This window comes from Fusibacter sp. 3D3 (assembly GCF_001748365.1).
GTDB lineage: Bacteria > Bacillota > Clostridia > Peptostreptococcales > Acidaminobacteraceae > Fusibacter_A.
This window is the reverse complement of record NZ_BDHH01000004.1, coordinates 1-57,671: the sequence shown is the minus strand read 5'-3', so window position 1 is coordinate 57,671 and position 57,671 is coordinate 1. Positions and strand designations below refer to the sequence as shown.

The 57,671-nt window shown below is 37.5% G+C and carries 49 protein-coding genes and 1 pseudogene (1 of these 50 running past the window's edge); 39 read left to right on the top strand and 11 right to left on the bottom strand.

Translation table 11 applies throughout. The features are described from left to right. The 11 genes from argH to F3D3_RS05995 all read left to right on the top strand — a co-directional run. Positions 1-1,140: the 3' portion of an argininosuccinate lyase gene (argH, locus tag F3D3_RS06045; protein WP_069872152.1), read on the top strand. It extends 237 nt beyond the left edge of the window; the window shows 1,140 of its 1,377 coding nt (coding positions 238-1,377); its start codon lies off the left edge, out of view; its stop codon occupies positions 1,138-1,140. A 145-nt stretch (positions 1,141-1,285) separates the two neighbouring features. Then, complete coding sequence (locus F3D3_RS06040) at positions 1,286-2,143, top strand: AraC family transcriptional regulator (RefSeq protein ID WP_069872150.1); 858 nt, start codon at positions 1,286-1,288, stop codon at positions 2,141-2,143. Between the two features lie 50 nt (positions 2,144-2,193). Further along, entirely contained in the window at positions 2,194-2,502 is a 309-nt protein-coding gene (locus tag F3D3_RS06035) for a hypothetical protein (RefSeq protein WP_374700065.1), read from the top strand. Between the two features lie 118 nt (positions 2,503-2,620). Next, positions 2,621-2,941, top strand: coding sequence for a hypothetical protein (locus tag F3D3_RS06030; protein WP_374700069.1), 321 nt, complete (start codon positions 2,621-2,623; stop codon positions 2,939-2,941). 157 nt (positions 2,942-3,098) lie between these two features. After that, positions 3,099-4,838 (top strand): methyl-accepting chemotaxis protein, encoded by a 1,740-nt coding sequence (locus tag F3D3_RS06025; RefSeq protein ID WP_084388853.1) that lies wholly within the window; start codon positions 3,099-3,101, stop codon positions 4,836-4,838. A gap of 112 nt (positions 4,839-4,950) precedes the next feature. Then, positions 4,951-5,514: an RNA polymerase sigma factor gene (locus F3D3_RS06020; protein WP_069872145.1), complete on the top strand. Its 564-nt coding sequence runs from the start codon at positions 4,951-4,953 to the stop codon at positions 5,512-5,514. Beyond that, positions 5,498-6,238: a DUF4367 domain-containing protein gene (locus F3D3_RS06015; RefSeq protein WP_069872143.1), complete on the top strand. Its 741-nt coding sequence runs from the start codon at positions 5,498-5,500 to the stop codon at positions 6,236-6,238. Before F3D3_RS06020 ends, F3D3_RS06015 begins: the two co-directional genes overlap by 17 nt. A 159-nt stretch (positions 6,239-6,397) precedes the next feature. After that, positions 6,398-6,775: a hypothetical protein gene (locus F3D3_RS06010; protein WP_069872142.1), complete on the top strand. Its 378-nt coding sequence runs from the start codon at positions 6,398-6,400 to the stop codon at positions 6,773-6,775. 134 nt (positions 6,776-6,909) lie between these two features. Further along, positions 6,910-7,875, top strand: a complete 966-nt coding sequence (locus F3D3_RS06005) for a tRNA-dihydrouridine synthase family protein (RefSeq protein ID WP_069872140.1) — start codon at positions 6,910-6,912, stop codon at positions 7,873-7,875. A 288-nt stretch (positions 7,876-8,163) separates the two neighbouring features. Next, on the top strand, positions 8,164-10,767 hold the full coding sequence (locus F3D3_RS06000) for a leucine-rich repeat domain-containing protein (protein WP_069872139.1): 2,604 nt from the start codon (positions 8,164-8,166) through the stop codon (positions 10,765-10,767). Positions 10,768-10,942: 175 nt separating this feature from the next. Continuing rightward, complete coding sequence (locus F3D3_RS05995) at positions 10,943-12,013, top strand: hypothetical protein (RefSeq protein ID WP_069872137.1); 1,071 nt, start codon at positions 10,943-10,945, stop codon at positions 12,011-12,013. Between the two features lie 57 nt (positions 12,014-12,070). Here the strand turns inward: F3D3_RS05995 and F3D3_RS05990 are convergent, their stop codons facing one another. Further along, complete coding sequence (locus F3D3_RS05990) at positions 12,071-12,733, bottom strand: Crp/Fnr family transcriptional regulator (protein ID WP_084388852.1); 663 nt, start codon at positions 12,731-12,733, stop codon at positions 12,071-12,073. Positions 12,734-12,969: 236 nt separating this feature from the next. On the opposite strand from F3D3_RS05990, the gene F3D3_RS05985 reads away from it, so the two are divergent. Together F3D3_RS05985 and F3D3_RS05980 are read left to right on the top strand one after the other, a co-directional pair. Then, complete coding sequence (locus F3D3_RS05985; RefSeq protein WP_069872134.1) at positions 12,970-13,446, top strand: permease; 477 nt, start codon at positions 12,970-12,972, stop codon at positions 13,444-13,446. Beyond that, positions 13,443-14,189 (top strand): permease, encoded by a 747-nt coding sequence (locus tag F3D3_RS05980; RefSeq protein WP_069872132.1) that lies wholly within the window; start codon positions 13,443-13,445, stop codon positions 14,187-14,189. Before F3D3_RS05985 ends, F3D3_RS05980 begins: the two co-directional genes overlap by 4 nt. Positions 14,190-14,312: 123 nt before the next feature. Here F3D3_RS05980 and F3D3_RS05975 read toward each other — a convergent pair whose 3' ends face one another. Then, positions 14,313-14,843, bottom strand: coding sequence for a hypothetical protein (locus F3D3_RS05975; protein ID WP_207645350.1), 531 nt, complete (start codon positions 14,841-14,843; stop codon positions 14,313-14,315). A gap of 443 nt (positions 14,844-15,286) precedes the next feature. Here F3D3_RS05975 and F3D3_RS05970 point away from each other — a divergent pair, with 443 nt between their 5' ends. From F3D3_RS05970 to F3D3_RS05920, 11 genes are all read left to right on the top strand, one after another. Next, positions 15,287-16,672, top strand: coding sequence for a sigma-54-dependent Fis family transcriptional regulator (locus tag F3D3_RS05970; protein WP_069872128.1), 1,386 nt, complete (start codon positions 15,287-15,289; stop codon positions 16,670-16,672). Between the two features lie 373 nt (positions 16,673-17,045). Continuing rightward, entirely contained in the window at positions 17,046-17,813 is a 768-nt protein-coding gene (locus F3D3_RS05965) for a CoA transferase subunit A (protein ID WP_069872126.1), read from the top strand. Further along, complete coding sequence (locus tag F3D3_RS05960) at positions 17,800-18,459, top strand: 3-oxoacid CoA-transferase subunit B (RefSeq protein WP_069872124.1); 660 nt, start codon at positions 17,800-17,802, stop codon at positions 18,457-18,459. Before F3D3_RS05965 ends, F3D3_RS05960 begins: the two co-directional genes overlap by 14 nt. Before the next feature lie 21 nt (positions 18,460-18,480). Continuing rightward, complete coding sequence (locus F3D3_RS05955; protein ID WP_069872122.1) at positions 18,481-19,665, top strand: acyl-CoA dehydrogenase family protein; 1,185 nt, start codon at positions 18,481-18,483, stop codon at positions 19,663-19,665. Next, a complete protein-coding gene (locus F3D3_RS05950; protein ID WP_069872120.1) occupies positions 19,652-20,530 on the top strand; it encodes an alpha/beta fold hydrolase in 879 nt (292 codons plus the stop codon). Before F3D3_RS05955 ends, F3D3_RS05950 begins: the two co-directional genes overlap by 14 nt. A 42-nt stretch (positions 20,531-20,572) precedes the next feature. Continuing rightward, on the top strand, positions 20,573-22,414 hold the full coding sequence (locus F3D3_RS05945) for a 6-bladed beta-propeller (RefSeq protein ID WP_069872118.1): 1,842 nt from the start codon (positions 20,573-20,575) through the stop codon (positions 22,412-22,414). 252 nt (positions 22,415-22,666) lie between these two features. Beyond that, complete coding sequence (locus F3D3_RS05940) at positions 22,667-23,212, top strand: hypothetical protein (protein ID WP_069872117.1); 546 nt, start codon at positions 22,667-22,669, stop codon at positions 23,210-23,212. Positions 23,213-23,579: 367 nt separating this feature from the next. Beyond that, the gene (locus F3D3_RS05935) at positions 23,580-24,050 is read left to right on the top strand and encodes a YbaK/EbsC family protein (RefSeq protein ID WP_069872115.1); all 471 of its coding nucleotides are present in this window, start codon (positions 23,580-23,582) and stop codon (positions 24,048-24,050) included. A 46-nt stretch (positions 24,051-24,096) separates the two neighbouring features. Continuing rightward, the gene (locus F3D3_RS05930; RefSeq protein WP_069872113.1) at positions 24,097-24,933 is read left to right on the top strand and encodes an endo alpha-1,4 polygalactosaminidase; all 837 of its coding nucleotides are present in this window, start codon (positions 24,097-24,099) and stop codon (positions 24,931-24,933) included. Between the two features lie 109 nt (positions 24,934-25,042). After that, complete coding sequence (locus F3D3_RS05925) at positions 25,043-25,723, top strand: MBL fold metallo-hydrolase (RefSeq protein WP_069872112.1); 681 nt, start codon at positions 25,043-25,045, stop codon at positions 25,721-25,723. A 90-nt stretch (positions 25,724-25,813) separates the two neighbouring features. Then, positions 25,814-27,217: a sodium:solute symporter gene (locus F3D3_RS05920; protein ID WP_069872111.1), complete on the top strand. Its 1,404-nt coding sequence runs from the start codon at positions 25,814-25,816 to the stop codon at positions 27,215-27,217. Between the two features lie 93 nt (positions 27,218-27,310). On the opposite strand, the gene F3D3_RS05915 is transcribed toward F3D3_RS05920, so the two are convergent. Next, positions 27,311-27,634, bottom strand: coding sequence for a helix-turn-helix domain-containing protein (locus F3D3_RS05915; protein WP_069872108.1), 324 nt, complete (start codon positions 27,632-27,634; stop codon positions 27,311-27,313). Between the two features lie 284 nt (positions 27,635-27,918). On the opposite strand from F3D3_RS05915, the gene F3D3_RS05910 reads away from it, so the two are divergent. The 3 genes from F3D3_RS05910 to F3D3_RS05900 are packed head-to-tail and all read left to right on the top strand — an operon-like array spanning position 27,919 to position 33,801. Continuing rightward, positions 27,919-30,018, top strand: coding sequence for a methyl-accepting chemotaxis protein (locus F3D3_RS05910; protein WP_069872106.1), 2,100 nt, complete (start codon positions 27,919-27,921; stop codon positions 30,016-30,018). A gap of 4 nt (positions 30,019-30,022) precedes the next feature. Further along, entirely contained in the window at positions 30,023-31,801 is a 1,779-nt protein-coding gene (locus tag F3D3_RS05905; protein ID WP_175438311.1) for a bifunctional diguanylate cyclase/phosphodiesterase, read from the top strand. After that, positions 31,798-33,801 (top strand): methyl-accepting chemotaxis protein, encoded by a 2,004-nt coding sequence (locus F3D3_RS05900; RefSeq protein ID WP_069872103.1) that lies wholly within the window; start codon positions 31,798-31,800, stop codon positions 33,799-33,801. Before F3D3_RS05905 ends, F3D3_RS05900 begins: the two co-directional genes overlap by 4 nt. On the opposite strand, the gene F3D3_RS25135 is transcribed toward F3D3_RS05900, so the two are convergent. Further along, on the bottom strand, positions 33,798-34,064 hold the full coding sequence (locus F3D3_RS25135) for an ATP-binding protein (RefSeq protein WP_084388881.1): 267 nt from the start codon (positions 34,062-34,064) through the stop codon (positions 33,798-33,800). The two genes, F3D3_RS05900 and F3D3_RS25135, sit on opposite strands and share 4 nt — an antisense overlap. A gap of 208 nt (positions 34,065-34,272) precedes the next feature. Between F3D3_RS25135 and F3D3_RS05895 the strand changes: the two genes are divergently transcribed. From F3D3_RS05895 to F3D3_RS05885, 3 genes are all read left to right on the top strand, one after another. After that, positions 34,273-35,589, top strand: coding sequence for a pyridoxal phosphate-dependent aminotransferase (locus F3D3_RS05895; RefSeq protein WP_069872102.1), 1,317 nt, complete (start codon positions 34,273-34,275; stop codon positions 35,587-35,589). Positions 35,590-35,714: 125 nt separating this feature from the next. Further along, complete coding sequence (locus F3D3_RS05890) at positions 35,715-36,077, top strand: BlaI/MecI/CopY family transcriptional regulator (protein WP_069872101.1); 363 nt, start codon at positions 35,715-35,717, stop codon at positions 36,075-36,077. After that, on the top strand, positions 36,078-38,066 hold the full coding sequence (locus F3D3_RS05885) for a M56 family metallopeptidase (protein ID WP_069872100.1): 1,989 nt from the start codon (positions 36,078-36,080) through the stop codon (positions 38,064-38,066). Positions 38,067-38,120: 54 nt separating this feature from the next. Here F3D3_RS05885 and F3D3_RS05880 read toward each other — a convergent pair whose 3' ends face one another. Continuing rightward, the gene (locus F3D3_RS05880) at positions 38,121-38,882 is read right to left on the bottom strand and encodes a DeoR/GlpR family DNA-binding transcription regulator (protein ID WP_069872099.1); all 762 of its coding nucleotides are present in this window, start codon (positions 38,880-38,882) and stop codon (positions 38,121-38,123) included. A 130-nt stretch (positions 38,883-39,012) separates the two neighbouring features. Between F3D3_RS05880 and F3D3_RS05875 the strand changes: the two genes are divergently transcribed. Both F3D3_RS05875 and F3D3_RS05870 read left to right on the top strand, forming a co-directional pair. Further along, on the top strand, positions 39,013-39,633 hold the full coding sequence (locus F3D3_RS05875) for an HAD family hydrolase (RefSeq protein ID WP_069872098.1): 621 nt from the start codon (positions 39,013-39,015) through the stop codon (positions 39,631-39,633). Between the two features lie 139 nt (positions 39,634-39,772). After that, the gene (locus F3D3_RS05870) at positions 39,773-40,411 is read left to right on the top strand and encodes a peptidylprolyl isomerase (protein ID WP_374700068.1); all 639 of its coding nucleotides are present in this window, start codon (positions 39,773-39,775) and stop codon (positions 40,409-40,411) included. Between the two features lie 107 nt (positions 40,412-40,518). Here the strand turns inward: F3D3_RS05870 and sstT are convergent, their stop codons facing one another. The 4 genes from sstT to F3D3_RS05850 form a co-directional block, all read right to left on the bottom strand. Continuing rightward, a complete protein-coding gene (sstT, locus tag F3D3_RS05865) occupies positions 40,519-41,763 on the bottom strand; it encodes a serine/threonine transporter SstT (protein WP_069872097.1) in 1,245 nt (414 codons plus the stop codon). Positions 41,764-41,977: 214 nt separating this feature from the next. After that, entirely contained in the window at positions 41,978-43,357 is a 1,380-nt protein-coding gene (locus F3D3_RS05860) for a sigma-54-dependent Fis family transcriptional regulator (RefSeq protein WP_069872095.1), read from the bottom strand. Between the two features lie 163 nt (positions 43,358-43,520). Beyond that, the gene (locus F3D3_RS05855) at positions 43,521-44,876 is read right to left on the bottom strand and encodes a short-chain fatty acid transporter (RefSeq protein WP_069872093.1); all 1,356 of its coding nucleotides are present in this window, start codon (positions 44,874-44,876) and stop codon (positions 43,521-43,523) included. A gap of 491 nt (positions 44,877-45,367) precedes the next feature. Further along, a complete protein-coding gene (locus F3D3_RS05850) occupies positions 45,368-46,366 on the bottom strand; it encodes a lipoate--protein ligase (protein WP_242877090.1) in 999 nt (332 codons plus the stop codon). Positions 46,367-46,585: 219 nt separating this feature from the next. On the opposite strand from F3D3_RS05850, the gene F3D3_RS05845 reads away from it, so the two are divergent. Further along, entirely contained in the window at positions 46,586-48,775 is a 2,190-nt protein-coding gene (locus F3D3_RS05845; RefSeq protein ID WP_139132037.1) for an ABC transporter transmembrane domain-containing protein, read from the top strand. Beyond that, positions 48,711-49,064 carry a hypothetical protein gene (locus F3D3_RS05840; protein WP_139132036.1) on the top strand — a complete coding sequence of 118 codons (354 nt, stop codon included), beginning with the start codon at positions 48,711-48,713 and terminating at the stop codon, positions 49,062-49,064. Before F3D3_RS05845 ends, F3D3_RS05840 begins: the two co-directional genes overlap by 65 nt. A gap of 49 nt (positions 49,065-49,113) precedes the next feature. Here the strand turns inward: F3D3_RS05840 and F3D3_RS05835 are convergent, their stop codons facing one another. Beyond that, positions 49,114-49,944, bottom strand: a complete 831-nt coding sequence (locus F3D3_RS05835) for a DegV family protein (RefSeq protein WP_069872086.1) — start codon at positions 49,942-49,944, stop codon at positions 49,114-49,116. A gap of 279 nt (positions 49,945-50,223) precedes the next feature. Between F3D3_RS05835 and nhaC the strand changes: the two genes are divergently transcribed. The 3 genes from nhaC (at position 50,224) to F3D3_RS05820 (ending at position 54,886) form a co-directional block, all read left to right on the top strand. Beyond that, positions 50,224-51,642 (top strand): Na+/H+ antiporter NhaC, encoded by a 1,419-nt coding sequence (nhaC, locus tag F3D3_RS05830; RefSeq protein WP_069872085.1) that lies wholly within the window; start codon positions 50,224-50,226, stop codon positions 51,640-51,642. Positions 51,643-51,737: 95 nt separating this feature from the next. Further along, positions 51,738-53,765 carry a transporter substrate-binding domain-containing protein gene (locus F3D3_RS05825; RefSeq protein ID WP_069872083.1) on the top strand — a complete coding sequence of 676 codons (2,028 nt, stop codon included), beginning with the start codon at positions 51,738-51,740 and terminating at the stop codon, positions 53,763-53,765. 17 nt (positions 53,766-53,782) lie between these two features. Then, the gene (locus F3D3_RS05820; RefSeq protein ID WP_139132035.1) at positions 53,783-54,886 is read left to right on the top strand and encodes a sigma-54 dependent transcriptional regulator; all 1,104 of its coding nucleotides are present in this window, start codon (positions 53,783-53,785) and stop codon (positions 54,884-54,886) included. Here the strand turns inward: F3D3_RS05820 and F3D3_RS05815 are convergent. Next, positions 54,853-56,460: an IS1634 family transposase gene (locus F3D3_RS05815; protein ID WP_069872079.1), complete on the bottom strand. Its 1,608-nt coding sequence runs from the start codon at positions 56,458-56,460 to the stop codon at positions 54,853-54,855. The two genes, F3D3_RS05820 and F3D3_RS05815, sit on opposite strands and share 34 nt — an antisense overlap. 341 nt (positions 56,461-56,801) lie before the next feature. Here F3D3_RS05815 and F3D3_RS24035 point away from each other — a divergent pair, with 341 nt between their 5' ends. Next, on the top strand, positions 56,802-57,281 hold the full coding sequence (locus F3D3_RS24035; protein WP_084388849.1) for a DUF6431 domain-containing protein: 480 nt from the start codon (positions 56,802-56,804) through the stop codon (positions 57,279-57,281). A 74-nt stretch (positions 57,282-57,355) separates the two neighbouring features. Further along, positions 57,356-57,671 (top strand): annotated as a pseudogene (locus F3D3_RS05805) (helix-turn-helix domain-containing protein); the annotation flags it as partial.

Genomic DNA, 57,671 nt, shown 5'->3' with positions numbered 1-57,671 from the left:
ATAGATGAAGATATTATGATGATCATTGAAAAAGAGTTGATCAAAGAAATTGGTGATACGGGCAAGTATTTGCACACTGCCAGAAGTAGAAATGATCAAAATGCCGTGGATGAGATTTTGTTTTTACGCGAGGCCACACAAAATACCATTACCCATCTGTATGATTTATTAGAAGTGATCATTAAAAAAGCGGAAGAAGAAGCGGATAAAATTATGCCAGGATTCACGCACCTACAGCATGCACAGCCGATTACAGTGGGGTTTTATTACATGGCGCATTTTCAGGGGCTTAAGCGTGACGTAGAAAGATTTAAAGAAACCTTAAAACGGGTAAATGTCAATCCACTCGGTGCATGTGCCATGGCTGGAACGACATTGCCAACGGATCGATTTATAACAACAGAACTCTTAGGATTCAGAGAACCTTCTGAAAATGCAATGGATACAGTGGGTTCTAGAGACAGTATTTTAGAATATTTATTTAATGCGGCATTGTGTATGACACATTTAAGTGGATTTGCTGAAGAAATTATTGTATTTAACTCACAAGAATTTAACTTTATTACAATTGATGATAGCTTTTGTACAGGCAGTAGCATCATGCCACAGAAAAAAAATCCGGATATCGCAGAGCTTGTTCGAGGCAAATCTGGCAGAACGATTGGCAATCTCATGACCATGCTAACCGTTTTAAAAGGGACGTTTTTAACCTTAAACAAAGATTATCAAGAGGATAAAGAAGCTCTTTTTGACAGTATTCATACACTGGACCGCTCAATTTTCATCTTTGCGAGAATGCTTGAAAATATTACGTTTAATGAAGAAGTCTTGAAATCACAGCTCAAGAAGGGTTTCATTGAAGCAACAGATATTGCTGAGTATCTTGTACTCAATCACATTCCTTTTAGAGAAGCGCATGAGCTTGTAGGTAACTTAGTAAAATACTGCGAAATGACAGGAAAGACATTTCCTGATATTACAAAAACAGATTTAATCGAAGTTCATTTCCCAATTGAACTGGACGATTTAAGCCGGTTTAGCATTGAGAATTGTATCCAAAATAGGAATAGCTATGGGGGGACTTCACCAACAGATGTTACAAGACAGATTGATAATGCGAAAACATTTATTCGACAATGAATGGGCGAATGTAGTATCCTAAAAGCATAGCATGTATGAAATGGAATAGGATTCCTTGAAGGTGTTAAACGACCTCTCTTTATTGTACAGATAAAGAGAGGTCTTACTTTTTAATGTAGAGTATCATGATCATAGGAGGCAGAAATTGGAGTGGATTGAACGATTAAATGATGCAATAAAGTATATTGAAGAAAATGTTGTAAATGATGTGGATTTAGATGAAGTTGCAAAAATTGCTTGCTGTAGTACCTATCATTTTCAGAGGATGTTTTCGTATATGGCGGATATCCCTTTGTCCGAGTACATTCGTAGAAGAAAGATGTCCCTTGCAGCTGTAGACCTTCAAAGTGGAAATTGTAAGGTGATAGAGGTTGGGCTCAAGTATGGCTATGATTCGCCAACCGCATTTAATCGCGCGTTTAAAAATGTGCATGGCATTACACCGTCTAGTGCTAAAGCATCTGGTGTAAGGCTCAAAGCATATCCTCCAATCAGTTTTCGAATAACGATAAAAGGAGATTGTGAGATGAACTATAAGATTGAAAAGAAAGAGGCGTTTAGAATTGTGGGGATATCTAGCCCACTGGAAAAAGAAATCGAAAAGAATTTTGAAATTGTACCTGCAATGTGGGGCAAAGCTGCAACTGATGGGACTATTCCCAAATTGGCAACCCTTATGGATGGCATGCCTAAAGGGCTATTGGGCGTTAGTTCATGTAATGAAAGGGAAGACTGGCGTTATTATATTGCCGTTGCCTCCAATGGACCGATAAGCGATGCATTAGAAGAATACACGATTCCTGCAACCACATGGGCAATCTTTGAAGGTGAAGGCACAAATGAGTCGATTCAAGTTTTAGAAAAGCGGATTGTAACCGAATGGTTGCCAACATCAGGCTATGAGTATGGCAATGCGCCAGATATTGAGGTCTACATAAATCCTGATCCTCAGAATGCAAAATACGAAGTCTGGATTCCTGTAGTTCGAAAGGAAAAACCTTAAAGCATATGCGTATATTCAAGTGGCTTTAGTAGATCGCCTTCCTTGACGTTTTGAGAATACCAATTAGACGCCACGGGGCTATTCCAAGTGTGGAATTGTCGCATTCAGGTCAATATGCTGGCACCTATCTGACCGATAAAGCTAAAAAAAGTGGCTTAAATCAATGGGGACCAAGTGATACTACAAGGACAGATGGTCTTCCGGTTAAAGCACTGACAGAAGAATGGATTCAAGATATCGTTAAAGCATATGGTCAAGCGGCTGCTCTTGCAAAACGTGCGGGTTTTGAAATGGTCATGGTACATGCAGGTCACGGCTGGCTAATCAACCAATTTCTCTCGCCTTATTTTAACTCTTGAGGAGATGTCCCCCACTTCTCTAAGTGGGGGTTCATATTCCTAATTCAGTGGGAGTCCAAACGCCCACTGAATGCAATCCGATAGGATTGTGCAAGTGTTACGAAGGTAGCGAAGCGGACTGAGTATACGCTTTAATAAGAGGACAGATCAATATGGCGGCGCCTTGGAAAATCGTGTTCGGTTTGCTCAGGAAGTACTTGACAGTGTACGTGAAGCAGTGGGAGACGGATTTCCAATTGAACTGAGATTCAGTGGTTCTGAATGCTTTGATGAAGGCTATGATTTAGAAGAAGGGATTCAAATTGCTAAACTTTTAGAATCGAGAATAGATCTACTGCATGTGTCGGCTGGAACATACCAAAGAGGATTTGGCATTACACACCCCTCTATGTTTTTACCTCATGGGAGCAATGTCTACCTTGCGGCATTAGATCTATAATGACAATAAAATAATACTGATACAGGTTTTCTTAGGCTGTTGGAGATTTTCCAACAGCTTTTGAGTTTTTTGGTTGTTAAATCCATGTAAAATGCTATAATAGTTTTACATCAAATTATTATTGTAGAACAAAATAAAATGAAGGGGGAAACAAAAATTGAAATTATCAATCAGACAAAAACTCATTGTCATGTCAAGTTTACTTTTGGTTATTCCAGTAATCGCCATAGGTGCAACCAGCTATTTTTTTGCAAAAAATCAATTGTCACTAAAAGGAGAGGTGATTTTAAAAAACGGTGTAAGGCAAGTGATGCAACTCATCGATTCTAAAAAAACAGAAGTCTCAAGAGGTACTATTTCAGTGGAAGAGGCTCAAGAAGAAATAAGGGTTATGCTTCTCGGCGTTAAAGATGCTGACAATAAACGTCCAATTAGTAAAACGATTGACCTTGGCCCTAATGGTTATTTTTTTGCTTATTCCACAGAGGGTGTAGAAGTGATGCATCCGTCATTAGAAGGCACTAATGTATGGGAAACAGAAGACAAAGGGGGTTCTGGGTTTAAACTTGTACAAGCCCAAATCAAGGCGGCTCAAAATGGCGGCGGCTTTGTTACTTATGCGTGGACGCTTCCAAGTTCTGAAAATATTGGTGATAAAATTACTTATCAAGAATTGGACTCGGATTGGGGATGGGTGGTTTGTGCAGGTGCATATGTAGAAGATTTTAACAAAGGGGCCAATACGATTCTTATGGTGATCTTGATTGTGCTTGCACTTTCATTATCTTTGGGTTTAATTTCAATCACTTTGTTTTCAAGCAGTTTTGCAAGACCAATTAAAGCCATTTCTACCGCTCTTCTTGAGGTTTCAAATAACAATTTAAAAGGTTCTGAGATTCATATTGACAATAGTGATGAAATAGGCACATTGGCAACTGCATATAATACGATGCTTCACAATGTCAGAGCGCTCATAATGGCGATGCAGTCGTCATCAAGCACAGTTACGGAACTGGCAAGTTCCTTGGCAGAAGTAACAGATCAGACGACTAATGCGATCAATGAGGTCGCTCAAACGATTGGAGAAGTTGCCAAAGCGGTTAGTGATGAGGCTACGATTACTGAAGATGCAGTGGTTAAAGTCAATGAACTCTCCAGAAATATTGATAATGTGAAGCAGTCAACCGTCACTGTTGACAACCTTGCAAGCGATGCTGAAGGTCAAAGTAGAAGAGGGTTAGAAGCGGTTAAAGCGCTTTTAGAGGCAACGGAATCCACTAATTCAGCTACTGATAAAATCAGCAATGTAATTTCTAAGGTTTCCGAAAGTACAGATAAAATTCACACCATTACAGATGCGATTACAGGCATATCTGAACAGACGAATCTTCTTGCACTGAATGCGTCAATAGAAGCAGCAAGAGCCGGTGAAGCAGGCCGTGGATTTGCTGTTGTGGCAGATGAAATTCGAAAAATGGCTGAGCAATCCGCAAATCAAGTGGGTGAAATTAAAAATATCATCAGCGAAATTAACGCACATTCGCATCTATCAGTGGAGACTATGAGGGAGCTCAGAAAAGTAACTGAGCAGCAAAATAAATCCGTGGTATCTACGCAAGTTCAATTTGATGCTATTGCCAAGGGCATTCACGATCTCAGTAGTGAACTTCTCAACATTGACAAAGATGTGGATCAGATGCTTAAATTGAAAGAATACATTGTAGATGCGATGACTGGTATTTCAGCTTCCACAGAAGAAACCTCTGCAAGTACAGAAGAAGTTTCAGCGGCTACTGAAGAGCAACTCGCTGGTATGACTGAAATCAACGAACAAACTGCACGTTTAAATATCCTTGCTAAAGAACTTGAACAGATTATAAGGCGGTTTGAACTATAAGCCCTAAAGCAATAAAAACCGAATGATTCAATTGAGTCTTTCGGTTTTTATATAGGCTTATTTTGTGCATTGTGGTAAAATATAGTGAGAATGCTTTGAGGGGAGAGATCATATGATTACATTATTAATGTTGATAGAGTGTGAAGAAACTCGAAATAAACTTGAAGAAATATTTGTTACTTTTTATAAGGATATGTTTATTACAGCGTACTCTATCTTAAAAGATCATCATGAAGCTGAAGATATAGTTCAAGAAGCCATATTGAGGCTTTCCAAACACTTGGATAAAATCTCAGAAGTAAAGTGTAGAGAGACACGTGCGTATGTGGTTATCATAGTAAGAAATTTAGCCATAAATACATATAATAAAAGATCAAGTCTTATTTTATTAGAATCATACGATGTCAAAACACTTAATGAAAATGAAGTATTTTTAATAGAGAATCATATGATTCGAATCGAGTTGAGTAAAGAAATTGCAGAACATTTGGAAAATTTACATCCAACTTATGCAGATATATTGACACTCAAATATTACTACGAATTGAGCATATCTGAAATCGGGGATTTATTAGGGATCACTGAAAATAATGCGAGTGTTAGATTGTCTAGAGCACGCTTGGCATTTAAAGAAATGATTGAGAAGAAAGGTGTGGATTATGAAAAATCTGTCTAAAGAAAATGAACGCCTTGTAAGACTGAATAAAGCTTTTCTTTATAATGTAGGTTACGAACATGCGCAAAATGTCTGTAAAGAAATGGATCAATTGAATAAAAAATATGAAGATATTGATGTTCCAGATACACTAAATGAATGGTTTGATCATTATCAAAAAGAAGTTAAAAGAAATCGCAATAAAGTACAAATGAAAAAACAAATTTCGATAATAAAAGGAAAAATTGCTATTCTTTTTACGCTTTTGTGTGTAACGGGGTCCATTATTACGATGAGTGTTGAAGCTTTTAGAATTATTTTTTTTAATATGGTGGTAGAAACATCACAAAAATTTAGTTTAGTGACACATGAAGTGGGTTCAGAAATGTCGATACTAGAGGTGCTACCAGATGAGTGGACAGACTACTATTATCCTGCTTTTTTACCAGAAGGGTACAAATTATTGAGTTATAGAGCATTAAATAATACAAAGTACATGGTTTTTTCAAATGATCAAAACAGTGAAATTAAATTAATTCAAGGCAATTTGTCTTCTGAATCTCAGATAGATTCTGAGCTCGTAAAATCGGTTGAAGTGGAAATAAACGAAAATAGAGGATTGTTCATTGAAAAAGATGATTTAGGTACATTGAGTTGGAACAACAATGAAAAAAGTTTTTATCTTCAGGGAAATATTGAAAAATCAATGCTTTTGAAGATTGCAGAGAAACTTGAAAAAAAATAATATGATGCGTGTACGAAAAGTATGCGGTACAGCATACGGTATGGTTCGTGCGAAACGGACTTTTGACACTTTACAATAAAAAATTTTCCGAAAAAGTGTAAGATAATCGCCTTATCTATGGTTATTATAACTGAGGACCATAGAAAGGAGGTGAAAATATTGAAAAAAAAGAATGTATGTGCGGTTGTAATCTTGATAATACTCGTGGTAGTTCTCCTTGCAGTCTTTTTTTATATGAAGAGTAAAGAGCCCCCTAAACTAGGTAAGTATGTCTACGGATCGTTAGATACTGTTGATGCTTCATGGGTGGAACTCAAAGCAGATTTTGTTTTTATTTATTCAAGAGGACAGGCTTTGAGCTATAGGCCTTCTGGTCAATATGAAGTTCACGGAGATCAACTCATTTTAAAAACAACTGATGGAGATGTCATTTTTGAAAAGACAGGCTTAGGCTCTAATGCCATAGAATTGATCAGTGATCCCTTACGGCATGAAAACCAAGGGAAAATATTTAGCTATAAAGCGTTTAGTAATTGAATAAATTCATATAGGTTTTACTTGTTCTTTTAGAGGTTTCGTTGTAAGATAAATAGGCGATGGTGTAAGCATCAGAGTTAAATAAGCTTATACCATCGCTTATTTATAACGAACTTACAGGAGTGATTAAATAGATGCAATTTTATTATGCACCGCTTGAAGGTGTCGTCGGTCATATTTATCGAAACGCACATAAAGCAAATTTTAAACATATTGATAAATACTTTGCACCTTTTATCGTTTCGGATCAAAAGAAGGGTTTTTCTACGAAAGACTTAGACGATATCTTGTTTGAAAATAACAACACGTTGCTCCTAGTGCCTCAAATCCTTTCCAATAATGCTCAAGATTTTATGCATACAGCTCAGAAAATCAATCAAATGGGATATCGCGAAATTAATTTCAATCTTGGATGCCCTTCAAAAAAGGTGGTCTCTAGAAATAGAGGTTCAGGATTTTTGGCTCACAAGGAAGCACTTAATCTCTTTTTAGAGGACATCTATAGCAGCCAGATTACGCAGAATATGGAGATTTCGATAAAAACAAGGTTAGGTAAGACACATCCAGATGAGTTTTATGGACTTATAGAGATTTTTAATCAATATCCGGTCAAAGAACTTATTATTCATCCAAGGATACAAACGGATATTTATCGCAATAAACCTAATTTAAAAATATTTAAAGAGGCCTTGTCACTGAGTCGAAATCCAATTTGCTATAATGGCGATATTTTTACAGTGTCAGATTATAGAGATTTCACCAATGCATTTCCTGAGGTAGAAATCATGATGCTTGGAAGAGGCTTGCTTACAAATCCAGATTTGGTGAATTTGATTAAGACAAATTCTAAAATGGATAAAAATGTATTGAGTGCATTTCACGATGATATTTATGCTGGGTATCAACGAAGCCTCGTTGTTGATCGAAAAGTTTTGAGCAAAATGAAAGAAATTTGGTACTATTTAATTCAGAGTTTTACGGCCAAGGCGCCATATTTGATGGCGATTAGAAAAGCAATGTCGTTTGAGGCGTATGAATCTGTTATTGAAAAGTTGTTTGATGAACAAGAAATTGTAATGCATTCTGGTTATTCACAATAGAACTTTACAAAATAAAGAAGTGTCCTATATTAAAAGCCGACTAACTCCAATAGAGTTGTTCGGCTTTTGCGCGTTTATCTGTTCCAGTTGAACTCATGGTTAGGGGTGGCTCAACTTTTGAATTTGACACCTTAATCATTCATTTGATTTTTAAAAAGATCATTTATGACGTAAAAGAGTCGTTTCATGCAAGAAACGGTTTTTTTTTATGTAATAAAATACAATTAGAGTGAGTCTATATGGCCATAAGGTGTAAACAAAATGATCTGAAATTTATGGAGGGGTAAAATGAAGATGAAAAAGACAATGAAAAAGACAATGAAAAAGACAATGGCATTTTGTGTTTTAGTGACGATGCTTATTCAAATGCTGCCTGCATCATTTGCAGCAGACACCACGATTGAGAAAACGGCATTAAATTACTTTGGATTACCAGAAGTGACAGCAACACTTATGAGCACGAAAATAATGCTCAATGGTATGGATACGAGTATTAGAGTTTATGATATAGGTGGCAGGGCATATGCCCCACTTGCAAAAGTTTATCATACTTTTAAAGAGGCAAAAGTAGATTTTAATGCCAATATATACATTGCCAATGCGCAAGGGCTAAATACGATTTCATATTATGGTATTCCAAAAGAAACGCCCGCAACTCAAATTGCGACACCTTACAACCGACCACTGATTAGCAACGGGGATTTTATAACCTATAATTTTATAGGTTATAAAATAGATGCAAGTGTCTATTATCCTTTAGATGAAATTATGAACTTGATTGACTGTGGTTTAATTTTGGATGAAAAGAATGATGCCGTCAATTTGGATAGCAGTAAGAAATATGAAGCACCATTTGAAGCAATTCCTAAAGGTGATGCCGCTTATATGAAGTTACAACAAGCATTATATGACGCTTACTTTGAAGGCAACAGAGATTATATTTCAATTGACAGTAAAATAAACGTGCCAGATGGTGCGACGCTTTATGTACCAAGAGATGTTGGAATATCAACGGGTGGTGCTGGAAAAATTTATGTGGGCAAAAACGCGACTTTTTATGTAAATGGGGATTGGAGCGTGGAATATCCAGATAAATATTTATTCAGTGCGAAAAAAGACACTGTTGGGGCACTTTATATCAATAAACGTTCAGAAAAGCCTCAACTGGTCCGTTTATACCATGGGGGATTTGATTACAGTAAAGTGGATATGCCACTGAAAACTGCAAAACTTTCTTATCTCACAAATGAGGCGGGTATCGATGATATTTTTATAGATTTTACACGAGAAGAAAACGATATTAAGAGAGATTTAGGCGTCGTTTTATATGAGCGTAATGGTGCCACCTATGAATTCCTTTATAAGAATGTCGATAATCATGTCAATATAACCAATGATGTGGCAAAACTCATCGGCGAAAAGGTAGGCCAAAATACAGCGTTTACTGCTATTTATGTCTACAATTATGATGCGGCTGTCTATGGCGATAAAATCTTTCCAGAAGGATCCGATAATACGATCACTGGGATTCTTAAGGGAGATAATGCCATTATACCTGAGCCGATTATGATCCCAATTGAATGGGGAGTAGAAACCAGTGGTAACGGTCCTGTTGTAGATGAAACTTATAAAGCCATTTATTCAAGAAATACCAATGAAACGCGTATTGATTTTGAAGGGCTCTCAAGCAATGCCTTTATAGCAAAATACGATTACAATTATAATTACTATAATGAGAAAGAGGTTCAAAGCTTTTATGCACTATTGATGCCAAATGACGGTTATAAGATTCGCCATATTGATTTATTACGAGATGGAGATGAACACTCTAGAGGAACTCAAAATATTGCAGGTGACCATGCGAATATTGCAACACTAAGTGGTAAAAAAGGTAAAACTGAAAATGCTTATGATTTTAATATCTCACAATTTAGCAATAATATTTTTTACAGCACGGGTAAATCGAATCCAATAGAAGGCAATGTGACTCAAGCTGATGGCAAAACCATTTTGAATATAAAGGATGAAGCCACCAAGAGTACAAAGAAGTATTTGCCTATAATAATCATGGCAGATACGAAAACTTCTAGTGAGTCTGAACTCGAAGCAATTTATCAAGGCACAATGCTTTTTGAATATGGAAGTGGCAAGCTTGACATTACAAATTATATAGATGCAAGCAAATATGAAGAACCCGCTTTGTATTTCTTTCAAGCGACGATTATCAACGCGGATATAGATCATCCCAAAGGTATTCGCAATGAAAATGGCCTTGAAGTGAACCTAAACACATTACAAGCCGTAGCCAAGGCAGTCATATTTAATCCAAAAAGTGATGAACCGGTTGTCGCTAAGCCTGTTGTAACTGTTAAAGAAGTACCTAAAACTTTCATGGCACCTCATGTTGTGGTGGATGAAAAAACAGGCTTAAAATTTGATTTAACAACAGGACTCATCATGGGGTATACAAAAGATTTGGATAAAGTGGTTATACCTTCAACAATTCAAGGCGTGACTGTTTCTGGTATTGGATATAATGCATTTAGTGGTAGTAACATGAAATCCATCGTCATACCAAATACGGTTGAAAATATTGGAGACCAACCTTTTGCAGGTTGTATTTACTTGAAGTCTGTAAAAATGTCAAAAGGTCTTAAAACCATAGGTGCGTATGCATTTAGTTACTGTTTATCACTTACTTCTATTGAATTACCAGAGGGTCTTACCACACTTGATCAACATGCATTTAATGATTGTGAAAATTTAGAGACAATCAAAATACCAAGCAGCGTTGTCAATATAGGCAAGGAAGTTTTTAAAAATACAGCGTGGTTAGCAAAACAGCCGACGCCGGTAATGGTCAATGGTATAGATATTTTTAAATCTAAATAAATGGTTAGGGTGTCAAATCCAAAAGCTGAACACCCCTCTACCCTATGATGTCGTTTACGGTAAGTACACGATACAGCATAGGGTAGAGGGGTAATGCGAAACTGATTTTGACACCCTGACTATAAATCGAAATTAATTAGAATGGATACAGTCTTAGGGAAAGGAGAAAAGAAAAATGAAAAAGATTACCGCAATAGCCATAGTGATTTTATTATTCATGCAATTGCTTCCAGTAACTTTTGCAGGTAATATCATCGTCAATCAAACCAAGTCGCAAGTATATGTAGATGGTGTGGCGATAGAATTCGAAGCCTATCTCATCGAGGGAAACAATTATTTTAAACTAAGAGATATTGCAAAAGCAGTCAATGGAAGTTCTAAACAGTTTGATGTCAGTTGGGATGAAACGAATAAAAGCATCAACTTAGTATCCGGTAATGCCTATACAGTGGTAGGCGGCGAACTTGCCAAAGGGGATGGTATGCCTAAAACAGCAATCCCATATGGCAATTCGATTTATAAAGATGGCATTAAAATCAAAGATCTTAAGGCCTACACGATTAATGGCAGTAGTTTTTTTAGACTCAAAGATCTGGCTGAAAAATTTGAGATCACTGTAACTTATAATGTGGAAACCAAAGCTGTTAGTATCGATACAGCAAGTGAAGTTTCTGTGGCAGATTCACCTATGACGGCGAAATCTCCTAAGAGTCAAGCGCCTGCTAAACTTGGCGATGTACTTGCAAATGGTGATGACTATAAAAATTACTACTGCGAGATTGCCATCTTTGATGCCCATGAGCCTACCAAACTTTGGTATAACAAAGGCGATTTTAAAACCATTGGCTATGAGCCAGACCTTGTCACTTATAACAAGGCAAGTATCCCTGAGTCGGCGACATATATTCCAGGGTCGGAGATCATGGCAGTGGTGCCATCAGCTGTGACCTATATACCGACGAATCCCTTTACCGTCCTAGACGATTTTTATGAAACTTTTAATTTAGGGCAAGCGCCATATATTGAAACCATTGAATATGATGGCAAAACGTGTTATGTATATGAAGATTCGGGACTAGAATACGATATTAAAGTCTATGTTTGGGCAGAAAATGGTATTGTGATCAAACTGGAAACCACAGCATATGGCTATGAAAGCAACTTTGCTTTTAAAAATTTAAAACTGAATGGTGTCACTGAAGCCGATTTTGAATATCCTAAGGATGTTATAAGATTAGGCAATTGAATAAGGACACTATAAAGATTAAAAACCCATACTAAATCGTGTGGGTTTTTTACATATTCACTCCACTTTCTTTAAAATCTTAATGGATCGACCACTGTATTCTATATAGCCTTCAAGCTGTAATTGTGTCAGAACTCTTGATAAAGAGGTGCGCTGTATACCGAGTTTTTCTGAAAGTGCTTTTTTACTTAGAGGTAACATAATTGGATTTTGATTTTGTTTTTTGAATTCATTTTCAATAAAATCAAGACACATTTCTCTTATGCTTTTCGTTGAGAGCACCTTAATCTTTTGAGTTAAAATAAAAGATTTATCGGATAGGCTCATGAGAAAATTTTCAAGAAAACTTTGATTGGTTTGACAGAACTTAAGCACGATAGATTTAGAAAACTGCATGATAACGACATCCGTTAAGGCTATGATCGTCATAGGATAAAAATTAGCCTGTGAGAATAAGACGTTGCCCCCAATGTTATCTCCGGCAGAGAATTCAGTCATTGTAAGTAAATTGCCGTTGATGTCGATCTGCTGAATAATGACTTTCCCTTCAAGGATAAAATCAAGGTGTGTACAGGTTTCGAGTTCTAGGTGGATTATATTATGAGCTTTGAAACTTTTGATTGAGACTTGATCACGCTTAATGATCGTTTCTAGTTGAGCAGTGCTAAAGCCAGTAAAGAGGTTAGATGATTTCAGGACATCAAGATAAGTGTTTTTCATAATAATTTACCCCTTGCCAAAAAAGTGTATCATAGGTAACACTTTTCTTTTTAATGATAGTATATGATTGTTTTAATAAGTAATCAATGGTTAGAGTGTCAAAAGTCAAAAGTTGAGCAAGCCTATACCATTATGATGTCGTTTACGAGAAGTATGCGATACAGCATAATGGTAGAAGGTTTATGCGAAACTGACTTTTGACACTCTAACGATCAATATTAAAGTGAGGTGTCGATATGACGATGGGATTATGGGGAGTGAGTTTAATTGCAATACTGTTTTCGCTTTATAAAAAACCTTTAGAGACAAAGAGTGCACTTGGCATGGCCTCTAAGATGATTAAAAATATGCTGCTTCAAATTGTTGGCATTTTATTTCTAATTGGATTCATGCTCAGTATGTTACCACCAGAGTTGATTAAAGGCGTACTGGGGTCTTCAAATCAGTTGTTTTCTACTGTTGCAGGTGCGTTGCTTGGCAGTATAACCATTATACCAGCATTCGTGGCATTTCCACTTGTGGCTTCTTTTCTCAAACTAGGTGCAAGTGTGCTCCCCGCAATTGCTTTTTTAACCACTTTGACAATGGTGGGTATTGCAACCTTTCCTATTGAAAAAGAAGCTTTTGGACTTAAATTTACATTAGTACGAAATGGTTTGAGTTTTGTATTTGCCATTATTATTGCATTTTCAATGGGGGTGATTTTAAGATGAAAAAATTCAGATTGTTAATATTTGTTGCTATTTTGTATGTGGGTCTCCTTGTATTCTTTCCTGCAAAAGGACAGGAATCCCTATTTAACACATGGTACTATATTAAAGAAATGCTTGAAATCATGCCGGTGATCCTTGTTCTCACTGCACTCATAGAGGTGTGGGTACCTAAACCCTTTATTGAACAACATTTAGGGGAAACTTCAGGCTTAAAGGGCAATGTGATGAGTATTATACTCGGGAGTATCTCAGCAGGGCCAATCTATGCGGCTTTCCCCATAAGCTTATCGCTAATAAAAAAGGGCATCAGCATAGAAAATATCGTGATTATAATCAGTGCTTGGGCAGTGGTTAAAATTCCAATGTTGGCCAATGAAGCTAAATTTTTAGGACTTAAATTTATGAGCATACGATGGGTCTGCACCGTCATTGCAATCGTAATCATGGGTAGAATTGCAAAGAGATTTGTCTCTAAAAATGATGTGCTTGAGCATATAAAGAGCCAAGAGCATGAGCACCTCGTATCTGAAAAAATTCAAATTAACGAGAAAACTTGTGTTAAATGTATGCTTTGCGTAAAAGCAATGCCCGAACTTTTCGAGTACAATGGAAAAATGTTGATCACGCCATTGCTTGAAGAAATTGACACGAAACTCATTGACGCAGATTTCGTGCAAAGACTTCGTGATACTGTTAATAGATGCCCCATTAAAGCGATAGAAATGCAATTAAATTTAGAATAAGGGGCTCTTTCTATTAAAAACCATAAAATAACGTCTAGAAATATAAAATACCATTCGAGTGTCAGAGCATTAGCTCATTGAATGGTATTTTCATTTAGCTTTGAGCAGGCCTGTTGGCACAATTTAGGTTGTAACCTTTTCAAGTTTATATCGATTGTACATCTCTTTCGAGAAGTTCATGGCAGCGGATAAAATAAGCAAACTGATAAGAGTACCTTCTCGAACATATAGAGGGAGTGTAAAAAAGAAAGATATAATAAGAGAAACAGTTATTGAAAAAATATCGATAAAATATCTCAATTTAACAAAGGTAAACTTAGTTCTTTCAGCAATGGCAAGGCAAAAGCTTTCAATTGGAAAAGTAATGGCATCATAGCTGATAATCATTCCCACAGATAATCCACCGATGGTTGTCCCTAGGCTAATGAGCAAAAGACGCAATACATAATTTTCCACCATTAAGTCCTTCAGAACCGTATAAGTAAAGAAATTGATCAGCATGCCAAATAAAACCACCGAGAGCGTTTGGATCAGATATTTTTTCTTCAGCGCAAAATGTGTCAAGAACATAAATCCCAGTAAAAAAGCCATATTGATAAAAGTCGTGATTGTACCGACCTTAATGTCAGCAGCATTGGCTATGGCAATGTTCATTGAATTGAAGCTACTCACACCGACATTGGCCTTTATGGTAAGACTAATGCCAAAAGCAGATGCGGTATAAAATAGATAAGATTTTAAAAGTCTGATAAAATAATTGATAATAACACCTTCTTTCTTTGCGTTTATGGTTAGGGTGTCAAAGTCAGTTTCGCATTAACCCTCTACCCTATGCTGTACCGCGTACTTCCCCTAAACGACATCATAGGGTAGAGGGTTGCTCAACTTTTGGATTTGACACCCTAACCGTTTATGATAGTTTAAGTTTACCGCAAATAGATCGGTAATAATATGAGATATCTCACATTTTATAATAAATACCCACAGCGTATTTATGTTCAGAAAGTTGTGCCCTTTACAGATTATTTTAAAAGCAGTAAATTAGAAGTAGCCACAAAGCTTTAGTGGATGGAATCTATAGACTTGGAGTGAGCGGGATGTATGCATTAAATAGAGCCGATATAAAACAAAATTTGATTTCAAATATAATTGAAGGGAATCAAGAGGGGCTTATGGTTGTGAATCTTGAGGGTGAAATTCTCTTTTGCAATGCCTATTTTGCAAACCTTTTGAAAAGGGCTATTCATGAAGTAGAAGGAAGTTCTATAGAAGACTATATTTCTAACGGTGCTTTAGAATTACTTCTAAGGGATCCAAAAGCGCAGTGGGGAAAAACTTTAACCATAGGGAATTGCCAGATAATTGTTCATAAAACCCCTTTTTATGTTGAAGAAAAATGGATGGGCTTTATTCTGAGAACCGTTTTTCCAAATGTGGAAGTGGCAAAGCAATTTGCAGAGCGCATATTGCCAAAAAAATTACATCAAGCAGATAGCAAGCTTCATACCTGTATGGATATTATAGGAGAGACTGATCCTATGTTGCTTGTAAAAAAAATGGCGAGAAAAGCATCACGTTCAATTTCTAACTTATTGGTCACTGGAGAAAGCGGTACTGGTAAAACCATCATGGTAGAGGCCATTCATAATCGTTCTTCAAGAAGTCATGCCCCTTTTGTGAAGGTTAATTGTGCAGCAATTCCTGAAAATCTTTTGGAATCAGAGCTTTTTGGCTATGCACCTGGTGCTTTTACTGGCGCCCATAAAGATGGAAAAATGGGAAAATTTGAAGTGGCAAATGGCGGGACCCTCTTTTTAGATGAAATAGGGGATATGCCACTTTATATGCAAGCCAAAATGCTTCAAGCGATACAGGATCGCAGAATTGAAAGGGTTGGGAGTAATACCTTTGTTGAACTAGATGTTCGAATCATAGCCGCAACCAATAGAGACTTAAAGAAAATGATCAAATTAGGCACTTTTCGTGAAGATCTGTACTACCGGTTAAAAGTTTTAGAGATCAATATGCCTTCACTTCGTGATATCAAGACAGATATTCCAAGGTATGCAGAGGGGCTTCTTATGAAGATCACCCAAAAACTTGGCACAGGGCATAAAGGGTTTACACCTGAATCAATGGCTAAAATTATGGCATACCATTGGCCTGGGAATGTTAGGCAGCTTGAAAATTTCATAGAGCAAGCGGCAAACTTTATTCAAGAGGATATTATAGATGTCGATCAACTCTCTAAAGTCCCTTGGGATAAATCGGGCGTTAATTCACATATTATGTATACCTCAAAGGATCCAAACGATGATTTAAGCACAGCCCTAAATGATTTGATTGAGGATACAGAAAAACAAATGATTTCCAGAGCACTGATAAAATGTAAAGGCAATAAGACCAAGGCAGCGGATCTGTTAGGCATTAATCGAACCGTTCTTTATAAAAAATTGAAACGCTTAAATATGCCATTGAAATAAAAAATGATGAATTCAAATAGAAGTGGTGAACTAAAAAAGGAACAAACTTTGATCCCTTGTGATTAAAGTTTGTTCCTTTTTGCAACAACTGTACGGAAAAAGTGTTCCCTATGGTATCACAAAGAGATTCTTAAGGTATGCATTTTTATGTATAAGAACGTTATAAAGGTCTTGTGTCTTTTGGCATATATATTGCACTATCAAAGCGTATACTTAGTCCGCTTCGCTACCTTCGTAACCCTTGCACAATCCTATCGGATTGCATTCAGTGGGAGTTTGGACTCCCACTGAATTGGGAATATGAACCCCCACTTAGAGAAGTGGGGGACATCTCCTCAAGGGTTATAATAGCAAGTTTGAATGGAGGTGCTATATGAAATCAAAGGTAATGCCAATTGACGAAGCTTTAAGTGTTGTTAAAGATGGTACAAGGCTTATGCTTGGAGGCTTTATTGATGCGGGTTCACCACTTAGTTCTATTGAGAAGTTGGTAGAAAAGAAAGTTAAAAATCTAACTTTAATCGCAGTTACGCCAGGGATGAGTGGATTCGGAAAATCAATGCTGTATAAGAACAAGCAGGTAAAAGAACTCATTTCCACACATGTGGGGACTTCAGCAGAATCCACAGAAGCATATTTGGCAGGCGAATTACTCATTAAAGAGTTTTTCCCAATGGGCACATGGATTGAAAAGGTTAGAGCGGGTGCTATGGGACTTGGAGGTGTTCTAGTGCCAGTAGGCGTTGGTATATTGGATGAGGTAGATCTATTTCCTAACCTAGAGGAAGCTAAAAAAGTGGTTGAAGTGAGTGGGGTTAAATGTTTTATTGAACCTGCGCTCACAGCTGAAGTTTCTATCGTAAAAGCATGGCGTGCAGATACTATGGGAAATTTGGAGTTTAGAGGGACTAGTCTCAATAACAACATGGATATGGCTATGGCGGGTAAATATACAATCGCAGAAGTTAATGAAATAGTACCAGTGGGTACAATAGCGCCAGAACGCGTAGGTTGTCCGGGTGTTTTTGTCAATGCAATTGTCCAAGGCAAAAAAATAGATGAGCAAGATGAATTATACAAGTCAGTGTGGCTTGATCGTGGAAAATTAGTGAAGGAGGGCGATATAGATGGACATTCGTGAAATTATTGCCAGAAGAGCAGCACAGGAGTTAGAAGATGGACAAGTTGCTAATTTGGGATTTGGGATACCAACTCAAGCTGTGAATTACCTGCCCGAGTCAGTAACACTTATCATGCACACTGAGAATGGCGCTTTTGGATTTGGTGCTAAACCAAGCTATGATACCTGTAATTCAGATGTTACAAATGCGGGTTCTGAACCTGTTACAATGCTTCAAGGGGGTGCTTACATGTCTCTTGCGACCTCACTTGGAGCCATGAGAAATGGTTATATTGATGTGACTATTTTAGGGGCACTTGAAGTAGATCAGAATGGCAATATTGCCAATTGGGCTGTTAAGCGAAACGATATGTGGTGGCCAGGGATTGGAGGCGCCATGGATTTAACTTATGGGACTAAAAAGATCATAGCAACTTTGCAACATACAGATAAGCATGGTAACTCCAAAATAAAAAAACAATGTGAGTTGCCTTTAACAGGTAAAGGCTGTGTGAAGACCATTATTACTGAAAAAGCAGTTTTCGATATTGTAAACGGCGTATTGGTTTTAAGAGAAGTTTATCCAGGACTATCGGTGTCGGAAGTTCAAGAAATCACAGAGGCTGAATTCATTGTATCTGATGATCTTAAGGAAATGACATTTTAGTTAAATGCGTTAGGAGGCATAATGTTTACAGAAACTCATAATAATGCAAATGATTTGGATGCACAAATGATTATAAGAGCGGTTCAATTTTCTCAAAACAATTTAGCACCAATTGCAAAAGAGCTTGATGAAAACAATCGATGTCCAGTGGAACTGTTTGAAGCCATGAGATTGCGTGGTTTTTTTGGAATTGCGTATCCGATTCATTATGGTGGCAGTGGCCTTAAAGTCAGTACGGCTATGCGTGTGATCAGTGAAATTGCCAAAGAAAGTGCTGGACTCAGCTTATTGCTTATTGTGCATTGGATGGCAATCGATGTTATTCTAAAACATGGTACGGAGATGCAAAAAAAGAAATACTTAAAACCGCTTATTAGAGGTGAACAGATTGCAGCTTATAGTATAAGCGAGGCAATTGCAGGTTCTGATGCCATGGGCATCAAAATGATGGCAGAAAATCAAAAGGATCATTGGCTTATAAATGGTGCGAAATATTTTGTGACAAACGGCGCTGTGGCAGATTTGTTCGTCGTTACTTGCATGGAGAAAATCTTGAGTGAATCTTTGGATTCAAAAGCAAATCATCAACTATTCATCGTTAGTAAAGAGACAAAGGGCTTAAAGATAACGGAACATTTAGATAAAATGGGCTGTAGAAGTTCATCCACGACGAATTTAATACTTGAAAATGCACGAATCCACCAAGACGACTTTATTAATGGTGGTATTAAAGGCGCACTGTATGGTCTTGAGGGTGGACGACTGGGAATGGCAGCGATGGGCATTGGCATAGCAGAAGCCTCTTTTGAGAAAGCGATAACACATGCAAATCAAAGAAAAGCTTATAAAAAGCCGATTGCAGCTCTATACGCCATACAAGAAAAAATGGCCAATATGCACATACTGCTTGAAGGCAGCAAATCTCTTGTAGAAAAAGCTTGTATGAAGCGAGAACTTGGAGAGGCTTATGGCATTGAAGCGGCAGTCGCTAAAGTTGCTGTTGGGAGTGCAGTCAATGAAATCTGCTATGAATCTGTTCAAATCATGGGAGGACATGGCTATTTAAAGACAAATCCTGTTGAACGTTATAGCAGAGATGCAAGGCTTATGGATATTGGCGTTGGCACGAGTGAAGTCAATAAAATGATTATTGGCAATCATATTTTAAAAGAAGGGCAGAGGCAAATAAAAAATGAGAAAAATTGAACTGAAATCAGTCAAGCTCAAAAATGGTGAAAGATTATCTTATAGACATTCAGAAGGGGGTTCGAAGACTATTTTGTTGGTACATGGCAATCTAGCAAGTTCCATTTTTTATGAAGAAATCATTAAAGATTTACCAGATGAATTTAGTGTATATGCAGTTGATATGAGAGGGTTTGGAGATAGTACCTATAATCGTCCCATTGATACGTTACGAGATCTTGCAGGTGATTTAAAGCTTTTCGTAGAGGTGCTTAGTTTAAGTAAATTTGATCTTCTAGGATGGTCAACAGGTGGTGCGGTGAGTCTTTATTTCACATCTAGTTTTCCAAAGCATGTGAATCGTCTGTTTTTAATCGCATCTGCAGGTGTTTCAGGATATCATTCTTACGAAGTGACTAAAGAGGGGGAAAAAAGACTTCTGACATCCAAGCAAGAAATCATGCTAGAGCCTTCAAAAATGGCACTTGAAAATGCATTAAATCAAAAAGACGAAGCTTATTATAAAAAAATATGGCAAATGGCGATTTACAATAAAACGATGCCGGAACAAGCTATTTTTGAAAAACATATAAAAGAGAGCCTAAAGCAACAAAATTTGATAGACATCTATCATGGTCTCAACGCGTTTAATATCTCAGATTACTACAATGGGGTTACCATGGGCACTAATGAGGCTGGGCGAATCACAGTACCTGTCATAATGATTCAAGGAGACTCAGACTTGCTTGTTTCAGTAAAAGAGGCTGAAGAACTTAGAGCCTCTATTGGCGAAAATGCGCGTTTAATCGTCGCTTCAAATTGTGGACACTCGCCAATGGTAGATGCGCATGAAATTATGATTAATGCTATAGTGAATGAATCTTAAAGTTGTGATATTAACTCAAATAGAAATAAATTGGGGGATAAAATGAGTCGAAAATTATTGAAAAGTGTATCTGTTTTAGTATGGGTTGTATTGTTATTAAGTCAAATTACAATGGCTAATGTGGCAGAAGTTCTTGGGGAAGTTACAGAAGGTGCAACAGAAGTTTACTTTAATTCGCCAGTGGCTATGGCAAAAGACAGTAGTGGTAATGTTTATGTGGCAGATATGGGGAATCATCGAATTGTAAAGATGGATTCAAATGGCGTTGTATTGCAAAAGTTCGGAACACTTGGAAGTGCTCCTAGTCAGTTCGATACACCTTTTGGTGTGGCAATTGATAACAATGGCAACATACTTGTGGCAGACACTGCAAATTATAGGATCCAAAAATTTGATTCAAACTGGAATTATATCACTTCATGGGGATCGTTTGGAGACGGTAATGGCCAATTTGGTCTTCCACGTGAGATTGGTATAGATAGTCAAAATCGATATCATGTTTGTGATGAGTTTCATGACAGAGTTCAGGTTTTTGATGAGAATGGTGTTTTTCTATATCAGTATGGCACAAGAGGCACTGCTCAAGGTCAATTTAGGTTGCCGCAAGGAATCGCTATAAAGCAGTCACCTACTGGTGATCGCGTATATATTTGCGATACATTTAATAATAGAATAGAAATATTGGATGTGAATGGTAACTTCATCGAGCAAATCGGCACAGGTGTGGCTGGTGACTCAGGTTCTGAATTCTTATATCCGAGAGGTGTCAACCTTGATGATAATGGTGATGTTTACATTGCCGATACCTTTAATCATAAGATTAAAAAATACAATGCTAATCACCAATATCAATATTCTACGACGATTGGACTGGTTAAGTTAGAACCCATTTTTCCGTGTCAAGTTCTGCCTCTTGGAAATGGTAAGTTCATGGTTTCGGATACAGGGAACAGTCAACTTTTAAAATACAGTGGTTATTCAACTTACGCTTCTCTAATTGATAATTTTGGTGAACTTAGATCGGATGAAGGGGTATTTTCAGGGGCTACAGGTGTAGCTGTAGATGATGAAGGCTATGCCTATGTAACCGATACTGCCAATCATAGAGTTCAAAAATTCGATTCAAGTGGCAACTTGGTTGATAAATGGGGTGGTAATGGCGGCAACGGTGGACCAATAGCCTATGGCATTTATTACTGGCAATTCACAGCACCTAAACAGATTTGGTATGATAAGACATATGATAACCTCGTAATCGCTGACACTGGTAATTCAAGAATTCAGGTGTTTTCTAAAAATGGGACATGGCTTATGAATTTTGGATATGGACATTTAACGTTCCCAGTTGGTGTGTGTACAACAAGTGATGGCTACACTTATGTAGCAGATACAGGGCGTAATAGGATTGTTAAATTTAACGCATTTGGTGTCTTTGTTGATAGTTGGGGAACAGAGGGCATGCAAGATGGACAATTCAGACAGCCCTTCTTTATCGCCAGTGATTCACAAGACAATATCTATGTGGCAGATAGAGCTAACAGCAGAATTCAAAAGTTTGATAAGAATGGAAATTTCATGACCAAATGGGGTACAAATGGTGGTATTCCAAATGAAGACCCACTGGAAAATTGGGGATTTGGCGAGGGGGATCTGTTCTTGCCAATCGGGATTACAATTGATGCAAATGATAATGTCTATGTAACAGATAGTTCTAATAACAGAGTTCAGAAGTTTACATCTGATGGTATTTTCATTGAAAAATGGGGTATCTTTAGTGGTAGTTCAGGTAACTTTTTCTCACCTCAAGGCATTGCTTGTGGTGCAAATGGGGAAATCTATGTGGCTGATGGCCTACTGAATAGGGTTATTAAATTTATCAAGTAAATTAAAAAAAGGCTCACTTTAAAAGCGCAACAACTTGTTTATAAACTGTTTTATAGCAAGCTTTTGCGCTTTTTTCATGATATAATTCTTGAGGAGATGTTCCCCACTTCCCAAAGTGGGGAGTCATCTTCCTAATTCAGTGGGAGTCCAAACGCCCACTGAATGCAATCCAATAGGATTGTGCAAGTGTTACGAAGGTAGCGAAGCGGACTGAGTATACGCTTTGATTTCTTGAAATAGGGGGTGATACTCATGCCTCAGTCATGGAGTGGTATCAAGAAGAGACTTGAAACAGATATGCTCTGTCCTGTACTTAGTGGACGTGTAAAATACTTTGTTACTAAATATAGAAAGACTCATGATGAATCAGGTAGAGTGGCAATTTTAGTGGATGATCGGGAGATTATTCAGGGCAATATCTTTAGGTATTATAAAGGACAAAGAGACGTGGAGCAACGTATTAAAGCGGAACTGCATGTATCGCATCGTGTTTGGGATGGTAAAGTATTTTTAAATGATAAAGCCAACACCGAGGCAGAAGAATTGGTCGATGCAATAAGACTTGAAGAAGGGCTATTTGATGTTTGGCAGTTTACAGATGCAATTGAATGCTATTTGAATCAAAGTATTCAAGCAAGTTTGAATTCAGAAAATCCATTGATTCGGTTGTTGGCGATTCTAGATAGAAGAGTGGGCAAGAGAACACTTATAGACGTATGTGAGCGTTTAGATGAGCAACCCGAATGGCTTAGATACTTTTATGAATTGAGATTGAAATCTGAGCATATAGCATTTTAAAGCCATGAATGAAAAATCGGTTCAATCACCTGCACAAGTCATTAAATCCAAAATGAGCACGGAACGTGAGTGTGAGGCGACATTGAACTTTATTAAAATCATTAGTCTTCGTCCAGCTTAGAGGCAGGAATGTTTAGCCTGCTCTAAGCGGTTAGACGAGGACGTGTCCGGAAAAACAAAGTTTTGATGGACAATGATTAAAACAACAAGATTTGAGCCGAAAGCTGTGATGAGGGATGTTCAACCTCAAACAGCGTCAGCGAAAATCGGTTTGAGGCATCGAAGAGGGCTCAAATATGATTAAACATCTAATTGAAATCAAAAGCACATTGTGATAGTCTATATAAAAACTTGGAGGCATATAGATATGGCAATTGATGTGGTGAAAAAATATTTTAGTCAGTATGGACTTGAAGATAAGGTCCAAGAATTTGAAGTTTCCAGCGCAACGGTAGAGCTTGCAGCACAGGCCCTACAATGTGAAGGCGCACGTATAGCCAAAACATTATCCTTTAAGGTAGATGAAAGGGTTGTCTTGATCGTTACAGCAGGAGATGCAAAAGTGAATAATTCTAAATATAAACTCAAATTTGGTAAAAAAGCTAAAATGCTTGAACATGATGAACTTGAGCCATTAGTAGGTCATGCTGTAGGTGGCGTTTGCCCTTTTGGTGTTAAAGCAGGTGTTGAAGTCTATTTAGATGAGTCTCTTAAGCGGTTTGAAACGGTATTTCCCGCTTGTGGCAGTGCGAATAGTGCAATTGAACTGACGATTCCTGAACTGGATAAATATTCGAATAATTTGAGCTGGATTGATGTTTGTAAATTACCAGAGTAGAGTAGAGTTGTAATTTTAAGATAATCTTTGAAAGGACAAATGAGAGATGAAGAAGTTGATCCCTATGCTTATGATCCTTTTGTGGATGAGTGTGGTTACAAGTGGATGTGCCTCTGAAAATGAGGCACTGATAACTCAGCCATTCCCATTTAATTATGGTGTATTCTTAAGTGTGGACAATTCAGATTTAAGTCTATTCAAAGATTATCAAACCATTGTCATAGATGCAGCCTACTTTGAAAAAGAAGATATTCAAAAGTTAAAAGAAGCAGGACACACCGTCTATACTTATATCAATATAGGGTCTATAGAGGCCTTTAGACCCTATTATGAAACTTTTAAATCACTCACAATGGGTGCCTATGAAAATTGGGATGAAGAGGAGTGGGTGGATGTATCTGATGAATCATGGCAGACCTTTATAATAGAAGATTTGGCGAAAGGATTTAAAGCAAAAGGTATTGATGGCTATTTTGTTGATAACTGTGATGTTTACTATGTGAATCACACATCAGAAATTTACGAAGGTGTTGAAAGAATATTAAAGGCATTAAGGCAAACGGGTTTAGAGGTAGTCATCAATGGTGGTGATATGTTTGTGACAGAGTATGAAGAGGCTAATGGCTCTATTGAAGCTATCATGACGGGTGTTAATCAAGAGTCTGTGTTTTCTGCTATCAATTTTGAGCAGGGTACTTTTGGAAAGCAAGACCAAGAAAATCAACAATATTACTTTGAGTATATCGAGTTAGTGAAAAATGAGGGCTTTGACGTCTACTTATTGGAATATACGAAAGACAGGAAACTAATCCAATCAATTGAACAATATTGTAGTGAAAAAAATTATATTTACTATATCTCGGACTCAATCGAATTAGATTGAGTCTTATTACTGTTATAAGAGCCTTATCCCTATTGCATAAATGCTAATGGAACGATATAATTCATCTTGTAATTTACTATTATAACTTATCATTAGGAGTTAATTTAAAATGGAAAAAATAATAATTTTAGATTTAAAATTTAAATTTGGCGAAGCGGAGGATGTGATTCATCCTGTTGTGGTAAAAAGTGATGACAGTATGATCTTAGTAGATTGTGGTTATACGGGATCACTTCAAAAACTCGAAGTAGAAATGCATCAAAAAGGCTTGGATTGTGAAGCTTTAACGCATGTGTTCATAACCCATCAAGATCATGATCACATGGGTGCATTAGCTGAACTTAAAGGCAAATATCCTCATATATTAGTAGTGGCAAGTGAGCAGGAAGCACCTTATATCTCTGGAGAACTAAAATCCTTAAGATTAGCACAAGCTGAGCAGATGCAAGCCTATTTACCAGAAGAACAAAAGGCGTTTGGAAAAGCCTTTTGCGACATTATCAGAGCTGTAAAACCTGTACCAGTAGATATCAAAGTGAAAGATGCAGATGTTGTGGCGGGTTGTACGATAGTTGAGTCAACAGGCCATACACCAGGGCATATATCGGTATATGTTAAAAGCGCAAGAACCTTAATTACAGGTGATGCAGTTGCACTTGAAAACGGAAAACCAGTGATTGCCAATCCTCAGTTTACCCTTGATTTAAAGGGGGCAGAAGCATCACTGAATAAAATCTTAAATTATGATGCCGATCAAGTTATCTGTTATCACGGTGGGGTATTAACCTGATCAGGTTGATTTAACATGGAAAATGACTATAGTTAGAATCCAATTATAAGGGCACATAGAATCCAATAAAATAAAGGGACAGGTAGACTCATGATCATTTTTAGCGCAACGATAACCCTTTTGTTCACAGCACTTTTGGGTTATTTATCAAAGTTTAAGATTAAGAGTTCAAAAGATTTTATAACGGCCGGTAGCGGTGTGGGCACGTTTACAGCCACAGGCTCGCTTATGGGGGCCATCATAGGGGGCGCATCCACTGTCGGCACCGCACAATTGGCGTACACAAGAGGTTTTGCTGCCATCTGGTTTATTTTAGGGCTATGTACAGCGAGCATCTTATTAAGCCTTGTTTATGGCAAACTCATAAAAGAAAAAACGATAGAAACACTGCCGCAAATTCTAGAGCTGACTTTTGGGAAAAAAGCCAGTGTCGTTGCGGGGATCGCGCTTTCATTTGGGATGTTTATACACATTAATGGGCAAGTCATTGCATGTAATGCACTCTTTAACACCGTATTTAATTTACAAGGATTAATGGTCACGACGATGGTGGTCCTTTTACTCGTTGCATATGTCATCTTTGGTGGCTTTTGGGGCGGCGCAATGGTGGGCACTTTAAAAATGTTCTTGTTATATGGGACCAGTATGATTGCTGGGGCTTATATTCTTTTTAGATTAAATGGTGTCCACGACATTAAGCGTACGCTTACAGAGCCCTATTGGTATAATCTTTTCAACGGCGGTGGCATCTCGGACATCGGTGCCTATTTGTCCACTGTTGTAGGGGTGCTCGCCACTCAAAACTACTTTCAAACGGTGATGGCCAGCAAAAACCTTAAAGTTGCACATGTAAGTGGCATCATTACAGCAGCACTGGTTTTACCCATTGGCATCGTCTGTACATTGGTGGGGATGTTCATGAGAGTCAATCAGCCCAATATCATGCCTGCAAATGCGTTTCCACTGTTTATCGTGACCTATTTACCTAAAACATTAGCGGGCATTACGCTTGCCACCATCCTCATCTCTTCCCTAGCAACTGCTGCAGGATTGACACTTGGCATCAGTACTATTTTTACCAGAGACCTATATAAAAAAGGCTTTCATAAGAACGCCTCGGATGGACAACAAATGAGATTTATGAGGACCGTAATCCTCTTGATTGGCATTTTAACTGTGATTGTAACGACCTTAAGTGAAGACTCTATGATTTTGAACTTTGGCTTTATGTCTATGATGTTTAGGGCTGTACCGATATTCATACCTGTGGTGGCTGCACTTTATTTCAAAGAGCGTATCAATCCCAAAGCAGGGCTCTATGCAATTGCATTAAGCCCTCTTGCAAGCCTAATTTGGATTGTGATGGGATTTCCGATGCAAATGGCAATCTATATAGGGCTGTTTGTTTCAATGGCCATATTTATTTTGTACAGTAAGCTAAAGACGATAGAGGGTTCATGCGAAACTGGCTTTGACACTCTAACTAGAGGCTGATTTCTAAAGTACTGACTCATGAAGTTTTACGCCTATGAAAATGAAATGCCATCCGCTTATCAGCAGCTTTGATAGGTGGATGGCGTTTCATTTTTAGTGCGCCATTACTGTCTTTATAAGATCATATATAAGGTTTTTTTTATCATTTGAACATTGCTTTAATAATTTATTGATTTCAAAATCCAAATAATCTTGAGATTCCTGATCTATCCCCGTTAAGAGCTTACCAATTGGCGCATCTAAAATAATAGCAATTTTATAAGTCATCTCTAAACTTATTTTGGCAGTCCCACGTTCTAATCGACTCACATAGACGTTGGAAACATCTAGTAATTCTGCAAGTTGATTTTGTGTTAATCCTCTTAAATTTCTAAATTCTTTTATACGGATTCCAATTAGTTTATAGTCTAAAACCATAATTCCCCCCTTATAGATATAGAATATCAATAAAAAGCATAAATACCCAGTAATCGAAAAGTTAATATAGAACTTATAAGTTAATTATGATATCATTTTAAAGAGCATATAATCATACTAAAATAATTATTTGATATCAGTGATAAATGTGGCTAGCAACTTTAATAAGAGCCTTTATGGACAAATCGAATAAATGAAATCTATACATAATATGTATGTTGAGATAAATAATAAGATAAGTTGATATTTATAGGAGGAAACAGAGCTGATATAAGGAGGGAAAAATGAAGCATTTAAAGATGAGAACAAAATTAGCGGCAATATTCACGGTAACTGGGATTATTCCTATAATCCTCATCAGTATGATGATCTTTAGCACAGCTGTCAAGGAATTAGAAGCATTGATACATCAATCTAACGAATTGTATGCAACCATGGCTAAAGATGAGCTTTTAGCTTACTTTAATGGGCGATTAGGAGATGGTAAAGTACTGGCAAATTCGGATAACGTCATGACAAGTGTGCAAAACATGAATGATCCTCTTGGAAGTAACAATGCAAAGATAGAAGCAAATCAAAAGCTTGAAACTTATTTGCGATTAGCATCTGATGAATATCAATATACCGATATTTTTTTAACGGATGAGAGCGGAAAAGGTATTTTTTCTGTTAATTATCCAGATGTATTGGTAAATGCCAATTTAAAAGATCGATCTTATGTAGCTGGTGCTTTAGCAGGCAATCAAACTTGGTCAGAACTGTTCTATTCTGATTTTATTGATAATAATGCCATTGTCTTAAGTAGCCCTATTTATGATCAAACGCATAAAGCTGTAATTGGCTCTTTGAATATTCTTTTTGATCAAAGTAAATTGAATGCTATTATACATCAAGGCACAGAAAAAATTGGGGTGAGTGGAAATGCGTATCTTATAGATGCAAATGGGATGTTGCTAACTGAGATGCGTGTGGGCGAATATTCTAAAGCGTCAGCACTCAAAAAAAGTATTTCCACCAAAGCCGTTGAATTGTTATCACCTTCAATTCAGTCTGGAGATTTAAATTATGCTCATACGGGGTTGTACACAGATTATTTAGGGGAACCGGTATATGGTTCTTTGGGTGTGGTGGCCATTGGAAATCACTTTGCGGGGCTGGTGATTGAGGTAAGCAAAACAGAAGTTTACTCAGAAATTGAGGTTCTCAAAATAATATCCATAACGGCTGTGTTTGTGATTACTTTGATTTCTTATATTTTATTGCATTTTGTCTCTAGATCTATAACGAGACCACTAGATCATATTGTTATTAATGCGGATTATATTGCAGCATCTGATATTTCTCATGATGTCATAGAAAAATATATGAACAGAAAAGATGAAATAGGAGAGCTTTCAAGGGCGATTAGTGGTATCAATGTACATTTAAGAGCTATGTTAAAAAATATATTAATGACCTCTGAACAAGTTTCAACCGCCTCTCAGGAGCTCACAGCAACATCACAACAAGCCTCTTCTGCGGCGGAAGAACTTGCACAAACAATAAATGAAATTTCTAACGGTGCAAGTGAGCAAGCCCAGACGACCACCAATGGTGCGGAAAAATTGAATGCACTAGGAAATCTGATAGAAGATGATAAATTTAATATTGGACGCCTTGTGGAAGCTTCAACCGTTGTAACGGAACATATTAGTGGAGGCTTAAAGATCATTGATGAATTGAATAAAAATACAAAAGAGAACAACCATATTGCAGGCATCGTCTATGAAAGCATACTCAAGACAAATGAGAGCTCAAGCAAAATAGGAGAAGCCAGCATTCTCATAGCCTCAATAGCAGAACAGACCAATCTGCTCGCTTTAAATGCAGCAATTGAAGCGGCAAGAGCTGGAGAAGCTGGGAGGGGATTTGCTGTAGTTGCAGATGAAATCCGAAAGCTTGCTGAGCAGTCTACCAAGTCCACAAAGGACATTGATGAGATTGTCAACAAATTAGAACAAGACTCCAAAATGGCTGTAACTCGGATGAAAGAAGCTTCAACAGTCGTCGAGAGGCAGGAAGAAAGTGTAAAACTCACAGAGCATAAATTTGTTGAGATTTCCAAAGCTATGGAAGAGGCAGAAAAAGCTATTAGAGCTATAAATGAATTAAGTCGCATCATGGAAAGTCAGAATTTGAGTGTTCAAGAGTCTATGCAAAGCCTGTCTGCGATTGCAGAAGAAAATGCAGCTGCAACAGAAGAATCCACCGCTGCTATTGAGGAACAAACTGCCTCAATTGAAGAAATTGCGCACGCGAATGAACAATTATCCAAGTTAGCGATATCATTAAACCAATTGGTTGCACAATTTAAATTAAAGGATGTGTATGGTGATAAAAATTAATATAATGAATAGGAAGCATATATTTGAAGCACAGGAAGAAATGTCAGATGTAAATGTCATTTCAGAGACCTATAATCAACTACTAGAAGATTCTGTGGACAATCTTTGGAAATGGCATGTGAAGGATGACTGGATTAATATTTCAATGAGAGATCAGTCTCAATTAGAACTTGAGATTGATGCGAATGACTTCTCGCTAGAATCATGGAAAAGCCTGATTCATCCTCATGATCGGGAAGACGCTGAAAAGGTTTGGGCTCAATTTATTCTGCATAAAAGAGAAAAATATGAAAATCTCTACAGAGTGATTAATAAATCGGGTGCGTATAAATGGTTATTATCAAAAGGTAGAGCCGTTAAAAATGCTGGAAATGAGATTGTATATATCATTGGTTATCATATTGATGTGACCGAGAAATACATTCTAAAGGAAGAATTATACAGTTTGTCGCATTATGATAAATTGACACATCTTGCTAACAAAGATAAACTCAAACATGATTTTGAACTCATAATCCAAAACTTGAAAGCAAGTTCTGAAATTGCTTTTATACAGGTTGATATTGATAACTTTGGTTACATTAGCAATACCTTAGGTCACGAAATGGGGTATGAACTCATTAAGAATTTTGCGAAGTTTTTATCTGAAAGATATATGAAAACTCATGCCATTGCTCGCATAAATGAAGATGAATTTTTGATCATCTACGAATTTAATGGGGGCAGAAACGAACTGGAAAAAGAATTGGCGGAGGTGTTGCATCAAATTAAGAATACAGGTTTTATAACGGATAATGAGACTAGAATATCCTGTAGCATAGGTGTTTCGATTTATGGTGTGCACGGACAGGACTTTTATGACTTGATCAAGAAGTCGAGTACAGCGCTTCACAGTGCAAAAAAAAATTTAAAGGACCAATATATTATATACTCACAACAACTTGGGACGTCTGTTTATTACAATATGCACATGATCAATCAAATTAGGATGGGGTTAGAGGATGAGGCATTTGAGATGTACTATCAACCGATCATCCATCTTAAGACGGGACAGCTTACTTCAGTGGAGGCATTGATAAGATGGAACCATCCAGAGAATGGCTTTGTCTCACCCGATAATTTTATTCCGATTGCAGAAAATTCGGGTCAAATTATACAACTTGAAAAATGGATTTTTGAAAATGTTTTTAAGCAAATCAGGCAGTGGACAATGTCGGAGCGACTCAACATAAACTTTTCAATAAATATGTCTGCCAAGGGCTTAGTGACGGGCTCTATAATTCCATTTTTGGAATCAATGCTCGAAAAATATCAGGTTGATCCATCTTATATAGAATTTGAAGTCACTGAAACAGCCGTGTTTAATAATATAGAATACACACTATCCGTACTTGAGAAATTAAAATCATTGGGTTTTAGACTGGCTTTGGATGATTTTGGGGTGGGATATTCTTCGCTCAGCTACTTGAGTATACTCCCCATTGATAAAGTCAAACTAGATCGAAAATTTATATGTAACATAGAAAGAAGTGAACGCGATTTTTTGCTTGTTAAATCGATCATAGACACAGCGCACAATCTCAATTTAGAAATTGTAGCAGAAGGTATTGAAAATACGCGTCAAGTAGAACTGTTAAATGAACTTAATTGCGACTACATACAAGGCTATCATTGCGGCAGACCTCAAGACGCTCGATTGACCAGTCTTTTTATTAATAGTAAAAACAATGCTTATGATCCAATAGTAAGTCATAAATTCAAGAAAAAGTGGAGGCAAGAATGAGTAGAGGTTTATCGAGAAGTATTGCAATAAGAGTTGGCATCCTAGTATTAGCTGTAACACTTGTAATTGGGATGTTTAGTATTTTTTACAGTTCAAAAGTGTTATTAAAAAATCAAGAAAATTATATTTCGATTCTTTCAAATGAATCGGCAAATCGTGTAAGAGATATCTTAGACAAGCGATTGATGATTCTTAAAGAAATTGCCAGTCGAGAGGATGTTACATCAATGGACTGGCAAAGACAAAAGAAGTCCCTAAAAGAAGATGTTGAAAGGTTAGAATATCAAGAAATATTAGTTGTGGATTTAAAGGGAGATGCCAATTATGTCTCGACGGAAAAATCCACAAACTTAGCGGATAGAGAATATTTCCAAAAAGCACTAAGTGGCGAACTTTATGTATCGGATGTTTTGATCAGCAAGTCCACCAATGAACCTTCAATCTATTATGCAGTTCCCATAGAAAAAAATTCAAAAGTTGTTGGCGTGCTTGTGGGGAAAAGAGATGGCACTGCACTTAACAATATTACAGATGACTTGGGCTTTGGCGAAAAGGGATATGCTTTTGTAATTGGAAATAGTGGTACTTTTTTTGCACATCCGGAAAGAGCACACGTCCTCAATCAAGTGAACGTCATGGATGATTTGGAAAGTGACGGCTATTTCAAACCTATTGGGCAAGCACTAAAAGAACTTGGGATTGGAAATAGCGGTGTTATAGAATATGAGATAGATGGAGAGAAGCGTATTACAGCTATTTCGCCGATACCTGGATCGAGTTGGATCTTAGGCATTGTAAATTATGAAAGTGAAATTCTTCAAGGTGTAAATCAGCTTAAGTTTATGATCCTTATTGCCGCAATTATTATTTCAGTTTTGGGCGTTGTGGTTGGTGCCGTTATTGGATTGAATATTGCCAAGCCAATAAAAGGACTTGAAAAAATCGTTGAAAAAATGGCGGTATATAATTTTGAAATGATTGATGAAGGGGAAGCCAATGCGATAAGCAATCGAAAAGATGAAGTGGGGAGTATCTCTAGGGCATTGTTCAAAATGCGAGACAATATTGTCAATTTGATGAAAACGGTTTTAATGACTTCGGAAAGTGTGGCATCTTCAAGTGAAGAGTTAACCGCGACAACTCAACAAACCGTTGTGTCCGCTCAAGATGTTGCTGAGAACATTGAAACGATCTCTTTGGGCGCCTCCAAACAAGCTTTAGAAACACAAGTAACCTTCGAAAATGTGAATGCATTAGGGGGGCACATGAAGGCGAATACGCACTACCTAGATATATTGACGAATAACTTAGTAAAGGTTAATGAATTTCAGGAAAGTGGCATGGTTGCTGTTAAAGATCTACAAATTAAAAACGATGAAACAACAGCATATAGCAACCACATACAAACACTTATTCTTGAGACCTCTGAAAGTGCTCAAAAAATAGAAGTTGCAAGTAATAGGATTCAAAACATTGCCAATCAGACCAATTTGTTGGCGCTAAATGCGGCAATAGAAGCTGCTCGAGCTGGAGAAGCTGGCAGGGGATTTGCTGTTGTAGCGGATGAAATCAAAAAGCTTGCAGAAGAATCAACACATTTTACCAATGAAATCTCTGAGATCATCCAAGATTTATCGACGAAAATAGAAAAATCGGTAGAAGTGATCCAAAATATTGCAGGTATAATGGCTATACAAACGGGTAGTGTACAGAACACAAGCGATAAATTTATAGACATACAAAAGGCTATTGAAGTGATGCAAAGAGATTTAAGCGCTATCAATGAGACCAATCCATTAATGGATAAAAAAATGGCAGATATATTTTCAAGTATTGAACAACTTTCATCGATGTCAACGGCATATGCTCAAAATGCAAGATCTGGATCAGACTCAGTAGAGCTACAAACAGCTGCAATGAATGATATCGCAAATGCGAGTGAATCACTTGCAAAACTTGCCGAGGAATTACAAGATGAGGTTTCGAAATTCAAATTTTAAAATTTGATCATAAAGAGAATACCGTGCTCTAAGTTTGAAGCTTCTACTGAACCGTGGTGTGCAGAGATGACTTGCTTTACAATGGCAAGGCCAAGACCGAAGTTGCCTTGGAGATCCTTTTTATGAATATCAAATAGCGTATTTGGATCTTCGACTTCAAAATTTGGACCATCATTTGAGATGAGGATTTGACAACCCTCATCTTTTTTTATGGCGATGGCTATTTTATGTTTTGCAAATCGGAGCTGATTTTCTAATGTGATTTACTGAAAAGGATATAGCATTCTGTGAATATGAACACAAAAATATATTAATTATTTGTATTAATTTGTTTTTTCGTGTATTTCTGAATAAAATGAATGAAGAATTTAATAAGTAATGGTAGAATATAAAGTGAGTATACGGTATAACGGTATACAAAATCCGTAAAGCATTGTGCTTGAATATGATTATAATTTAAGGAGATGTATTATGAGTAAACCAATTCTTTCCGCACACTTTGAATCTAGAAAACCATCCGCTGTTCGTTTAGCGCAGATGAAGTACGAAGAACGTAAGGTTAAGCCTGAAGCAGTTATCAATGTAGGTATTGGTAATGTTTCACTTCCAACGAATCCAGCGATGCAAAAAAGAATGTTTAATCTTGCTGCGGCTGAAAGTCCTTTTAACAAAGGTGTTGTCAGATACTCTACAACAGCTGGCACGATTGAATGTCAAAATGCATTCAAAAATATTTTAGAATGTGAAGGATTTGATACGAGCAAATTACATGTTCAGGTAACTGATGGTGGATCTGCGGGTATGGAATTATTATTGGTAGGCGTATGTGGTCCTGCTGGCACTGGTGAGAAGCCACTTATGATGATCGATCCTGCATATACAAACTATATCTCATTTGCAGAAAGAATTGGACGTAAAACCGTAACGGTTAAACGTCACTTGGAAGAAAACGGAAAATTTACACTCCCTGAAATTGATAAAATTGAAGATGTTATTAAGGCAAATAATCCAGGAGCGCTTTTGGTCATTCCTTACGACAATCCAACTGGACAATATTATGATTATCATACAATGAGCGATCTTGCTAGATTATGTGTCAAGTACAATATGTGGATGATTAGTGATGAAGCTTATCGTGAACTCTACTATGAAGATGGGAAAGAACTCGTAAGCATTTGGGGATTAACAGACAATATGGTTCCCGGCATTGAGGGCAGAAGAATTAGTATTGAGACGGCTTCAAAAGTTTGGAATGCATGTGGATTGAGAATTGGTGCCGTAATCACGGATAGCCCTGAGTTCAATAACAGATCTGTTGCTGAATACACCGCAAATTTATGTGCTAATGTTATTGGTCAATATATTTTCGGTGCACTTGCTCATGAAACTAAGGCAGAAATCATGGGATGGTGTGGTGAGATTAAAGCCTACTACAAAGAGCAAATAACAATGGTCTACAATGGCTTAAAAGAGCATGAACCCGGTTTAATTGTATCGAGTCCAGATGCATCCATTTATACGGTTATTGATGTTAGAAACGTTGTAAAACCAGGATTTGATTCAATCGAATTTGTCCTCTATTGTGCTGGAGAAGGTGCGGTTCATATAGATGGGGTCGAGACCACATTATTAGTTGCACCAATGAAGGGCTTCTATGATATAAAACCAGGTGAAGCAAATCCAGGCAGTACACAATTCCGTATTTCATTTGTTGAAACACCAGATAACTTAGCTAAAATTCCAGAATTATTCGTAAAATTACTAAGACAATATGAGATTAAAAGATAACTCATAGAGATTAGAAAAGACAGTATGCGCTTAGGCCTGTACTGTCTTTTTTGTGTTGACATATTCGTCTACAAGTTGTAAACTAATAGAAAGTCTACAAAGCGTAGACGAGAGGTGATGTATAAATGAATGACTATAAATTAACGGATGCAGAGTTGAATTTGGCAGAGCTCATATGGGGGCATGAAGGGCTCACGTCAGCAGAATTGATCAAGTTATGTGAAGCAAAATTTGAGTGGAAAAAATCCACAACCTATACACTTTTGAAAAGAATTGAAGATAAAGGCGTCTTTGAAAATCGAGAAGGCAAAATTATGACTTTAATATCTAAGGACAGTTATGAAGCGACTCAGAGTAAATCTTTTGTGAAAAAGACATTTGACGGGTCTTTGCCCAAATTTCTGACCGCATTTTCAAGACACGAAAAATTGTCTGAACAAGAGATTAAAGCCTTACAAGCTTTAATAGATGCGCATAGGGAGGCCTAAATGTTTGAAAAACTATTTATAGGCATTTTGAATATGAGTATTTCAGCAAGCTATGTGATCTTAATCGTCATCTTTTTGAGATGGATCATGAGAAAGCTTCCTAAAATATATGCCTATGTACTTTGGAGTGTCGTATGGGTTAGATTGATCAATCCTTTTAAATTAGAGAGTGTATTCAGCTTGGTGCGCGTCCATCATCAGACTATACCTGAAGATATCGGTTACGCTAAAATCCCAGCTATAAATAGCGGCATTCTCATGCTAAACCAATCGATAAATGAATCCTTACCACCTGCGGTTCCCTATGCCAGTGTTAATCCAATGCAGATCCATCTTTTTATAGGACGCACAATTTGGTTGTTTGGGTTGCTTTTATTGTGCTTTTATATGATGTTCACAGTCGTTAAGATTTATATGAAGCTTAAAACAGCAATTCATTTATTTGACAACGTCTATGAAACGGATGCCTTTAATAGTCCTTTTGTATTTGGAAATCGCATCTACCTTACAGCATCACTTGATCTTTCAGAGCGAGATTATATCTTGACGCATGAGCGGATACATATCAAGCGAAGAGATCATATCATCAAACCTATTGTTTTTTGGATTGTCTGTGTGCATTGGTTTAACCCATTGGTTTGGATCGCTTATACTTTGATGGAAAGAGATATGGAACTCTCCTGTGATGAAAGTGTCATCAATCATGCCGGATATGAGATCAAGACTTCGTACTCAAAATCTTTACTTTCTTTTGCTGGAAAAAATAGAATCCTAGGAAGCTGTCCTTTTACTTTCGGAGAAAAAGCAACCGTAAAACGCATAAAGAATATCTTATCTTATAAAAAACCTGCGTTATGGGTGATGGTCATTGCGTTAGTTGCCATCGTTATTTTGGGGATCAGCTTGATCACAACCCCAAGTGAACCAGAGCCAGATTTATCGTTTTTAAATCCAGAAAATCTGATTACAAGTGTTTATGATCAAGAAATGATCAAGATAGATGAAGTCGAGCTGGAGGGGTATACACGTGTCGGGGATGGCGAAGCAGAACGCCGTCACAGTGATGTGGAAGTGATTGATGCGACCGTAGATATTTTATTTGAAAAACTGATGGCATCTCCTCAATCCAGTTCGAATCCCAACGATTATATAGAAGCGAACCCTGATGTCTTCAAAGCCATATTAGCTTATGAAGACCAAGCGCTCATTTACTGTTTTCAAAGTTTTGAATCAGGAGATCAGCTTGGATTAAAGGGGCATTTGATGGCTGCTGTTGCAGCAAACTTATGTGAAAATGAATTCAGCTTTGAATTTTCAAATGGACAAGCATGGTATGAACATTTTATCACCTACGCAATCACAAAGAGAAGCGAGCTCGGAGAGGCCGATTTTGAGAAGCATATGCCTAAAGCGTATCTTTTATTGTCTATTCATGAGGGCGCACGCGGCGCAATTCAAACAATCAAAATTCCGGACTTTGAGTATTTAGGCGAAGATCCTAATCTCAAATTGGTTTATGAAACTGAAATTCAAAATCAATCACAGCATAAGAACATTGAACAATTTCACATACCAGCAGTTAAGGTCCATAGGGTTTCTAAGGAAGAAGATCAAATCAAAATTTTTGCAACGGTGTATAATGCTTTTTATGTCCTCAATGGAAAAGAGGTCAAAAATGATGGGGGCAGCATAGTGCCAATCGCATTGACTTATCAGCTGTCGAGTGAGGGAAGCTACACACTTCTTGAATATGAAGCGGCAATGGATGGCGGTGAATTTGAGAATTCAATAAAAGCGTTCTCTGTGACGCCGATCTCTGGCAAACCGATTGAAGGCCTTTCAAAGGAGATCATGAGTCACTATAGTGATTACAGTGATTTAAATACTTTGCAGATCAGTAACCTGAAAGCACATCTTTTGAAATACGATTTACATGAGATTGTCCTGATTACAGATTATGATGATACGCGAACGCCGTTAACCGATTAAAAAACAGCGCCAGTTTGTTGCCTTATCATGAGGCATAAACTGGCGATACTTTTTTTAATAAATTAATATACCCTGACAAATCCTCTCAAGTTCAGATTTATGTGCAGAAGACAGTTTGGAATCACAGATGATTTTAAAGGAACCGTCATATTTTGAAAGTAAAATGGAACCACTTTTGTTGTATTTAGAACTGTCTAGCAAAAAGTATACAAGGCTACTATTCTTAATGAGCATCTTTTTAAAGGCGACTTCATTAAAATCATTGCCAAAGAGGCCTTCTGCATTAAACCCTGAAGTTGAGATAAAAGCTTTATCCACTCTAAGCTCTGAAAGCTTAAGCAGCGCTTCGTTTCCAATCGTACTAGAAATACTATTTAAAATAGTGCCTCCGATCATATAGAGGTTGAGACCTTCATTAATTTCAAGTGCGCTCGAAATGACCTCAATTGAATTGGTAACAATAGTCAATTTTTTCATATGCTCTAGGTACGGTAAAAGGGATAGTGAAGTCGTTGAGCCATCGATGAAAACAGTGTCATTTTCCTTTATTTGATTAAATGCTAATTTACCGATGTATTCTTTATCCACTTTGTGGAGTTCTTTTCTGATTTCAAAAGAGGGACAGGTATTTAAACTATTGGGTAAAATAGCACCGCCAAATGTCCGAATGAGCAAATTTTGTGCTTCAAGTTGGGTTAAATCACGTCTGATCGTATCGACAGAAACATGGAGTTGCTTTGATAAATCAGTGACGATGATGCGCTTTTGAGTTTGCAGCAGTTCCAATATTTTATGATGGCGTTCTTGTAAAAACATAAATAAATCACTCTCCTATTGCATTATTATACCTGTTTTCAATTGAAAAATGAAATTGAATATGATAAAATAACACAAACAAGCATTAAAAAGCTTAAAAACGCATAAAACAGCAATCGAGGAGCCTGATATGAAATATAAAAATATTATTTTTGATGTGGACGGGACTTTAATCAATACCACTGCGGCGAACTTACTGAGTTTACAAGAAATTTTGTTACTTGAGGGGAAAAGCAACTTTACGCTTGAAGATTTAGCCCATTTTGATGGTCTTCCGGGGTTATATGTACTAGAACAATTAAGTGTAGACAATATTAAAGAAAAGCACAGGCAATGGCTAGAACTGACTTCACATCGAAAGTATATGTTTGAAATTTATTATGGTATCCACGCAACGCTTAAAATTTTAAAGACGGCAGGTGCAAATCTGGCCATTGTAACCTCGAGAAATATGGAAGAAATCACATCAGATCCTAAGTTAGATCAATTAAGTCCGTATTTCGATATCCTTGTTTCATCAGATCATACCACTAAGCACAAACCCAATCCGGAGCCTTTGCTTTATGCACTTGAGCAAGGACGCTACAATATAGAGGATACGCTTTATGTGGGGGATTCCATATATGATTTTCAAGCCGCATGTGCAGCTCAACTTGTCTTTGCAAAAGCCTCGTGGGGATTGAAATCATTCGATATCAGAGTACAGGATTACGCTTTGAAAGAGCCTATGAGCCTATTGAATATTTTATGAACTTAGCCAAAGCATTTATGGATAGAATGTGCTATACTCTTAATTGTGGGCAGATAACCCGAAGGCTTGCATAAGGGTTATGAAGGTACGAAGCGGATCGCGTATCCGCCGATCAATTTATCAGGAGGTAAATGTGTTTGTGCGTTCTAAAATCAATCTATTTCTATTAATAATGAGTGTTGTTTTCGCCTTAACGGCTTGTGGTGCTCAAGCGCCTGTTACAGAGTTTGATCCCCTCACGGTGGACTATACAAAGACACCACTTGCTACAATTGAACTTGAGACAGGTGAAATTATCAAAGTGAGTTTGTTCCCTGAAGTAGCACCAAATACTGTAAACAATTTTATTGAACTGAGTCAAAATGGCTTCTATGATGGCTTAACTTTTCATAGAGTAATTCCAGAGTTTATGATTCAGGGAGGGGATCCAGAAGGAACCGGTGTGGGAAATCCCGGATATCGAATCAAAGGCGAGTTTAATAACAACGAGGTCAATAATCCATTGAAACATATTAAAGGGGTTATCTCTATGGCCAGATCAAGAGATAAAGATTCGGCAGGCTCGCAATTTTTTATTGTTCAAAAGGCATATCCGTCATTAGATGGTGAATATGCAAGTTTTGGATATGTGATTGAAGGCATTGAGATTGTGGATCGGATTGCTCTAGTGGAGAGAGATAAAAATGATATGCCTATAGAGCCTATTTTGATTAAAACAATTAAAGTCGAGTTACAGGGGTATGAACCGAGTTCGGTTGTCAAATTAGACCTAGAATAAAATCTTATGATCTAAAATAAGAGCGATGCCAATAACCGTTTAGCGTTATTGACATCGCTTTTTTTATAAATCATTGAAAAGTGAGTGTAATCATTCTGTTGAAGTGTTTATGAACGCACCTTTTTTGGTATTACGATTTCTTTGCCTTCTTTACGCCATTGTGCAAATTCAGAAGTTGCTGTGAAAAGAACATCTGTTGAAGAGTTAAGCGCTGTTTCGCATGAATCTTGAATAACGCCCACTACAAATCCGACCCCTACAACTTGCATCGCAACATCATTTGGAATTCCAAAAAGACTGCAGGCAAGTGGTATGAGCAGGAGTGATCCCCCAGCGACACCAGAAGCGCCACATGCACTGACTGCGGACAAGACACTTAAAATAACGGCAGTCGCAAAATCAACTTCAATACCCAGTGTATGAACGGCTGCAAGCGTTAAAACAGAAATGGTAATCGCTGCACCCGCCATATTGATCGTTGCGCCAAGTGGAATAGAAACAGAGTAAGTGTCAGCATCAAGGTTGAGTTTATGACATAATTCCATATTGACAGGAATATTTGCAGCGGAGCTTCTTGTGAAGAACGCTGTAATGCCACTGTCTTTTAGACATTTAAACACTAAAGGATATGGATTCTTGCGAATATTGAGATAGACGATAATTGGATTTACGACGAGTGCGATAAAGAACATAGTTCCCACGAGAACAAGTAGAAGATGCCCATATGTGAATAGCGATTTAATACCATTTACGATGATTGTATCTAAAACCAATCCCATAATACCAAGTGGGGCAAAATTTATAATCCACTTAACAACTTGGGAAATAGCATCAGAAATATTTGAAATCATGGTCTTAGTTGTCTCGGGGGCACTTTGAAGTGCTAATCCTAGAACGAGAGCCCATGAGAGTACACCGATGTAATTGGCGTTATAAAGTGCTCGAATGGGATTATCTACAATATTCATGAGTAGATTTTTGAGAACTTCAGTAACCCCGCTAGGAGGCGTAATGCTGTTTACACTCTCACCTAATACAAGTGTCACAGGAAATAAGAAACTGACGATAACAGCTGTAAGTCCTGCTAAAAAGGTACCTAGGAGGTAAAGACCAATAATCCTTTGCATATTGGATTTGTGGCCTTTTTTGTGAAGTGAAATTGCAGACATAACTAAAAAGAATACGAGTATAGGTGCAACTGATTTCAGTGCGCCTACGAAAAGAACACCAAAGAGCCCTAAGGGTTTTGCATAAGTTGGAATTGTCAAAGCAAGAAGAACGCCCAGAGCAAACCCAATGATAATACGCACAACAAGACTGAGTTTATTCCAGCTCGCTAGTAATTGTTTCATAAATTGCCTCCAATTTTTTTATTTATATCGATGATTCTGTCGCTGCGCCCGTTATGAATTTCACAGACAGCAGGTTTATCATAGCATAAAATGTTAAATCGAAGAAAGAAAGTTATTAAGTTTTTTTAATTTTTTATGTGCTCGTAAAAAAAAATAAAAAACACTGCCTATTATCCATGATAACGGACGATCCCAGCAATGTTTTTTAAAAGTCTTAAGTCTCATATTTATTGAGTTTTTTATAGAGCGCTGTTCTATGGATGCCCAAACGTTTAGCGGCTTCGCTTCTATTGCCATTGGCTTGTCTGATCGTGTCCAAAATAATTTTGATCTCAATTTGTTCCATAATGGATTTTAAGTTGCCTGCTTCAGGGGTTTCCACGGGGAGCACATTTGGGGTATCCAATTTTATAAATTCAGGTAAATGTGCAACTGTAACGGTATTGCCACTGGCTTGATTTATGGCAGATTCTATGATGTTTCTGAGCTCTCTGATATTGCCAGGCCAATGATAGCTCTCAAGGCTATGCATGGCTTCTTTTGAAAAAAATTTTGGACACTTGGGGTATTCTGAAGAGAAGGTCGTCAATATTTGGTTTGCAAACATATTGATATCTCTTTTGCGCTCTTTTAAAGACGGTAATCTCAGATGAACAACGTTTAAACGGTAAAAGAGATCACTTCTAAATTTACCTTCTTTAACGAGTTTTAGCAAATCTTCATTACAAGCCGTGATAAACCGTATATCCAGTGGAATCCTTTGATTGCCTCCAATGCGTTCAAGTTCGCGTTCTTCAACAATCCTGAGCAATTTGCCTTGCATTTCAAACGGCATGGAGTTGAGTTCATCTAGGAATAGGGTGCCACCGTTGGCAAGTTCAAACTTACCGATTTTACCGTGATGGGATGCACCTGTGAATGCGCCAGGTTCATAGCCAAATAATTCGGATTCGATTAAACTTTCAGGAATACTTGCACAGTTAATTTTTACAAAAGGGCCATATTTTCGGTAACTTGCTTCATGAATCGCATGGGCAAAATACTCTTTCCCAGTGCCACTTTGACCTTCTATAAAAATGGACGAATTTGTAAGCGCAGTTCTTTTGGCAAGGTCAATTGTCGCTTGCATTTTTCGATCTTTCGTTTGAATTTGATCAAAAGTATATTTGGCGACGTTAAGCCTTTTTAAATCTTGTTTGTATTTTTTGACGTATCGCTTCATTTGGTCAATATGCTCTGCCATGTGCTGAACTTCCAAAATATCTTTGAAAAGAATAGTCCCCACGGCACCGACGATTATGCCATTGCGTATAATCGGAATTCTAGAGGTGACTACATTGTGCCCTTTTATCGTTTGAATATCACCGATTTCAGGCTGACCTGTCTTTAATACAATGTGAAGACGCGTGTTTTCAACGACTTCGGTCACATGCTTGCCGATGACCTCTTCTTCCTTGACATCTAGAAGTCTTTCATATTTAAATTTGATAATCTTGCCTTCTTGATCAACGATGATGAGCCCTTCATAAGCCTTTTCTATAAATTCATCAATAATATCCATTTCCCACTGTAATTGTTCGTATGACTTTATCATAGTACCACCTTTGTTACCTATGCATAGTAGTTCGTTATTAGTTTAACTATATCATATTTGATCCTATGAGCCTATACTATAGGTGCATTTATAGATAAAAAAAGAGCGCTATCGCGAAGATAGCGCTCTTTTTTTATATCTATAAATCATGAGTCTATTGGTTTTATAAGAACATCAGTCCTAGTGCGATAATGACACCCGCATAAAGTAAGTCAACGATACAGAAGCCCATGATATCTCTTGCGCCGAGATTGGCAATTCCAAGTGCTGGTAATGCCCAAAAAGGTTGAATCATATTCGTCCACGCATCACCCCATGCGATTGCCATACCTGTTTTAGCAGCACTGACGCCGAGTTCAGCACCTGCTGGCATCATAATTGGCGCTTGAACAGCCCATTGACCACCACCAGAAGGCACAAAGAAGTTAACCACACCTGCACTTAAAAATGTAAAGAGTGGGTAAGTTGTCGGTGTAGAGATTGTCACGAAACCTTGAGAAATTGCACCAGCAAGCGATACGCCAGTTTCAAGATTTCCACCAGTCATCATGCCCATAATACCCGCATAGAATGGAAATTGAAGGATAATTCCAGATGCCCCTTTAGCTGCAGCAGATATTGCATCCAAGAATTTTCGAGGCGTTTTGTGAAGTACTATTCCAAGGAATAAGAATAAGAAGTTAACAATGTTGAGATTGAGTTCAAAGCCATTGGTAACAAAATAGTAAACGATATAAACGATCCCCATAGCACCAATAAGCATGGATAAAATCATACTATTTTCCATTTTATCTGCAAAAGTCCCGCCGTGTTGGATGACTTCTGGTTGAACGTCATCCGCTTCAAGTAGTTTTGGGTCAATCGCGACAACATCCTCTGGTGACGGATGCATGGCTCTGTTGACAAAAGGTAAAGTAACTAAAATAACGGCAACGATAATTAAGTTAAAGGGTGAAAAAATGGTTAAAGAAGTACTGATTGGATCAATGACGGCACCTTTAGTGGCTACTTCAAGGCCAGGGCCAGCGGTAGCGAGCTGTAATGGAATTGAACCCGATATGCCAGCATGCCAAACGATGAATCCGGAATAGGCAGAGGCAATGAGCAATCGATAATCAACGCCCTTAACTTCTTTAGCAAGTTGACGTGCATAAAGTGCACCAACCACAAGGCCGAACCCCCAGTTAATCCAACAAGCAATTGTAGAGACAAAGGTAACTGCAACGATTGCTTGCAGTGGTGTCTTGCAAGGTTTTGCAAGTGCATTTAAAGCTTTTTTAATAATGGGTGTACTCGCAAGCGTATGTCCTGTTACTAAAACAAGCGCCATTTGCATGGAAAATTGAAGTAGTGACCAAAAGCCACCTGCCCAGTGGTTAATCATAGCCATAGGCCCCTGTGCAGTGACGCCCATACCGACAACAAATACAACTAGAGTTAAAATAACTGCAAATAAAAATGGATCTGGTAAATAATTTTGAACCAGTTTAACACAACCACGTGTCAATTTTTTAAACATAAAATCCCTCCTAAACATTTGGTCTGCAGTATTTCAAAACACTTGGTAATCCGCACAAGAACATCGCCATTTTCTCTGTATTTAAGGTCGTAAGTTCATGAATGAGTCGAATGCCAAAATCATGTTTTGATACTACAATTGTGATGTCATTCCTTGATGCTAGGTCGTGATCGCAGTTAACGAAGAAAGTCCTCTGACAAACCCACCTGTTAATCGTCAACTGCAATAAAGCTTACTATTACATCAAGCAATAACGATGCCAAAAAAAAATATTAATTAACTTTAATTCTAGAATAGAGTATTTGCAATGCAATAAAGAGCACTTTATTCTAATAAGAAGCAATAAAATAACCAAACATTTTGTGGATTGATAAATAAATAACGTAAGTGTATATAAATGACTACACTCTTCTAGTGAAAATTGTCATATATTCTTCAGTGTATCCGATTTGCTACATTTTATTCGCAAAAAGTGTCAACGTTTTTATACACTATAATTTTAAATCGGTCAACCAAGCTTTTAAATCATGAATCATTGGTTTCAACGCATCTGAATCTTCTAGAGATTCAAGTGCAGTCTGTAAAGGCTCATTTTCAAGCTTTAAACCGTTAAAGAGAGGCTGAAGTTGCTCAATAAACTGTGTAGACATAGCATCCGAATAGACAGTAGTTTCCTCTATAAGGGCATCTTTTAATGCAAAGTTGAGAACAACCTCACCCCATGTGAATTTTTCGTCAAAGGTAACATCGAACTTAGGTGTTTTTCCAAATCGCCAATCCCATGAAGCGTAGTGACGATAGCGTTCTAAAGCTTTTTTAGAGGCTGTAATTTCAGAGACCATGGTTATTTCTTCGCATTTGCCGTATTCTCTTTCAAAGGCATCGCTGATGGCATCAATCGTCATAGGAATTGTGAGCTTTGGATTTAAATCCTTTAGATTGATGACGCGAGATTTTACGGATTCAACCCCTTTAGCCTTGAGTTTTTTCAGGGATACATTGAGATATCGACCCAATTTGGTCATATCAACATCAATAAGAATCGTACCGTGGTGATAGTAATTTTCTTTACCATAGTAAAATGCATTTCCTGAAAATTTACGGCCTTCAGCCAAAATGTCATTTCGTCCAGAAAATTCTGCATCTATCCCTAAAGATTTAACACCTTCTAGAATTACTTTAAGTTGCCTTTGTAGGTTTTCACGAGATTTATGCATGATAAAAGTGAAATTTAAATTACCAAGATCATGAAAAACAGCACCACCACCTGAAAGTCGACGCGCTAATTTGCCCTGATCCTTTTCTAAATCCGTTATGAGTACTTCTCTCCATGGATTTTGATGTTTGCCAATGACAACTGTATTTTGATTTTGCCATAAATAGAGGATAATTTCATCTTTAGAAACCTGATTGACAAGTTCCTCTTCTAATGCGAGATTAAACCATGGATTAGTGGATTGAGATCTGTAAATTTTAGCAGTTGTTTTCAATTGAAACCTCCTAAAGCGTATTATACTTAATTCTATCATAAGTTATGGTGCGTTCGCTATATACCCACAATGAAACTTATATCTACAAATAGTATTCGAGTATAAATGAAAAAATTTGGGAGTTGATTCAATTAAATCAGATTGTAGTGGGTATATAGTTTAGGAGAACCCTTAAACTATAAATTCAAAATGCAATTTAATGAATTGGAGTGATTGCCGTTGAGACGCTATATGGGCTTGATTCTAAACTTTTATAAACCTTATAAGCTCTATTCATCCCTCTACTTTTTAGGGATTTTATTCGACCTAGCGGTGGAAAGTTTTGTCGCATTAAGTTTTAAATTTTTAATCGATAATGCAATTTCAGTCAAGCAAAAAGAGGTCATGGTTTTAGTGCTTGTGTTACTCCTTTTGAGTACTGTAATCGCAAAAATAGGATTTATCATTAGATCATTTCTATATGCAAAAGTGGCCACTGGAATTACTAAAAATCTTCGTATCGCCCTCTACGGACATCTCCAAAATCGATCTGTTCAGTTTTTTTTGGATACGAAGCTCGGCGATATTTTATCGCATTTCTCAACAGATTTAGCAAGTGTTGAAGCTTTAACATATAGGGCAGTGCCCGCTGGAGCTTATGCAGTCATAGGGATTGTACTCAATCTTATCATTATATTTATATTGGAGTGGCGCCTTGCTTTAATATCGCTAATAGGGTTAGTTTTTTGCTTAACAAGTCCGTATCTTTTTAGTAGAAAAGCGGCTCAATTTAACGAAATTGTTAAGGCGACACAGGCGGATCTACTTTCAGATGCCGAGGAAAGTATCAGTGCGCAAAAAGTGATCAAAGCGTTTAATCTTCAAGATACGTTTATGCATAAATTAGAGGGAAAGAGTAGCCATTTAGAGGATACTGGAACCAGGGCCTTTTTTTTTAATGACCTTATGGAAATTACACCAAATCTCATCATTGAGTTGTTTAATGTTTTGATCATTGCCATTGGCGCATTTATGGCATTTAATGATGTCATTTCTGCTGGGACATTGGTTTCCTTTAACAGTTTATTCATAGGGCTCTCTGGCGCTGTGGCGAGTTTAACTTGGGTATTCCCCTTGTTTATGGAATCCAGTGCTTCCATTAAACGACTTCAAAAATTTATGAGCATAGAAGATGAGGCGCCTACGTCAGCAGATGGAAATACTGAAATGCATTTTGAACAGGAGATTAAGTTTGACCAAGTATCGTTTGGCTATGTGCCCAATCAGATGACTTTGAAAGCACTTAATCTTGTGATTCCCAAAGGTAAATCTGTTGCAATTGTGGGTTCAAGCGGTTCTGGAAAGAGTTCTATTCTCAATTTGATTATGAGATTTTATGATGCGAATTCTGGTAAAGTATATATCGATTCGGTAGATATAACCCAGATTTCACGTCATAATATTCGAAACAAAGTAGGCATAGTGCTTCAAGATAACTTTCTCTTTAATCGGTCGATTAAAGACAATCTGAGTCTGGCAAATGAAAAGGCGACATTAGAGGATATGATTCACGCATCACAACTTGCAGAAATTCATGCGTTTATCATGACTTTGGAAGATCAATATGACACGATAGTGGGTGAACGGGGTGGGAAGTTATCTGGTGGCCAGAGGCAAAGACTTGCACTTGCAAGGGCATTGATCTCGGATCCTGAACTTTTAATTTTAGATGAGGCGACTTCGGCATTAGATCCCAAAACGGAGCTCGCCATCAATAGCACTTTAGAAAAATTGGCTGAGCACAAAACCTTAGTTGCAATCACGCATAGACTAGAAAACATTACAAATTATGATTTGATTTACGTTATAGAAGATGGCTTTGTCAAAGAGAGTGGTTCTCATCAAGAATTGATGCACGCAAGTGGCCCATATGCAGAGCTCTACGATAAACAACATGGCTTTATTATAAGTGATGCGTTTACACATGCTGAAATCGAAATGGAGAGACTTTCTAAGATTAAACTCTTTGGGAAGCTAGATGAGTTCATGTTAAATGAACTCAAACTCTTTTTCAAGTCAGAATTTTATGATGTGGATCACAATATAATTAAAGCGGGTGACTACGGCGATTGCTTTTATGTGATCGTCAGAGGACAAGTTGTGGTTTCGGTTATGCTTGAAAGTGGCCTTGAGAAGGCTGTAAGTGTGCTTGAAGATGGTGATTACTTTGGAGAAATCGCACTGTTAAAGTCAGTGCCTAGAACGGCGACTATTCGTGCTAAGAGCCCTAGTTTGATCTTGTCATTAAAACGAGATCATTTTGATCAAATTTTGTCAAAAGCACCAAGTCTTAAACGAGAGATGAGTGAAGAGATGGAGATCAGGCTTAAACAGCTTGCTTGTTTCGGTTCAGACTTCTATTCATCTTAAATTAAAAAATGCCCTAATCATTTATGGCGATAAGGGCAGTATTAAAATGCCTTCTTTTTGGATGGCACAAGAAGCTTTACTCATTTCTGAGGGACAAGAAACACATTTTCGTAGACCTGAGTCCCTTTATGCTGGCTATCAATATGAGGCAAGAGCTGTTTGTAATGACATCTTACAGCATAAACTTGAGAACAGTAGAGTTACGCATAAGTTCACACTTGAACTCACTCAGACACTGGATCGAGTAAGGCGAGAAATAGGCCTAAAATACAGTTCTATCGAAGATTGATTATCGAGGAGAAAGAGAAGCGCTAGAGGTGTCAATCCAAATGTCCCTTTTAAAAAGCGATGGTGAGACCCCCTCTACTCGTATAGACACTACTCAATCCTGCTGTAGGCACGATGATGATCTTTTTAAAGTTATATCGGGCTTCTACTTCAGCTTTTAGGGTTTCAGCCTTTGCCAAAGCTTCGCAGTGTGAGATGCCTAAAATGCGATCAGAAAAGTCATCACAGTGTTCTCCAATAATTTCTACCAGTTTGCGGATTGATTTTTTTTCACTTCGAACGTTTTCATAGAGTTCTACTTCGCCATGTTCATTGGCATACAAGATGGGTTTAATATTTAGGGCATTTGCGATGATGCCCTTTAATTTTGTGATGCGTCCGTTTTTAATCATAGTGTCAAGAGAACCTAATTGGAAGAAAAATTTTTGCTTTTCTAAATAAGCATTTACATGCTCCACAATTTCCATTTCAGTGAGCTTTTCATCAATCATCGCTTTGATCACCATGGCGATGAGGGTTTCTTTCACAGATGAGCCCTTTGAATCAAATACATGTATGAATTTATCGCCGTATTCTTTTAAATAAAGGTCTTTAGCTAACATAGCACTGTTATAAGTACCACTTAGTGCAGAGGTTAAAGTCACCACAAAAACAGAACCAGCGTCTTTAAACGCTTCTATAAATTCTTGCGGAGATGGACATGATGATTTTGCCACCTCTTTACAATGTTCAATCGCATTAATCAATTTAGAAACATCTAAATTGGCATCATCCTTGAAATGTTCTTGTCCCACAGTAATGGTAAGCGGCACTAAAGTAATCCCTAAACTACTTTTCAAATTCTCATTTAAATCACAACTGCTATCTGCAACTATTCTCATACGGCACTTCCTTCTTCTAAAATATACGATTAGTATACCACAGAACGCCTCAAAATGGTCGCTGATTTTATTGCAAATGAAGATCAAAACACAAATTGTGAAAAAAAATTCATAAAGTTATGAAATAAATTTCACAAAAATGCGGGTCTTTAATGGCAGAACACACGTTAACAGTTCATATAGGCCCTTTATCATGCGGGGTATGAATTGGCATTCAATTTGCGATATAAGAGCGTTGTAAGTTTACAAAATAAAAAAGGGGAATTTAGGAGGCGTATTATGGAGGTTAGAAAACCGTATATTTATGAAGCCATTTTATCTTTTGCGTTTTTGATTGCTGTTATGGGCATCGGAATTGCATTTTTTGGAGCGAATCCACACATTCCAATGCTCATTGGAACAGCCTTTGCTGCGGTGATTGCACTGAAAATTGGCTACAAATGGCAAGATATTGAAAACAGTATGTATGAAGGGATTAGACAAGCACTCCAAGCGATTATTATTTTAGCGATTATCGGTGTGCTCATAGGCGTATGGCTCCTATCGGGTGTTGTGCCTACTATGATCTATTTTGGGCTAAAAATATTATCTCCCAAAATTTTCTTAGTAGCAACTGTTTTAATCTGTTCGATTACATCTTTGGCGACAGGTACATCTTGGGGAACAGCTGGGACTATAGGGATTGCACTTATGGGGATTGCAAGTGGACTCGGTGTTCCAGCACCAATTGCAGCAGGCGCTGTTATTTCAGGAGCCTATTTTGGGGATAAAATGTCACCCCTTTCGGATACGACTAATCTTGCGCCAGCAATGGCAGGTACCGATGTCTTCACACATGTCAAGTTTATGCTAAAACCCACGTTAATAGCCTATGTTATTACACTTGCTGTATTTGCATTTGTCGGCCTTGATTTTGGTGGTAATAATGTGGACATGACTGCAATTCAAACTATGAAAACAGCACTGGAAACTTCATTTAATTTATCGCCAATTTTGTTGTTGCCACCGATTACAGTTATTGTATTGATCTCAAGAAAAGTACCTGCAATTCCAGGCATATTTATTGGGATTATCTTAGGGGCAGTTTTGGCGCCTATTTTTCAAGGCGCAAACTTTGGAGATATATTGAATTCAGGTTATTCGGGATTTGTAAGTCATACGGGTATAGAATCTATAGACAGCTTGTTGACTGCTGGTGGGCTTTCCAATATGATGTATTCAATCTCATTGACACTGATTGCAATGATGTTTGGTGGCATCATGGAAAGAACTGGTCAACTTGAAGTCATCGTTGCAAAGTTGCTTGGTCTTGTACATTCTGCCACTGGTCTGATTACTTTAACGATTGCAACTTGTATTGGAAGCAATATGACTATGCCAGAACAGTATATTTCCATAGTTGTGCCAGGTCGAATGTATGCACAAGCTTATAGAGATCGGGGTTTACATCCAAAAACACTTTCAAATGCATTAGAATCCGCTGGCACATTGACATCCGCTTTAATTCCATGGAACACATGTGGGGCCTTTTTATATGGGGTATTAGGCGTACCGACGATGCTTTATGCAAAATGGGCAGTTTTTAATTATGTGACTCCAATTGTGGTTATTTTATTAAGTTTTACAGGGCTCACGGTGGCGATGCTAACCGATGAAGAGCAGAAAGCCAATTCGGAGTCAGTTGAAGTCGAAGCATAATGAGATATAATAAGATCAGGAGACCTTGGGGCTGCTGGTCTTTTTTTATCACAATAAACTTGAGCCGAAAGACTTGAGGCGAAATGGGGGGTAGAATGAAAAAGAAAAAGCTCGTAATAGTATTCTTAGCCAGTATTGCCTTGATACTTTTTTACACAAATCAGTATCTTAAAATTGAATACACCATTAATATTTGGACATTTTTGAATCTGAATTCTGGGTTTACAAATGAGGAGAAAGCGTTTCTAGATCAAACAGATGTCCTCATTTACGGTGGCAATATCAACGAACCGCCATTGGGAATCTACTATGAGGACAATAAGCAATACATTGGACTTGTTGTGGATTATATGAATGCACTTTCTATTGAACTTGGGACTTCGATTGTTTCTAAGCCGATGGTTTGGAATGAGGCATTATTAGCGCTTTCGAAGAATCAGACAGATCTTTGTGACATGATTCCATCAGAAGAGCGGTCAAAGTTATTCAGTTTTTCAAATCCGCTCTATGATTTGAGAGGGGTAGTGATCCTTCCAAAGCGCGATGCGTTTTTTAAAACAATAGCGGATTTGGATCAAATGAAAGTAGCGGTTCAAAAGGGTGATTATGCCATTGAGCGTCTCAAAGAAAGAAATATCAAACCCCATTATGTTTTTACAGATGATGTGCTTGAGGCTTTAGAACTCTTGTACTCAGGACAAGTTTCAGCTGTGATTGGCGATGAACCTGTCATATGGTATCATCACAATGAACTTATAAACAGAGAAGATTATAAGATTTTTGAGGAACCCCTCTATAGTGAAGCTTGCGTAATTGCCGTTCCAAATGAAAAGAAGGCGCTTATTCCCATCTTGAATAAGGCTATATACCAGTTGAGACGCAAAGGCATATTATCACAAATTGAAGACAAATGGTTTGGCTCAAGAATGACTTTTTTTGATAACAGAACTGAAAAAAAATTAAGACTTAATTTATTTGTCTTTGGTATACTGATTATAACAACGGTTACAGTGATTTATCTCTGGAATAGAAGCCTGAAACTACTTGTGGATTCAAAGACAAGCGAGTTATCGTTAATGCGTGATGAACTTCAAATCACATTTGATGGGATGGCTCATTTATTAGTGCTCATAGGAGAAGACCGTATCATTTATAATCTCAATGCCGCTTTTTCAAACTATGTGGGGTATAGCAAGTCACATATCAAGCAAACTGTGATAGATCAGTACCCTCTCTTAAGTGCAATAGAATCTCAATATAAAAATTTGCAAGCTGATCCAATGGCATCATTTGTTGCTATGAATAAAGAGGCTAAATTTGATTTGAAATTCAAAGCGTATTTTTATTCAGTTGAATGTTATCCCCTAAAAAGTCAACATAGTGCGGGTGAAAGTCTTTTGATTATGATCTCTGATGTCACAGAATCCAAGTTTCAAGAGGACAAATTGAGTCACTCCAATAAAATGATGGCCATAGGGAGACTTGCTGCTGGTGTGGCACATGAACTTCGAAATCCACTTGGAGTCGTTCGAAATTCGACATTTATTTTAGAATCCGAAGCACAAATGGATACGCCTGATGCAACTTATGCCATTAGAGCAATTAACAATGCAGTAAAACGGGCAAGTGGCATTATTGACAATCTCTTAAATTTTTCCAGACTATCTTCAGATCAAACGGATGTCATCGTTCTACATCAACTTATTGAAGAGGTGGTTCGTTTTTTTTCAAAAAGCGCATTTGAAAAACACGTTCGGTTAATCATTCAATGTGAACATGATTTGCTTATTAATTCAAATCAAGAAGCTTTAAAACATATACTCATTAATCTCATACAAAATGCAATAGATGCTATGGAAACTAAAGGTGAAGTTAAAATTATGGGTTGCAAAGATGAGAAAGCACTTTTCTTACGTGTGATTGATGAAGGGAGTGGCCTTGAAGACGTGATTAAATCTAAAATATTTGAACCTTTTTTTACAACAAAACCTTTAGGACAAGGGACGGGTCTTGGCTTATATATTGCCTACTCTGAAGTACACAAACTAGATGGCGAAATTACCTTTGAAGATAATCCATCAGGAGGCACCTGCTTTAATGTTAAAATTCCAATTCGTAGGTGAAAAGAGAGGATGACATCATGAATCCAAATTTAAAGATCTTGTTAGTAGATGACGCACCTGATTTTATTGAAATACTAAAGAGGATACTCATAAAGCAAGCTTATAATGTCTTTACGGCATCTTGTGGCGAAGAAGCGATCCAAATGATTAAGTCACAAGATTTAGACGTGGTTATAACCGATATGATGATGAACGGATTGTCAGGACTTGATATTCTTGAATATATCCAAAGTGAGCAACTTGAGGTCTATAGCATAGTCATAACGGCGTATGGAAGTGTTGAAAATGCAGTGGATGCTATGAAAAAAGGGGCATTTTCATATTTTATTAAGAGCAATGATCCACAAGAGCTCATCTTTGAACTTGAAAAAATTAAGAAGTTGAAGCATCTTTCTAAAGAAAATGCACGTCTTAAAAGCAATACTTTTGTTCAAGATTATGTATTGGAAACTAAAAATGCTAAATTTCAAAGTGTTATCAAATATGCAGAAAAAGTAGCGCAGACAGATGCAAATGTGTTGATCTTAGGGGAATCAGGTGTGGGTAAAGAAATTATAGCCCGTTATATTCATGATTATAGCAGCCGAAAACAAGAAGTGTTTATGGCCGTTAACTGTTTTTCTTTCTCAGATAGCATGTTAGAGGCAGAACTCTATGGACATGAAAAAGGTGCTTTTACAGGTTCTACACAGACGAGGATTGGGCGATTTGAAGCTTCGCATTTAGGCACTTTATTTTTAGATGAGGTTGCAGATATTCCACTTTCTGCGCAGACTAAGATTCTTAGAAATATTGAGCGTAAAGAAATCGAACGCATTGGGAGCAATAAAACGATACAAGTGGATTTTAGACTGATCGCTGCTACTAATAAATCTTTAAAGGCAGAAATGGCGATGAGAAATTTTAGGGAAGACCTTTACTACCGTATGAGTACAGTGGTTCTAGAAATTCCGCCGCTTAGAGAGCGAAAGGAAGACCTGCCTATACTCGTGGCATACTTTTTAACACGTGCGCGACGAGAACTCAAAAAGAATGTGATACAAGTGGATGAACCCCTTATGGCCATTCTAACCTACATTCCCGAAATTTATAACGAGGGTGGTTCAACTCCTAATGCATGATAGAGTTCCGTCTGTTTTTCAGTAACTTCACCTAAGACTCTACCATGCGTGGGTGCCTCAAACAGTTCAATTACATCGAGTTCATCTAATAAGCCTTGAAGTGTCCACTTATCAAAAAGTCCTGCATCCTGCATTTTCTTTTTTACATAGGAAAGATAAATAAGGGCTATAAATCCAACAAAAAGCTTGCCATTTAAAGATAATTCGGATGAAACCTGCATTCTTCTAAAATTTAGTCTTTCTTTCAGGTTGCCAAACCCTTTCTCTACGATATCTTTGCTTCGGTAAATGGATAGTGCTTCAAACGGGTCATTGACTTCATTGGAGAGTAATGCAAAGTAACCATAGTTGTTAGCGGCTTCTCTCATGGCTTCTTCTTTTGGAACAACCTTTCGTCCTCGTTTTGGCGTTTCTGTTACGGTGAAATACTTGTCATAATCMCTGCCGCAATAATCCTTGCGCGTTCCATCTRTCAGATCGTTATAGAGACGAGTGAGATAATCATTCATATCAGACTGATCTTTTGCTGCCTTTTCTGGATTATAGAAAAGCAATAGATAAGCACGACGGGTATCCTTAATGGTATCTCCCTTATAAGGACGTTCTTGTTCATAGTCCCAGTCGATTTGACGACATATGCCATAAGTACCAAATTGGGTTTTAAGATTTGACCAAAGCCTCAAATTTGCACGTTCTTCTTCAAGAACGCTTTTTATATAATTCAGTCCAAGTTTAACACCAACAAGAAATTTTTGATGGTTTTTGTAGAGCAAGTCAACATTTTTCTTGCTATAGAAACCTCTATCTAAAACGATGCGAACTTTTTTGTATCCCATGACATCAAATTCGCTCATCAATTGCTTGATAGTTTTAACATCTGTGATGTTACCAGCCAGCTTTCGGTAGTAAAATGGCAAGCCAGATTCTTCACCAAACAATAGCGCAAGATTGATTTGGGGCAATCGATCATGTTCCTTGTTTCGTCCTTTCTTCACTTGACTGAGCGTTTCAGAATAGCTAGATATTGAAGTAGTGTCAAAAGCCCAGTATTCCTTTTCAATACGTCGTTTTCCTTGCTTCTCGAAAAAACGCATTCTATTTTCTTCATTGATAGATTGAAATAATTCGCTGCTGCGCTGAGAAACTATATCCTCACCATATGGATGTATGTGGAGTTTTTGCCAATGAGAAAAACGACTCATGGAGTTATTTTCTTCTAGTATAAGATAATAAGCAATGGATTGAATCTTTTTATAATCATTAGGAAAGCAACTTTTGAGATCGGTTGTAATCCCGAGAGATTTTCCAATCTGGTCAAACAGATAAGTAGCGCCAAAAAAAGAGCGTTGATACTTTGTCATTGCAACAGGCCCAGGTTTAACAGATGACGATTCAACTGATTGACTCATCTTTTTGTAGGCACGAGTAGGAATGATTGTACCAGATGCAGAATCTACCTTGCCTAAAAGCTTTCTGTTTGCTCTTGACTGTTGTTTTTCCTTGTCCCAATACGATTCATTTTGATAGGCATATGTTATGCCAGTTTTCTTGTTTGTTTGATATATAATCCCCATAACGTAATCGCCACCCTCGTTATACATTATAATATATAACGAGGTAAATATCAAGACAAAAATGGCTTAAAGCATTTATTTTACTGGATTTTATTCGTGTTTTATCGTTATACATTTAGGGAACCTAGGATATAGATTGTTATTGGCATCTTGATCTGGCAATTATCAAATCTTATTGATTGTCATAGCTCTGCTTAGTATACTGTCATTAGTATATGAAAGGAAAAAGTCCCTGAACACATCTCCTACAACAGACCATGCATCCAAGGACTCTCAAATAACATGATAATTGTAACCGATTATGAAACTTTTTTCAATGAGGAATTTGATTTTTTTATATTATGAGTAATGATCCAACCATTTGTCCTATCTGCGATAATGTACTGAAGTATAGAGATTCTCTTTTAAGACATATGAAACTTGAAGGCCAGAATCGTAAAAACTACATGATACGCCGTCTTCAATGTACCCATTGTGGAAGTCTCCACAGAGAGCTCCCTGACTGCTTTGTACCATACAAGCATTATGGGGCTGAAATCATTTCTGGGGCTGTTGACGGCATTGTAACTTCAACTGACGCCGATTCTGAAGACTATCCATGCGAGATAACAATCAACAGATGGAAACATTGGTTGGCTTTTAACACCAATAGAATTAATGGGTATTTGAGATCTATTGGTTTTCAGGTCCTGGGTTTCAGTGAGGAACTTCTGAAATCCACTACGTCACTACTCGATGAATTGCGAAGTTCAAATCCAGAATGGCTTGAAACCATTCTCAGATTCATCTACAATTCAGGCGGTTTTTTAGGCGTTGTGTAGTTTGCTTCTGCACCGACTTTGGTTTTGTGTCATAAACTCTATGGTTTATGATGACCTCAAAGGAGGTCATTATAATGAAAAAGAATGACGAAAAGAAAAAGTGGCAAGAGCAAGAAGCATTAAGGCGCTTTCAAATCATATCACCATTGCTGGATGAGAGTCTTGATTCAGCAAAGAAGCAGCAACTTCGAGAGGAACTGGCTGAAAAACACCAGTTGTCCGTCAGAAGTCTTTATCGATATGAGAAGGCTTACAGCACCAGCGAATTTTCAGGTTTGAAGCCCAAGACCCTGGAAAAACGCATATCAAAAAACCTCCCATCAAACTTTGATGAATTACTATCTGAAGTCATACAACTAAAACGCGAAGTTCCAACGAGATCAATAGCCC

What these genes read in the sequence shown, in the direction of transcription:
- F3D3_RS06020 (WP_069872145.1), top strand. Translation starts at nt 4,951, where the DNA reads ATGATTACATTATTAATGTTGATAGAGTGTGAAGAAACTCGAAATAAA.
- F3D3_RS06015 (WP_069872143.1), top strand. Translation starts at nt 5,498, where the DNA reads ATGAAAAATCTGTCTAAAGAAAATGAACGCCTTGTAAGACTGAATAAA.
- F3D3_RS06005 (WP_069872140.1), top strand. Translation starts at nt 6,910, where the DNA reads ATGCAATTTTATTATGCACCGCTTGAAGGTGTCGTCGGTCATATTTAT.
- F3D3_RS06000 (WP_069872139.1), top strand. Translation starts at nt 8,164, where the DNA reads ATGAAGATGAAAAAGACAATGAAAAAGACAATGAAAAAGACAATGGCA.
- F3D3_RS05995 (WP_069872137.1), top strand. Translation starts at nt 10,943, where the DNA reads ATGAAAAAGATTACCGCAATAGCCATAGTGATTTTATTATTCATGCAA.
- F3D3_RS05990 (WP_084388852.1), bottom strand. Translation starts at nt 12,733, where the DNA reads ATGAAAAACACTTATCTTGATGTCCTGAAATCATCTAACCTCTTTACT.
- F3D3_RS05985 (WP_069872134.1), top strand. Translation starts at nt 12,970, where the DNA reads ATGACGATGGGATTATGGGGAGTGAGTTTAATTGCAATACTGTTTTCG.
- F3D3_RS05980 (WP_069872132.1), top strand. Translation starts at nt 13,443, where the DNA reads ATGAAAAAATTCAGATTGTTAATATTTGTTGCTATTTTGTATGTGGGT.
- F3D3_RS05975 (WP_207645350.1), bottom strand. Translation starts at nt 14,843, where the DNA reads ATGAACATTGCCATAGCCAATGCTGCTGACATTAAGGTCGGTACAATC.
- F3D3_RS05970 (WP_069872128.1), top strand. Translation starts at nt 15,287, where the DNA reads ATGTATGCATTAAATAGAGCCGATATAAAACAAAATTTGATTTCAAAT.
- F3D3_RS05965 (WP_069872126.1), top strand. Translation starts at nt 17,046, where the DNA reads ATGAAATCAAAGGTAATGCCAATTGACGAAGCTTTAAGTGTTGTTAAA.
- F3D3_RS05960 (WP_069872124.1), top strand. Translation starts at nt 17,800, where the DNA reads ATGGACATTCGTGAAATTATTGCCAGAAGAGCAGCACAGGAGTTAGAA.
- F3D3_RS05955 (WP_069872122.1), top strand. Translation starts at nt 18,481, where the DNA reads ATGTTTACAGAAACTCATAATAATGCAAATGATTTGGATGCACAAATG.
- F3D3_RS05950 (WP_069872120.1), top strand. Translation starts at nt 19,652, where the DNA reads ATGAGAAAAATTGAACTGAAATCAGTCAAGCTCAAAAATGGTGAAAGA.
- F3D3_RS05945 (WP_069872118.1), top strand. Translation starts at nt 20,573, where the DNA reads ATGAGTCGAAAATTATTGAAAAGTGTATCTGTTTTAGTATGGGTTGTA.
- F3D3_RS05940 (WP_069872117.1), top strand. Translation starts at nt 22,667, where the DNA reads ATGCCTCAGTCATGGAGTGGTATCAAGAAGAGACTTGAAACAGATATG.
- F3D3_RS05935 (WP_069872115.1), top strand. Translation starts at nt 23,580, where the DNA reads ATGGCAATTGATGTGGTGAAAAAATATTTTAGTCAGTATGGACTTGAA.
- F3D3_RS05930 (WP_069872113.1), top strand. Translation starts at nt 24,097, where the DNA reads ATGAAGAAGTTGATCCCTATGCTTATGATCCTTTTGTGGATGAGTGTG.
- F3D3_RS05925 (WP_069872112.1), top strand. Translation starts at nt 25,043, where the DNA reads ATGGAAAAAATAATAATTTTAGATTTAAAATTTAAATTTGGCGAAGCG.
- F3D3_RS05920 (WP_069872111.1), top strand. Translation starts at nt 25,814, where the DNA reads ATGATCATTTTTAGCGCAACGATAACCCTTTTGTTCACAGCACTTTTG.
- F3D3_RS05915 (WP_069872108.1), bottom strand. Translation starts at nt 27,634, where the DNA reads ATGGTTTTAGACTATAAACTAATTGGAATCCGTATAAAAGAATTTAGA.
- F3D3_RS05910 (WP_069872106.1), top strand. Translation starts at nt 27,919, where the DNA reads ATGAAGCATTTAAAGATGAGAACAAAATTAGCGGCAATATTCACGGTA.
- F3D3_RS05905 (WP_175438311.1), top strand. Translation starts at nt 30,023, where the DNA reads ATGAATAGGAAGCATATATTTGAAGCACAGGAAGAAATGTCAGATGTA.
- F3D3_RS05900 (WP_069872103.1), top strand. Translation starts at nt 31,798, where the DNA reads ATGAGTAGAGGTTTATCGAGAAGTATTGCAATAAGAGTTGGCATCCTA.
- F3D3_RS05895 (WP_069872102.1), top strand. Translation starts at nt 34,273, where the DNA reads ATGAGTAAACCAATTCTTTCCGCACACTTTGAATCTAGAAAACCATCC.
- F3D3_RS05890 (WP_069872101.1), top strand. Translation starts at nt 35,715, where the DNA reads ATGAATGACTATAAATTAACGGATGCAGAGTTGAATTTGGCAGAGCTC.
- F3D3_RS05885 (WP_069872100.1), top strand. Translation starts at nt 36,078, where the DNA reads ATGTTTGAAAAACTATTTATAGGCATTTTGAATATGAGTATTTCAGCA.
- F3D3_RS05880 (WP_069872099.1), bottom strand. Translation starts at nt 38,882, where the DNA reads ATGTTTTTACAAGAACGCCATCATAAAATATTGGAACTGCTGCAAACT.
- F3D3_RS05875 (WP_069872098.1), top strand. Translation starts at nt 39,013, where the DNA reads ATGAAATATAAAAATATTATTTTTGATGTGGACGGGACTTTAATCAAT.
- sstT (WP_069872097.1), bottom strand. Translation starts at nt 41,763, where the DNA reads ATGAAACAATTACTAGCGAGCTGGAATAAACTCAGTCTTGTTGTGCGT.
- F3D3_RS05860 (WP_069872095.1), bottom strand. Translation starts at nt 43,357, where the DNA reads ATGATAAAGTCATACGAACAATTACAGTGGGAAATGGATATTATTGAT.
- F3D3_RS05855 (WP_069872093.1), bottom strand. Translation starts at nt 44,876, where the DNA reads ATGTTTAAAAAATTGACACGTGGTTGTGTTAAACTGGTTCAAAATTAT.
- F3D3_RS05835 (WP_069872086.1), bottom strand. Translation starts at nt 49,944, where the DNA reads ATGAGAATAGTTGCAGATAGCAGTTGTGATTTAAATGAGAATTTGAAA.
- nhaC (WP_069872085.1), top strand. Translation starts at nt 50,224, where the DNA reads ATGGAGGTTAGAAAACCGTATATTTATGAAGCCATTTTATCTTTTGCG.
- F3D3_RS05825 (WP_069872083.1), top strand. Translation starts at nt 51,738, where the DNA reads ATGAAAAAGAAAAAGCTCGTAATAGTATTCTTAGCCAGTATTGCCTTG.
- F3D3_RS05820 (WP_139132035.1), top strand. Translation starts at nt 53,783, where the DNA reads ATGAATCCAAATTTAAAGATCTTGTTAGTAGATGACGCACCTGATTTT.
- F3D3_RS24035 (WP_084388849.1), top strand. Translation starts at nt 56,802, where the DNA reads ATGAGTAATGATCCAACCATTTGTCCTATCTGCGATAATGTACTGAAG.